We start from the raw sequence: 46,138 nt of genomic DNA, 5'->3' as shown, positions 1-46,138 counted from the left end.
AGTTTTTTTATGGTTATGTTTATTATGTTGTTGTGTTGTTTTTGGGTGTGAGCGTGCGGCACGACTGGTCGCTCGCCGAGGTTCGCGCGCTCTATAAGCTGCCGCTGCTGGAGCTGGTGTACCGGGCGCAGACGGTGCACCGGGCCGTGTTCCAGGAGAACAAGGTCCAGCTCTGCTCGCTCCTGTCCATCAAGACGGGCGGGTGCCCGGAGGACTGCGCGTACTGCCCGCAGGCGGCGCGCTACAAGACGGGGGTCCAGGCGGAGAAGCTGATGTCGGTGCCGGAGGTGCTCAAGTCCGCGTCGCAGGCGCGCGCGGCCGGTGCCACCCGCTTCTGCATGGGCGCGGCCTGGCGCGAGGTGAAGGACGGCCCGCAGTTCGACAGCGTGCTGGAGATGGTGCGCGGCGTGCGCGCCATGGGCATGGAGGCCTGCGCCACGCTGGGCATGGTCTCCGACGCGCAGGCGCGGCGGCTGAAGGACGCGGGGCTCACCGCGTACAACCACAACCTGGACACGTCCTCCGAGCACTACGAGGACATCATCTCCACGCGCACGTACCAGGACCGGTTGAACACGCTGGCGCGCGTGCGGGACGCGGGCATCTCCGTGTGCTGCGGCGGCATCATCGGCATGGGCGAGTCCGTGGACGACCGCTGCAACCTGCTGCGCACGCTGGCCAACCAGGAGATGCACCCGGAGTCGGTGCCCATCAACGCGCTGGTGCCCGTGGCGGGCACGCCGCTGGCCGAGCAGAAGCGCGTGGAGTCCGTGGAGATGGTCCGCACCATCGCCACCGCGCGCATCCTCATGCCGCAGTCCATGGTGCGGCTGTCCGCCGGCCGCATGCAGATGAACGAGGAGGCGCAGCTGTTGTGCATGATGGCGGGCGCCAACTCGCTCTTCTTCGGTGAGAAGCTGCTCACCACCGGCAACCCCGAGTACACGCAGGACATGGCGCTCCTGGAGAAGGCCGGCATCCGGCCGCTGGAGCCCCGTCAGGAGCCGTGATGAGTGGTGGCGTGACGGCGGCGTGGGCCCGCGCGGACCTGGAGGCTCTCTCCGCCCGCGGGCTGCGCCGCTATGTGGAGCCGCTCGATTCGCCGCAGGGCCCGGTGGTCCGGCTGGGCGGCGAGACGCTGGTCAACTTCTCCTCGAATGACTACCTGGGGCTGGCCTCGTCGGCCCCGGTGCGCGAGGCGGCGCGGCTCGCGGTGGAGCACCTGGGCCTGGGCACGGGCGCCAGTCGGTTGGTGGTGGGGGACACGCCCGCGCACCACCGGCTGGAGGCGCGGCTGGCTGCTTTCGAGCGCGCCGAGGCGGTGCTCCTCTTCAACTCCGGCTACGCGGCCAACACGGGCATCCTCCCCGCGCTGGTGGGCCCCGAGGACGCGGTGTTCTCGGACGCGCTCAACCACGCGTCGCTGGTGGATGGCTGCCGGCTGTCCCGCGCGCGCGTGGTCGTCTATCCGCACGCGGACGTGGCCGCGCTCCGCGACGCCCTGGCGCGCACGGAGGCGCGGCGCAAGCTGGTCGTCACCGACACGGTGTTCTCCATGGACGGAGACGTGGCGCCGCTCGCCGAGTTGGTGGAGGCGTGCGAGGCCCATGGCGCCGCGCTGATGGTGGACGAGGCCCACGCCACCGGCGTGCTGGGCGCTCGGGGCGCGGGGCTCTGCGAGGAGTTGGGCCTGGAGGACCGGGTGGACCTGCGGATGGGCACGCTGAGCAAGTCGCTGGGCGGCATGGGGGCTTACGTGGCCACGTCGCGCGCGGTGGTGGACCTGCTCATCAGCCGTGCCCGGCCGTTCATCTTCTCCACCGCGCTACCCGCCGCGCTGTGCGCCGCCGCCGAGGCCGCGGTGGACATGGTGGAGGGCGTGCCCGAGTTGCGCGCGCAGCTCTGGCGCAACATCCGCCGCTTCGCCGAGGGGCTGCGCGCGCTGGGGCTCCCCGCGGAGTCTCGCAGCGCCATCTTCCCGGTCGTCCTGGGCGAGCCCGAGCGCGCGCTCGACGCCGCCCGTCGCCTGCGCGAGCGCGGCATCCTGGTGAAGGCCATCCGCCCGCCCACCGTCCCCGAGGGGACGAGCCGCCTGCGCTTCTGCCTGTCCGCGGGCCACACGCTGGGGCACCTGGACCTGGCGCTGGACGCGCTGCGCGCGGTGGGGGTGTTCCATGGCTAAAGCTCCGTTCCAGGTCTTCGTCACCGGCACCGACACCGGCGTGGGCAAGACGCAGGTGTCGCGCGCGCTCCTGTCCTTGCTGGCGGACGCGGGCGTGCGGCCCCAGGGCTTCAAGCCCTACGAGAGCGGCTGCGAGTCGCTGAAGCACCCCGCGGACGCGCTGGCGCTGCGCGAGGCGGCAGGCAGCACGCTGCCCATGGAGGCCGTGTGTCCGCACCGCTTCCGCGCGCCGCTGGCCCCGGGCATCGCGGCGCATCGCCTGGGGCGGGAGCCGGACTTCCGCGTCACGCTCGCCGCGTGGGAGCGGCTGCGCATGGGGCCCGTGGTGGTGGAGGGCGCGGGCGGGCTGTTCGTGCCGCTGGACTCCAAGCACGACGTCATCGACCTCATCCAGGTGCTGCGCCTGCCCGTGGTGCTGGTGGCGCGCGCGGGCCTGGGCACGCTCAACCACGTGGCGCTGTCGCTGGAGGCGCTGGCCGCGCGCGAGGTGCCGGTGCGCGCGGTGGTGCTGTCTCGCTCCACGGCCGCGCGTGATCCCTCCGAACGCGACAACCGCCAGTTTTTGGAAGCGCGCCACGGCGTTCCGGTCCTGGGGCCGGTGCCTTATCTGGAGGATGCGCGCGCACGCCACGCCGCGTTCCGTCGCGCGCTGCGCCCGCTGGTGAGCGAACGCGCGCGAGGCCGATAAATCGGCCTCCGGCGCTTCGCGGTCCGGACGAGTGCTACAGGTCGCGCAAGTTTTCGCGTGTGCACGTCCGTGAAATGGACGTGTCGTTTTTTCCGCGCGAGAAAGCCGTCACGAATGGCGGACATCATCGACCTCACGCTCCTCGCGGACGTCCGGCGCTTCTTCCTCAAGCTCATTGATCAGCGCGGGCTCTCGTACTTTCTCCAGAAGGACGGCCCCCGGCTGTTCCACCTCGAGCCCTCGAAGGTGGAGCTTGTGCTGCGGACGGCGCTGCGCACCCGCGATCCGGAACTCCCCAAGCCCCATGACAAGGCCATCGAATACTGCCGGCAGGAGCTGCGCCGCGACCTGATCCGCCGCGTCGCGAACGCGATGCTCCAAACGGGGCTGTGAGCCGGTTCTCCACCCGCACGGACTTCCCCCGAGCGCCCAACGCGCTCACCGAGGCCCACGCGGCGCGACAGGCGCGCGGGCTTCCGCTCCTGGACCTCACCGAGTCCAACCCCACGCGCGTGGGCCTGCCCGCGCCAGACGTGGACCTCCTGTCGCTCCCCGGGGGCCTGGGCTACGCCCCGGAGCCCCTGGGCCTAGCCTCCGCCCGTCACGCCGTGGCGGAGTCCTGGCTCGCGCGCGGCGCGCGCGTGTCCGCCGAGCACATCCTCCTCTCCGCGAGCACCAGCGAGGCCTACGGCTGGCTCCTCAAGCTCCTGTGCGAGCCCGAGGACACCGTGCTCGTGCCCGCGCCGTGCTACCCCCTGGTGGACGTCCTCGCGCGGCTGGAGGGCGTCCAGACGCGCGCCTACCGCCTCCCGCTAGCGCACGGCTTCGGCCTGGACGCGGGCGCGGTGGAGTCCGCGTGCGACGCGCGCACCCGCGCCGTGGTGGTGGTGAACCCCGGCAACCCCACGGGCCACTTCCTGCACGAGGGGGAGCTCGCCGCGCTCGCGGAGGTCTGCGCGCGACGAGGGCTGGCGCTCATCTGCGACGAGGTCTTCTCCGAGTTCCCCTGGGATGACGAGCCGGACCGAGTGCCCACCGTGGCCGGCCGCGCGCTGCCCTGCCTCACCTTCGCGCTCGGCGGGTTGTCCAAGTCCGTGGGCCTGCCCGGCCTCAAGGTGGGCTGGACGCACGTGGGCGGTCCCGAGTCACTGCGCGACGAAGCCCTGGCCCGGCTGGAGTGGGTGTCGGACGCGTACCTCTCCGTGAACACGCCCGCGCAACACGCCGTGCCCGCGCTGCTGGCCCGTGCGCCGCGCTTCCAACAGGCGCTGCGGGAGCGCGTGCTCGCGAACCGCGCGCGGCTGCTCGCGGCCCGGCCACGCGGGGCGGCATGGGACGTGGTGCGAGCCCACGGCGGCTGGAGCGCGGTGCTGCGCGTGCCCACCGAGCCCGGGGAAGAGGCCACGTGCCTCGCGTTGCTCGCCGCGGGCGTGCGGGTCCAACCGGGGTACTTCTACGACTTCGAGGGCGGCGCCTACCTGGTGCTCTCGCTCCTGGCGCCGCCCGAGCGCTTCAGCGCCGCGCTCCAGGTGCTCGTGGATGGACTGGGGCGGATGTTCCCGGCGGGGTAGCCGCCGCGCCGGGAACGCCGCGCCCGCGCCGTCAGTCCGCCTGCGGGGTGATGAGCTGGAGGGTCGTGAACTTGCTGTTCTCGATCTTCCACAGCTCGTACTGCGACGGGGCCTCGCCCTTGGCGTTGTCGAAGTCCAGCTCGCCGCTGGCGCCGCGCACGTTGATGACGTGGCCCGCGCGCAGTTCGTCGCGCGCGGAGGTGAACTGGATGGGCCCGATGGCGTAGTTGGGCGGGGCAGGGTTGGCACCCGGCGGGGGCGTGACGAAGGTGAGGCCCTCCGCCACGCGGTTGCCGGTGATGGGCTGCGGCGAGTTGATGTCCGGCCCCACCGCGTACGCATGGCCCAGCGCGACCAGGTACATGGCGTCATACGCGTGCGCCGTATACGAGTACTGGCCGGCGTCCTTGTTGGTGGCTGTCTTGAAGCGCGCGGCGAACAGCGAGTAGACGGAGTCGTTGGGGCGCTCCGTCGCGGGCGTGGTGCCGTAGGCGCCCGCCACCTCGGCCTTGTTGTTGCCCAGCGCGGTGAACAGATCGGACGTCTTGTTTGCGTCGGTGAAGAACCACCGGTAGCCCGCCGCCTGCGTCAGCCCCGCGCTCACCGCCTGGTTGATGATGCGCGTGTTGTCCTCGGGGAAGCCCGCGAGCACCGTCAGGTTGGCCTTCTCGAGGACCAGCTGGGTCACCGCTGTGCCCACGTCGCCGTTGCGCGGATACTGCACGCCCGGCACCTGCTTGGGCTGGAAGCGGTCCAGGAGGGCCGAGTAGAGGCCCTGGCCGTAGGCGTCGTTGACGTAGGCCACGCCCACCTTGGCGGGCGCCGTGAAGGTCCCCGCCGGGTCGTTGATGGCGATGCGGCCCTGAAGGATGTCCGCGATGACGCGGCCCTGGAGCACGTCCGAGGGCGTCGTGCGCCACACGAGGCCCGTGGAGCCGCCGTTCTTGTCGCTCAGGTTGCTGATGGCCGCGCTGGTGGCGGTGTAGCTCATCAGCAGCACGCCCTTGGGGATGGTGATGGTGCTGATGGAGATGGTCTGCGCGCTGCCCGAGGTGAAGATGGCGGACACGCCCTTGTCGCCCACCATCCACTCGGCCTGCGTCTTGGCCCGGTCCGTGTCCGCGTGGGAGTCACAGACGTAGAGCACGAAGCGGCGGCCGCCCACGCCCTCCAACTGGTTCACCTCATCCAGCGCGAGCTTGAGCGCGTTGAGGTCCTGCTCCTCGGACTCGTCCGTGCCCTCGCTGGTGGTGATGGGCAGCACGGCGCCCAGCGGGATGGCGTTGGCCACCGTGGTGGCGCCGAGCGCGCGGTCGCACCCGTCCGGCTGCGGCAGGCAGTAACCCTGCGTGCACACGCGGTTGGCGCCGCAGTCCGCGCTCGTCTCGCACTCGTTGAGGCCGCTGGCCGTCGTGAAGCTGCACCCGGCGAACAGCACCGCTCCCACTGCCATGAATCCCAGCGCGCGCATCAGAAGCTCACCTCCATACCGGCACCGGCGCCCCGAGGCGCCATCGTGACCCGCACCTCGCCCTCGGCCGGGGGACCTTCCTTGGGATACAGCACGATGGCGGTGATGGCGCTCACCAGGCCCACGCCAAAGCCGATGTCCGCCAGGAGCGCCTTGCTGCGCGTGTCGCTCTTGAAGCTCTCCTTGTCCGCCAGCTTCGTCGCCGAGTCGAACTGCTTGCGCGCATCCCGCGCCTGCATGCCGAAGAGCACGCCCGCGCCCACGCCCACCACCGCCACGCCTCCCGCGGCGAAGGCGCCCAGGCGCTGGCGCTTGTAGGACTTCATCTCGCGCTCCTGCTCGGCCTGCTGGCGCACCCGGTTCTCTTCCTCGGCGCGGCGCGCGGCCAGCTGCTCCTGCTCCGCCCGCTGGCGCGCGGACTCGGCCTCCGCCTCCAGGCGCTTGCGGTCCGCGTCGGCGGTGGACTGGGCGTGCTCCTCGCGCTCCAGCTGCGCGCGCACGCGCTCCATGTAGCGGGTGCTCTTCTTGAGCAGCTCGGGGTCCGTGCCCTCGGAGCTGCCCACATATTGCTGGTACCAGGTGAGCGACTCGCGCAGCTCGCCCGCGTACTCCAGCGCCACGGCGATGTTGAAGAGGAGCTTGGGGTGCGGCTGCGCCTCGTTCGCCTTCTTCAACACGTCGGCGGCCTCGCGGTACTTGCCCGCCTTGTAGAGGCGCTCGCCCTCCTTGATGAGCGCGGGTGCGTTCGCGCTCTTCGCCGCGCCGCCACGCTGGGCCAGCGCGGCCGCCGGCGCGAGGGCCAGGGCCACCGTCAACACGAAGACCAGTCTCATGGGGCCGGCAGCCTAGCGCTGAATTGTTCCGCCAGCGAACACCCGCCCGTGTGTCCCCGCAAATGCACCGGGGCCGCGCACACCCCGTGGAAGGGTGGGGGCGGCCCCGGCGGGCACTCACTCGAACGTCAGGCGTGCCCGACTACCCGCCCAGGCGGGACATCAGCAGCTTGCGCTGGAGCATCAGCGCCTCGGGCGCCTTGGTGCCGAGCTGCTCGAAGAAGACCTCCTGGCTCTTCAGCTCGGTCTTCCACTCGTCCTCCTTGATGGAGGTGGCCTCGGAGATGGACTCGGGGGCCACGTCCAGGCCCTGGAGGTTGAGGCCCTGGTCCTGGCGCGGCACCCAGCCCAGCAGCGTCTCCTGCGTGGGCACGCGGCCGTGGACGCGGTTCACGATCCACTCGAGCACGCGCATGTTGTCGCCGTAGCCCGGCCACAGGAACTTGCCGTTCTTGTCCTGCCGGAACCAGTTGACCTGGAAGATCTTCGGCAGCTGCGGGATGGACTTCTGCATGTCCAGCCAGTGCTGGAGGTAGTCGCCCATGTGGTAGCCGCAGAAGGGCAGCATGGCCATGGGGTCGCGGCGCACCACGCCCACCTTGCCGGTGGCGGCGGCGGTCGTCTCGCTGCCCATGGTGGCGCCCAGGAACACGCCGTGGGTCCAGTTGAAGGCCTGGAGCACGAGCGGGACCGTGTTGGAGCGACGGCCGCCGAAGATGATGGCGCTGATGGGGACGCCCATCGGGTCATTGGACTTGCCGCTGAGCACGGGGTTGTTCGTCATGGGCGCGGTGAAGCGGCTGTTCGGGTGCGCCGCCTTCTCCGCGCTGCCCTTCTTCCAGGGCCGGCCCTGCCAGTCGGTGAGCTCCTCGGGGACCTCGCCGTCCTTGCCCTCCCACCACACGTCGCCGTCGGGCGTCAGCGCCACGTTGGTGAAGAGGGTGTCCTTGGCGATGGTCTCCATCGCGTTGGGGTTCGTCTTGTAGTTGGTGCCGGGGACCACGCCGAAATAGCCGGCCTCCGGGTTGATGGCGTACAGGCGGCCATCCGGACCCGGGCGCATCCACGCGATGTCGTCGCCCACGGTCTCGATCTTCCAGCCCTTGTACTCCTTGGGCGGGATGAGCATGGCGAAGTTGGTCTTGCCGCACGCGGACGGGAAGGCCGCGGCAACGTACGTCGTCTCGCCCTGGGGGCTGGTGACGCCGAGGATGAGCATGTGCTCGGCGAGCCAGCCCTCCTCGCGGCCCAGGTAGCTGCCGATGCGCAGCGCCAGGCACTTCTTGCCCAGCAGCACGTTGCCGCCGTAGCCGGAGCCGAAGCTCCAGATGGTGTTGTCCTGGGGGAAGTGGCAGATGTAGCGGCGGTCCGGGTTCACGTCGCCGGTGCTGTGCAGGCCGCGGTTGAAGTCATCGCTGTCGCCCAGCAGGTCCAGCACGGCCTTGCCCATGCGGGTCATGATCCGCATGTTGAGGACCACGTAGTTGCTGTCCGTCAGCTCCACGCCAATCTTCGTGAACGGGCTGCCCAGCGGCCCCATGGCGTAGGGCACCACGTACATGGTGCGGCCCTTCATGCAGCCTTCGAAGAGCTGGCCCAGCTTCGTGTACGCCTCGTCCGGCTCCATCCAGTTGTTGGTGGGGCCCGCGTCCGTCTTGTTCGGCGTACAGATGAACGTGAGGTGCTCGACGCGCGCCACGTCGTTGGGGTTGGAGCGGTGCAGATAGCAGCCCGGGCGCTTCTCCTGGTTCAGCGGGATGAGGGTGCCGTCCTTCACGGCCTCCTCCGTCATCCGCTTCTTCTCTGCCTCAGAGCCGTCGCACCAGACGATGCGATCGGGCTGGGTCATCGCCGCCATCTTGGCCACCCAGGCCAGCAGCGTGGGGTTCTTCGTGGGCGCGTTTTGCGCCACGGCGGCCGCTTGCGTCGTAGCCATCGGAGTCTCCTCGTGTTGTCTCAAGTTAGGGTCTCCCGCGTCCGGTCCAAGGGGGGATCACCCTACTTGCGGAAGAGCGCCAAACCTTCTGGAGCGGCGCTCCAAAAGCAACTGGCGTCCGGCAGTCAACCGGCGCCGGCCCTGGTCCGCACTAATTCCACTTATGAGAAGGCGGTCATCCAGTAGCTGACGGCGCAGTGCGCCAGGGGACTGTCTTCACGCGGAGCGCGACTCCAGGGTGGGGCGTGGACCCCGTGAACATCGCCATCGTCCTGGGCCTGGTGCTGGTCGCGCTGGTGCTCTTCTCGTTCGACGCCGTCCCCATCGAGTTCAGCGCGCTGTGCGTGGTGTGCCTGTTGGCGCTGACGGGCGTGCTGACGCCAGCGCAGGCCTTCGAGGGCTTCAGCAACGACACGGTCATCTTCATCTTCACGCTGCTGGCGATGACCCAAGGGCTCGCCTCCACGGGCGTGGTGCAGCTCATCGGGCAGCGGCTGGCCTTCTTCGCGCGCTTCGGCCAGCGGGGCTTCGTGCTGGCGATGATGGTGACGGTGGCGGCCTTCTCCTCGGTCATCTCCAACACGGTGACGACCGCGGCCTTCCTGCCCGTGGCCATTGGCGCGGCGAACCGGGCCAGGGTGCCCACGAGCAAGGTGCTGCTGCCGCTGGCCTACGCGTCCATGCTGGGCGGCACCCTGCTCTTGTACGGGACGTCCACCAACCTGGTGGTGTCCGCCGCGCTCAAGCGCCTGGGGATGCGGCCCATGGGCGTCACCGAGCTGACGCCGGTGGGGCTCCCCGTGGTGCTGGTGGGGCTGGCCGTGGTGGTGCTGCTGGGGCCGCGGCTGTTGCCCTCTCGTGAGGGCAAGGGCACCGAGGGCGCGTGGACGCTGCGCGACTACCTGACCGAGGCCATCCTGCCGCCCGGCTCGCGCTACCTGGGGCGCGAGCTGGCGGAGCTCACCGAGGGGCTCGGGCTGCGCGTGGTGGGCGTGCTGCGCGAGGGCCGGACGCTGGCCGCCGCTCCCTCGCTGCGCCTGCGAGGGGACGAGCGGCTGCTCATCGAAGGGCAGCGCGAGGACATCCTGCGGGTGAAGGACCTGCGGGGCATCGAGCTGCGGCCGGACGTGCGCCTGGCCGAAGGCGAGCTGGGCGCCCCCGACGCACTGCTCGTGGAGGCGAGCGTGCCGGTGGGCAGTCCCCTCGTGGGGCGCGGCTTGAAGGAAGTCGCGTTCGTGGAGCGCTACGGGCTGGTGGCGTTGGCACTGCACCGGCGGCCCGCCATCCAGCGCGCGACGAAGCTCCAGCTCCTGGGCCGCGTCTTCGGTGAGCGCTCCATGTCCATGCTGCCCCTGTCCGTGGGGGACGTGCTGCTCTTGCGCGGGCCTCGGGAGAGGGTGGAGGCGCTGGCCAGCGGGACGCAGCTGGTGGTGCTCGGCGGCCACGAGTACCAGCCGCCGCGCTATGGCAAGGCGGCGCTCGCGGTGGCCCTGTTCCTGGGGGCGCTGGCGGCGGGCTCGTCGGGCGTGTTGCCGCTGTCCGTGGCGGGGCTGACCGGCATGCTCGCGATGATCGCCACGCGCTGCGTGGATGCGCGTCAGGCCTTCCGGGTGGACTGGCGCGTGGTGCTGCTCATCGGCTGCATGATGGCGCTGGGCGTGGCCATGGAGGTGAGCGGCGCGGGGCACTTCCTCGGTGGCCTGGTGGCCCGGTTTGGCGCGTCGGGGGGGCCGCGCGGCGTGCTCGTGTTGCTGATGGTGCTGACCCTCGGGCTGTCCGCGCCCATGAGCAATCAGGCCGCCGCGTTGGTGGTGCTGCCGGTGGCGGTGGACGTGGCGCGGCGGCTGGGCGTGGATGCGCGGCCCTTCGCCATGGGCGTGGCGCTGGCCGCCAGCTGCTCGTTCATCACCCCGCTGGAGCCCAGCTGCGTGCTCGTCTACGGGCCGGGGCACTACCGCTTCAGCGACTTCTTTCGCCTGGGCACGCCCCTCACGCTGGTGCTGCTCGTGCTGCTCGCGGTGGCCGTGCCCTGGATGTGGCCCTTCAACCCCTGAGCGGGAGGCTCACGGGCGCAAGGGGCGAGCGCCTCAGTGAATGGCGGCGCGCAGTCCCACTTCGGTGACGACCTCCGCCTCGCGGGCGAGCAGCGTCTCCATGCGGGCGCGCACGGCGGCTTCGTCTCCCGCGGACGCGGTGACGGCGAGGCGGAAGAAGAGGGACTGGTGCCCGTCCTCGGACTGCGCCAGCTCTCCGTAGAAGCGCGCGAGGGCGGGGTCCGTCAGCCCTTCGGCCAAAAGCGACAGCCGCTCGCAGGAGCGGGCCTCGATGATGGCGGCCACGAGCAGTCGGTCCACGCGGCGCTCGGGGCCGGGCGTGCGCACCTGCTTCTGCAGGGCCTGGGCGTAGGGGTCGCCAGCGTCCTTGGTGAGCGTCAAGCCGCGCTCGGCCATCAAGTCCAACACGCGCGCCAGGTGGGCGCTCTCCTCGCGCGCCAGCCGCGCCATCTGCGCCGGCAGCCCCGGCAGGTCCGGGTACGCCTGGAGCATGGACAGCGCGTTGGCCGCGGCCTTCTTCTCGCAGTGGGCGTGGTCCACGAGGACTTCGTCGAAGCGCTCGAGGGCCAGGGGGAGCCACCGCGGGTCGGTGGCGGCGTGGAGGATGACGGGGCCCTCTCCAGAGAGGGGACGGCGGGTCGGCGTGGGACGGCTCATGGGGCGCGCGGACTGTAGCTCACTCCACCCGAACTCACTCCACGAGCACCAGGCGCTGCGTGCGGCCCGCCAGGTAGCCCACCTTGCGCGCGATGCGCGCGGCGCGCTCGTCACGCTCGTCCACGCGCAGGGTCAGCCGGGGCAGCGAGGACAAGAGGTGCCGGGAAATCTGGCCGAGGCACAGCGTGGCGTGGCCCTGGTGGCGCTCGGAGGGCAGGGTGTAGAGGCCCTCCAGCTCAGCGCCGTATTGCGAGCGGCTGCCGATGTCGACCTTGAAGACGAACTCGCCCTTCTCCTCCAGCACGTAGGTGCGGCGCTGGCGCACGCGCTGGCGCACGCGGGACTCGAAGTGCTCGGGGTCCTCCTGGAGCGGGTCGCGCTCCATCGCCTCGCGCACGTAGCCCTGGGCCAGCGGCAGCAGCCGCGGCACGTCTTCCTCGCGCGCCAGGCGCAGCGTGGGGTTGGTGAAGGGGCCCAGGTCGTCGGCGGACACGCTGAACAGCCGCTGCGTGCGCGACAGCCGGGGCTTGCCCGCGCACAGGCTGCGCACCAGCGCGTCCACGGCGGCCTTGTCGCCCACGGTGGCGCGCATGCGCAGCGAGGCGGCGAGCGCGTCCGCGATGATGCTGGTGGCGGTGGCGTCACTCGCGCTGGGCACCACGAGCCCGCCGTCTCCTCCCACGAAGACGGCCGCCGTCAGCACGCCCTTGTCGAAGCGGCCGTGGTAGGCGAACTGGACGCGGCCTCCGCGTGGCGAGACGCCAAACTCCTCCAGCAACCCCAGGAGGTAGAGGTTGTGCACCGGGTCCTTGGCCAGCAGGGTCCGCAGGGCGGACATGTCCTGAGGGCCGAGCTGTTCGACAGTGACTGGCATTCGCTGGCGAGGGGCCTCGGGGGCGCGAAAGGAGCGGTCCAGCCACCTTACGCAAAACCCGACCTTACGGGCCAGCCTCCCCGGGTGTTCGAAAGCGGAACGGGTAGACGACCGTCGCCTTCCCACCGCCGGAGGGGGCGGAAAATTGCGCGTCCAGCAGCGAGTCCAGCACGCACGCCTGGACCATGGGGTCGGCGATGGTGCTCGACAGCAGCTCTCCGTGGGTGAGCTGGCCCGCCTCGCCGCTGCCCTGCACGGTGAAGCGCAGCTTCACTTCCTGGGGGCCGGGGTTGCGCTGGGCCACGTCCTCGAAGCACTGCTGCACGAGGGGGGAGACCGCCCGGACGGCCACGCGGAGGTCCGCTCGGTCGATGCGCCCGGAGGACTCCTCGATGACGAGGTCGGCGTCCTCCACGCGGCGGGTGTCCCGGTTCGCGGCGCCCGCGAGGCCCGGTACGGCGCTCGGCGGCGAAGGGAAGGCGGGCGGCGCCGCCACGGGGGGCGGGTTCACGTGGGGCGGCGGCGTGAGGGGCTCGCCCAGGGGCGATGGCGCCTCTTGCGGGGGCGGGGCGGGCGGGGGCGCGGGGGTGGGGCGCGTGAGCCAGGCGGCGAGCGCCGCGCTGAGCACCAGCGCGCCCAGGCTCAGGCCGGGAATGAGGACCCAGCGGATGAAGTGGCGTTTCGGCATGGCGCGTCGCGGGAGGTCAGCCGCTCCCTTACCAGAAACCGCCGGGGCCTCGGGCCCAGTCCCCGCGCCCGGGGAGCGGGGTCAGTCGCAGGTGCGCCGCTCGGGCTTGCCTTGCTTGCACTGCGCGGCCGAGGGCAGCGCCGCGCGAGCCTCCGCGGCGACCTCCTGCGGGCCTCGCTCGCACTCCTGAGTAGCCCGGGTGCCCTGGATGTTGAAGAGGGTCAGCACCTCCAGGCAGCGCTTCTGGAAGGTCTCCACGCCCTGCACGAACAGGGGCTGCATGACGTCCGGTGAGAACGCGTAGCCGCTCGCCGAGGCGAGGTCATTCTCCGGGCGGAACATCCAGGACGTGCGCCAACTCGTGGCCACCTGCTCGAAGCGGGCCGGGCCCATCCACAGCGGGATGCCGGCCTCCGGGGCGCGCAGCGCGTGGGGCTGGAAGGCGGTGCCCGTGCGCCGGCAGAAGGCCTCGATGTTGCCCGTGTCGTCGCGTCCCAGGCGCAGCGCGCACACGTTGTACTCCGCCAGCCGCCGCGTCACCGCGGCCAGCTCCGCCTGCTGCACCTCACCCATGCGCGGCTGCGCCACGAACAGGTCGAGCGTGCGCATCAGGACGTCCATCGCGTGCGCGGGCTTCGCGGCCATGGGAGGCGTCAGGCCGCCCGTGGAGATGACCAGCACGCGCTCGGCGCCGCGCTGCACGGCCTGGAGCAACGGCAGTCCGGAGCGCACGCCGCCGTCGAAGTACGCGCTCCACCGCTTGCCCGAGCGGGAGGGCAGCGCCTCGACGGGGTCCGACAACACGGGCTCGACGATGGAGGCGACAATCGCCTGGGTGAGGCCGTGCTTGCGCTCCAGATCGGACGCCTCGGGCTCGAAGTCCGCGGGGTCCTGGTCGCTGATGCCGAACACGTCCCCCGTGGGGAAGTCCACCGAGACGGCCACCAGCTCCGTGTCGTTGTGCAGCATCCCCGGCTGGATGGCCGCGTCGAGCTTGGAGACCACGCCGTCGAAGCGCACGAGCCCCCGCGTGTTCTTGGCCAGGTTCCACAGCCACGTCGAGTTCACGCAGTACAGGTCCGACTCCACCGTGCACGTGTAGTTGCTCACCAGCAGGTCGCGCGCGGCCTGCTCCTGGCCCGGCGTGTGGAACAGGTCCACCATGGTGCTGATGAGCGCGCCCGTGCTGGTGCCCGCCGCCAGGTCGATGCGCGCGTCCCCGCACCCTTCCGGCGCGGGCTTCCCACGACACTGCTGGAGGATGCCCAAGAGCCGCCACACCGCTCCGGCCGAGAACGCGCCATTGGCGCCGCCGCCGCTCAGCACGAGGGCGTTGGAGGGGCGCTGGAGCATCCGGTGCCAGGTTCGGGCCTGCATGTAGCGGGCGGCGGACGCGGCGCCCAGCTTGATGCCCGTGGCCAGCTCCTCGCGGGTGAGCGACTGGGCCAGGGACTGCTGGAGCACCATGAGCGAGGGCGCCAGGGTCATCGCGTTGGCGAGGAAGCGCTGGGCGTCCACCTCCACGGGGTCTGGTGAGTTGGCGTTCACCGACGTGGGCGCTCGCGGCATGCCCCACGCGGGGGCCTTCACCGCGCGGTCGATGAAGCCCGGATGCGCCGCGTCTTCGTAGCAGCCGCCGCTGTTGCCGCCGGCTCGGTCGAGCAGGCACTGCGTCATGTCCAGCACGAGGGCGGGGGCGTTGCCCAGCCCCGTCATCCAGCCCGCCACGGCGCGCGGATCCACGTACGCGTCCACGAGCTGCGCGCGGGTGAGGGAGGCCACGCGCTCGACGGGCGTCACGCGCGCGGGCGGCGAGGAGGGGTCGGGCGGAGTGGGTTTGTTGAGGGTGTCGAGAAGGACGTCCGTCTTCATGAAGCTGCACCCGCCCAGGGCCAGCGCGGCGAGGACGAGCGACGACAGCACGGCGTTTCGGCTCACGAGAATCCACCCCTGCGAGACGGAGGGGACGTGTCCTCGCGGCGCCTCATGGCCCCGGTGTCCCTCCGTGACGACCTCGCGAGGATATCCCAGCGCTCCGTCTCGGAGGGCTCAACGTGGTGGGTGGAGCCCCGGTGTCGGGCCGGCGCCGTCGCCCTCAGGGGTAGACTTCGCGGCGCGAGGTCGAGGTCAGGACGCCCTCGGCGCGGATCCGCTGCCGCTTGCTGACGCCCAGGGTGGCGCCCAGCACCGCCGACGCGAGCCCCAGCAGCAGCGCGAAGAACACGCCCCAGAAGACGCGCCCCGTCTGGTCCGCCGCCTTCAGCGCGCCGTGTTGCACCTGCTGGCCCACTTGCTGCGCCTTGCCCTGGGCCACGGTGAACTGGTCCTCCACGCGGTTGGCGACGTCCTCCGCGTCCGCGCGCGAGAGGTTCGTCTTCTGCGAGATGGACGTGACGAGCATCTCCCGGTCCAGATGGCCCGCGCGCACCGCATCGCTCACCACGTCGCGCGTGGCCGACTGGAGCTGCTCGGGGGTGACGGCGGGCTTGCCCGCTTCGCGCAGCCGCTCGTTCAGCGGAGCGATGGCGTCATGGGCGTTCAGCCCGAACGCCTGCGCGGCCTGACCGCCCTGGCTCGCGACGCCGACCACGGCCGCGCCCGTGGCGCCCACCGCGGTCTTACCCACGCTGAACACGGCGCCCAGCAGCGATGAGAGCACCGCCCCCATGAGCACCGCGCCCGCAAGCGTCGTCAGCCCCCACAGCACCGCGCCGTGGAGCGCGCCGCCCGCCTTGTCCACCACGCCCGCGGTGCGCGAGGCCACCATGCCGCCGATGAACAGCGCGATGAGCGGCGCGAGCAGGCTCCAGATGCCCGTGCCGATGCCCGCGGCGCGCGCGCTGCCCGGATTGTTGGGGTCCACCGACGAGAGCCCCAGCGCGAGCCCCAGCGAGTAGAGGAGGATCCACATCCCGAGCGCGACGAAGGCCCCGCCCAGGATGGCCCCCCAGCTCAGCTTGTACGCCGCGCCCGGTGTGGCGGGGATGATGCCGGTCTTCTCGGTCTCCACGATGGCTGCCATGGCTGCTTGCTCCCACTGTCGAGGGAGCGCGCTCGCCTGCCGACGGCGCGCCCGCATCCGCGGCAAAACATGGGGCGCGCGTCCGCCAAGGCACGGCAGCTCGAGCCCGGATGCCTCCTTGGATCGCGGGGCGTGGGGTTCAGCCCAGGCCCAGCACCTCGCGCAGCGTCGCCTCGCGCGCCACCACGGGCTCGCGAGGCAGCGACTCGACGCGGAAGCGGCGCACCAGTTCGTCGAGGCGCACGGGAGCGCCGTCTCCCAGGCCACTCCAGGAGGCGAGCAGCCCGAGCACCTGTTCGGGCGCGACCCCTCGCTCCCGCAGCTCCGCGAGCGCGAACGCACCCTCTCGCTTGGCGAGCCGCTTGCCGTCCTCGCCCATCACCAGGGGCACGTGGAGGAAGTCGGGAGCGTTCAGCTCCAGCGCCGCGTAGAGCTGGAGCTGCCGGGGCGTGGACGTCAGCAGGTCGTCGCCGCGCAGCACGTGCGTGATGTGGCTGGCCGCGTCGTCCACCACCACCGCGAGCTGGTAGCTGGCCACGCCATCGTTGCGCCGGATGACGAAGTCCCCCACCACGGCATCCACGTCCTGCGACGCGGGGCCGAGGAGCCCGTCCACGAAGCGCACCTCGCCGGGCTGGGCGCGGAAGCGATACGCGGGCGCTCGCGTGCGGGAGCGTTCGGACACCTGCGCGGCGGTGAGGTGCGCGCAGGTGCCGGGGTAGCGCGGGCCCTCGTCCGACAAGCCATGGGGCGCGCTGGCGGCCCGGGCGATCTCCGCGCGCGTGCAGAAGCACGGATACACGAGCCCCGCGCGTTCCAGTCGCGCCTGGGCCTCGCGGTACTCCGAGTCGCGCTCACTCTGGACGAGCGGTGTCTCATCCCAGTCCAGGCCCAGCCAGCCCAGGTCTTCCTTCAGGGCGTCCCCATGCGCGGGCTTGCAGCGCGCGCGGTCCAGGTCCTCGATGCGCAGGAGGAACGCTCCGCCCGCCGCACGGGCCTGGAGCCAGCCGAGCAGCGCGCTGCGGATGTTGCCCAGGTGCATGCGCCCGGTGGGGCTGGGCGCGAAGCGTCCTCGCGCGGCGCTCATGGCTTGACCAACGGGCGTCGAATCGGCGCGCTCTGCGCGCGGTCCACCGGACGGGCCGCGGCCTCGCCCGTGGGGTATCGCGACTGCGTGGCGCGTGGCGTGGGCAACGGCTCACGGGAGGCGAGCGCGGGCAGCGTCACGGGTGCGGCGTCCGCCAGCTCTTGCGACACGAGCGTGGCGACGAGCCGGCGCAGGGGCTCGCCCGAGTCGAGCAGCTCCGTGTCCAGCGCCAGTCGCGGCAGCCGGCGCGGCGCCATGTCACCCGGCGCGAACACGAAGGCATCCAAGGCGAGCCCGCCGCCCGCGCGCGACACCGCGCCCAGCACGATGAGGTCCGCGCCCGCCGCGCGCCCCAGCGTGGTCGCCGCTTCGAGCGAGGCCGCGTCCAACGTGTTGCCCGCGAGGGCGTTGGCGAGCACCGCGTCGGGGCCCGCGCTCGCGGCCGGCGCGATGTCCACCCGGGCCTCGCTCCCTGGCGCGACCACCACCACGCCGCCCGCGACGTCGCCCGAGGGCAGCCTGGCCTGCCACAGGTGCGCGCCGGGCGGCACCTCGGTGATGCGCACGGGCGTGACGCCCACGGGCCGTCCGTCGAGTGAGAGCGGCACCCCGGGCGGGATGGACAGGGCGCTCACGGCGCCTCGGGGGCGAGCCTGGAGGGCCGCGCGCGTGCGCTCGACGGTCCTCGCGAACAAGGGCGAGGTCGCGGCCAGCGGCGGCGTTCGTCCCGGGGCCAGGGTGAGGGCGTGGGTGAGCATGCGCTCGGCCTCGTCGTCCTGACCGGTGGCGTAGCGGACGGCGGCGCTCAGCGCGTAGGCATCCGCCACCTCGCTTGGATCCGTGAGGCCCGAGGCCCCAGCGGCGTAGGCGTCCCGGGCCTCGGTGAGCGCGGCCTCCGCGCGGGCGAAGTCATGGGCCTCGCGTGCCTCGGCGGCCTGTCGCAGGGCGGCGCGGGCGCGGGCGAGCGGGTCGGAAGCCGCCGGTGTCGTGGGGGGCTCGGAGAGGGTGAGTCCCTCCACGGCGCGCACCTCCGAGGCGAGCCGCGCCGTCACGCGCGGGCCCGCGCGCGGGGGGACATCGCCGGAGAGGGCCTGGATGGGCAGCACGGCCACCTTCCGGGGCGTGGCGAAGGACGCGGGGGCCAGGAGCAGGCTGAGGAGGAGCGCGGTGCGCATCGGCGGGGACCATAACCCTGGCGAGGGCGCCATTCAGCCTCGGTCTCGTGGCAGTCGCAGCGTGAAGGTGGTGCCCGTCTCGCGGGCGGAGTGCACCTCGACGGCGCCGCCATGGGCCCGGACGATTTGATCCACGATGTAGAGCCCCAGCCCCACGCTGCGCCCCGCCGCGTCCGCATCCGGCGCGCCGCGTTGGAAGGGCTGGAAGAGGCGGCTCACGTGCTCCGCTGGGATGGGGGGGCCCTGGTTGTGGATGCCCACGCTCACGGCCCGCGCGTCCCCTCGCACGGTGACCGTCACGGGCGCGGTCGAGGACCCGTGGCGGAGCGCGTTGGTGATGAGGTTGATGAGCGCCTGCGCGAGCCGGTCCGCGTCCCAGGCGCCGCGCGTCTCGCCCCGGATGTCCAGGTGGACGTCCCGGTCCACGTGGGTGGCCTTGACCTCGTCCACCACCTGTCGCGCGAGGACCGCCAGGTCGAGCTCCGCCTTGCGCATGCCGAGTCCGCCCCCGAGCCGCGCCTGGGTGAAGTCCAGCAGGTCGCGCACCATGCGCGTGGCGCGCTCGGCGATGGCCTGGATGCGCAAGAGCCCCTTGAGCGTCCGCTCATCCAAGGCCTCCGTGTGGCGAGTCAACGCCGTGGCCGCCAGCAGGATGGCGCTGATGGGGTTGCGCAGGTCGTGGCTCACGATGCCGATGAGCTGCTGCTCGAAGCCGGCGCGCCGCCGCGCCTCCTCTTGCGCCAGCTTCATATCGTGGATGTCCGTGCTGGTGCCGAGCCACTTGAGGACGCGCCCCCGCTCGTCCTTGAGGGGCCTGCCCCGCGCGAGGAACCAGCGATAGGTGCCGTCGTGCCGTCGCGAGCGATGCTCCACCTCGTAGAACGAGCCCGTGTCGAGCGCGCGCTTCCAGTGCTCCCAGGACCGCACCTGGTCATCCGGGTGGATGAGGTCTTCCCAGTGCCGGCCCAGCAGCAGCTCCCGTGGGCGGCCCGTGAAGAGCTCCATCACCTGGTTGACGTAGGTGATGTCTCCATCCGGCGTGGCAATCCACACCGACTGGGGCATGGACTCGGCCAGCTCGCGGAGCTCTCGCTCGGTGCGTGACAGGGCGTCTTTCGCGCGCTGCGCCTGGGTGATGTCCGTGTTGATGGCCACCGCGCCCACCACGTGCCCGTCCATCACGATGGGGCCGCAGGCGGCGCGCACCACGCGGTCTTCCCCTGTCTTGCGGTGGCGGATGAGCACCTCCTGCACGTCTCGCTCGCCGCTCAGCGCGTGGCTGAAGGCCTGCTCCGCCATCGAGATGGGCTCGCCCGTGTCCGCCCGGCGCGTCTGGATCTCCCGCGCGAGCGTCCCGATGTTGCGATTGAGCGCCTCGATGCTGTCGTAACCCAGTTGCTCCAGCGCGGGCCCGTTGGCGCGGGTGATTCCGTCGCGGGTCCCGACATAGACGGCGTCCACCATGCTGGCGAAGATGGCCTCTAGCTCCGCGGACGCCTTGCTCGCCCGCATGGGCGGGCCGTGCTCCGACAGCTCCCGCTCCAGCGCGGCATCGAGCGAGGCGGTGAGCGCGCTCACTTGCGAGAGGCGCACGGGGATGCGCTGTGCCTCCAACCACTCGAGGAGCAGGCTCCGCAGCCGTGCGTACGCGCGCACGCGTGATGCTGGATCCCCCGTGGACAGGGCTGCGGAGGCCGGCTCGGCGCTGGACGGAGGGGCAGCGTCGGCGGCCCGCAGGGCCCCGGCGAGCACTCGCAGGAGGCCGGGCAGGTCTCGCGGCAGGGGGAGGGGCCGCGCGCTCCAGCGCTGCGCCAGCTCCCCGGCCTGGGATTCCAGCAGGTCCGCCAGCGCATCCATGGGCATCCACCTCCTTGGCGTCCGGCACCCGCGAGGATGGCGCGCCGGTCCGTGAGAGGGAACAGTTCATCGTCGGAACGACATCCACCGTCACTGCGTGCACAGGTGGGCCTTTCTTGCTCGCCGCTTCCCGCCAGAATGCGCATCCAGGGGCCCGTCGTTCGACCCGGGGAGTTGGTTCCATGCGCTTCCTCCACTGCTCCGATGTCCACATCACCGAGGACTACCTCGCCTTGCCCTGGCGCAAGCTGGGGTGGCGGCGGTGGCTCGCGCTCGCGGAGCTGTCGGTGGGAGGCCGCGCGAGGGCGTATCGGCAGGCACGGCGCACGCTCGCCACGCTGGCCGCGGACACGCGCGCGCTGGGCGCCGACCACTTCATCCTCTCAGGGGACCTCACCGCCTATGCCCTGGAGGCCGAGTTCCAGGGCGCGCGCTCCGCGCTGGGCTCGCTCGCCGCGGACCCTCGGCGCTGCACGGTCATCCCTGGCAACCATGATGTCTACACGCCGGGAAGCCAACGCACGGGCCGCTTCGCGCGCCACTTCGGACACTTGATGGAGAGCGACCTGCCCGAGCATCGCCGCGAGGGGCCGTACCCGTTCGTGCGGCTGGTGGGGGAGGGCGCCGCCGTCGTGGGGCTGTGCTCGGCGCGCGTGCCGCCCGCGCCCGGGATTGCCGCGGGGTACGTCGGCAAGGCGCAACTCGAGGGGCTGGCGGCCGTGGTGGCGGATCCCCGGCTGGCCCGTCGCGCATTGCTCGTGGCGGTGCACCACGCGCCTCGGACGGCGCAGGGCGCGCCGGACCACCGGCTCCACGGGCTGCGTGACGCGGACGCGCTGCTGGGCCTGTTGCGCGGGCCGCGCTTCGCCGTGCTGCACGGCCACATCCACCAGCGCTATCACCTGCCCGCCACGGCTGACCGCCCCCACTTGTTCGGCGCGGGCTCGTCGACGGAGGCAGGGCACGAGGGCGGCTGGCTCATCGAGGTGTCGGGTGGCGCCGTGGTGGGTGGGCAGCGGCACGCCCCCCGCTTGTGACACCGGGGGGCCTCGGCGGTAGAAGGGCCCCCATGCACCAGGCCCCACTGCTCCCGCCCCTGACCGCCGACCTGTCCGTGGAGGAGTACAAGGCCTTGCGCGAGCTGAGCCGCGCCGTGGACGCGCTGCTGGAGGAGAGCCTGCGCGAGCGTGAGAACCTGACGCGCACCTTCCGCCGCTGCTTTCCGTCCATCCTCGCGCTCACCGGTGCGAAGGCCATCGCGGTCACCACGCGCGACGAGGAACTCCAAGAGCAGACGTGGAGCGAGGGCGACTGGGGTGACCACCTCCCCGGCACCTTGCTGCAAGGGCCCGAGGGCGCGCGGCGGTTGGACGCGGACACGCTCGTCACCCAGCCGCTGGACGTGGCCGGAGCGCAGGTGGGCACGCTGGGCCTGCGCTTCGCGGCGGACGTGGGGGACGGCGAGCGCGTCGGGCGGATGCTGCGCATGCTGGACGCCATCGCGGAGGAACTCGACACGGTGCTGGTGCTCGTGCACACCGCGTCGGAGAAGCACCAGCTCATCCTCCACTGCAATCAGCACCTGGCCAACCCCGTGTTCGAGGCGGGCATGGATCAGGCGGTGCTGACGCTGTCCCAGCGCGTGCGGTTGCCGGGCTTCCTCTTGCTGTACCGCGACGCCGTGCGCCCGCAGGAGCTGCACTACCGCACGTACCGCCACGGTCATCTGGAGTACGAGACCGGAGCGCAGCCCAGCGCCCCGTTGGAGCAGGTGCTGCGCGAGCACGGCACGCGGTTGTTGGCTGGAGCGCCGGGCGTGCTGCGGACGCTGTTCCCCGGGCGCACCACCGAGGCGGTGCTCATCGCCGCCGCCGCGGGCAGTGAGCCGCTGGGGAAGATTGTCGTCTGGAGCGACGACGGCTTCTCGGCCTACACCATGGACCTCATCCGGGTGCTGGCCTCCACCCTCAGCCAGCGCTTGCTGGACTACCACCGCGAGCGCATCCACCTGTCCCAGTTCTTCCCCACGGCCGTCATCAACGCGCTCCTCCAGGACCCCGACTACGCGCAACACCTGCGCGCGCAGGACCAGGAGGTCGGCATCCTGTTCGCGGACATCAACGGCTTCACGCGCATCTGCGAGCAAGGCTTCGACAGCCCGCGCAGCATCGGCCGCTTCGTGGACGAGTGGAGCGAGCGCGCCGTGGGCTGCATCTGGGAGCACGGCGGTGTCTTCGACAAGATGGTGGGCGACTGCGTCATCGGCCTGTTCGGCCCGCCCTTCTTCCAGGGCGACCGCGTGCGCCGCGCCGAGGCCGCGGTCCGCGCCGCATGTGACATCCAGGACCTCACCACCGCCATGGGCGCGCGTGAGGAAGTGGCCGCGCTGTGCCATCGCGTGAAGCTGCCCGGGCTGGGCGTGGCAGTGGGCGTGAACCTGGCGAACGCCAACTGCGGCCTGTTCGGTCCCAACCGCAACTACACGGCGTTCTCCAGCGGGATGAACCAGACCGCGCGCCTCCAGTCGCTCGCGGGCTTTCGCGAGACGCTGGTGATGGAGAGCGCGCGCGAGGTACTCCAGACCTCGCGCGAGCCCTTCATTCAGAAGCTTCAGTTCGGTCCGCTCACGGAGACGCCCGTGAAGAACGTGGCGCACCCGCTGCGGCACTTCCGGCTGCAGCGGTAGCGCGCCGGCTCAGGCCTTCAGGTGCGCGCTGACGTAGCGCCGCGTGAAGTGGATCCACCGGCGCTCATCCACCTCCACCTGCCACTCGGTGTTGGGGGTGAGCGGCAGGCGTTGCTTGAGGAAATCCTCGAGGTGGTCCGCGGCCTTCACGGGCGTGAGCCCGGGTGCCCGGAAGGCGATGTGCAACACGACGTCCAGCGAGGGCGCCACGTCGACCGAGGCGCAGATGCGCAGCGGACCGACGCGACGTTGGTATTGGATGTCTGGTGCAGGCCAGGCCTGCGGGCGGGGGCTCGCCACGGATGCCGCGAGCCAGTTGTCCGGCACGAGGATGAAGTCGAGCAGGTTGTTGCTCGCCTCTTCCACCGATCCATGCTCCTGGATGGAAAGCATCGCTCACCTCCGACGGTGAAGCCGCTGGGAAGAATGTGCCCACGTCCATGTGCGGTGCAAGGGCCCCGCCTCAGGTTTCCCGTCAGGTATCCGCCAGTGACGATGCGCGGCGAACGTCCGGGGTGTTGGCGTGGACCCGCGCCACGGCCGCCTGGACAGGCAAGCGACGCGAAGCACCTGCGAGTGCGCGCTGACCCGGCGCGATGGATGCGCGAGGGAACGACGAAGGAACTGAGAGCATGAGGTCCTCCGGAGAGAAGGCGGAGGCACCTTAGCGAAGCTGGGTGACGCGCTCGTGTGGGGGCGCTTACGGTGCGATCGGAAGTGAACGCCGCGTTCTGCGCTCCACCTCGGCCTTGAGCTGACCGCAGCCCGCGTCAATGTCGATTCCGCGCCGCTGACGCACCGTGCTGGGCACGCCGTAGGTGGTGAGCACGTCCTGGAACGCGCGCACGGCGGGCGCGGTGCTGGGGCCGCCGTCGTAGCCCACGGTGGGATTCAAGGGGATGACGTTGACGTGCGCGTCCATTCCCCCGAGCAACCGCCCCAGGGTGTGCGCGTGCTCCGCGGTGTCGTTGCGCCCCTCGATGAGCGTCCACTCGAAGAAGATGCGACGGCCGCGCCTGGCGATGTAGTAGCGGCACGCGTCCATCAACTCGTCGAGCGGCCAGCGGCGTCCCGCGGGCACCAGCGCGGCGCGCTCCGCGTCCGTGGCGCCGTGCAAGCTGACCGCGAGCTGCACCGGGCGCTCCTCGTCCGCGAGCCGGCGGATGCCCGGCACCACGCCCACGGTGCTCAGCGTGATGAAGCGCGGCCCGATGGCCAGCCCCAGCGCGTCCACCAGGATGTCCACCGCCGCGAGCGTGTGCTCGTAGTTGTGCAGCGGCTCGCCCATGCCCATGAGGACGATGTTGCGCAGCGACTCGCCCGAGGCATCCAGGATGCGCGTGACGTGGAGCACCTGTCCCACGATTTCTCCCGGCGTCAGGTGGCGCGCCAGTCCCATCTGGCCCGTGGCGCAGAACACGCAGCCCATGGCGCAGCCCGCCTGCGTGCTGATGCACACGGTGGCGCGGCCCTTGAAACGCATCAGCACCGTCTCGATGGTCTGCCCATCGCGCAGGCGCAGCAGGAGCTTGTGGGTGAGGCCGTCGCTGCTGAAGCTCTCGTGGTGGGGCGCGACCAGCGGCTCCAGGCGCGTGCGCTCGGTGAGGGCGGTGCGCAGGTCCGGGCGCAGGCCCTCCACCGTGTCGAGCGACTCCGCTCGCTGCCGGTACAGCCCCGTCCACAGCAGGTCGCGGTGGTAGGCGCCAAAGCCCCAGTCCGCGAGCAGCGCGCCCAGGGCGGGGCGGGTGAGGTCGTGCAGGTGGGGGGCGGGCGTGGCGGTCTCGGACGGCATGGCCAATCGCCAGATAACACAGCCGGCGCGGACGGGCCCGGGCCCGTTCGCCGGGCGCCCGGACAGCCGAGCCCGGAGTGTCCACCGTCCGGGGGGCCGGGCCATGGGCATGGTTGTGGGGCCATGGGGCTGCTCATCCATCAGGAGGCGTTCGGTCCCGGGGACGCGGAGGCGTTCTCGGTGCGGCTCTCCGAGTGTCTGGAGGCGCTGCGCCTGCTCCTGGGACGACCGGGCTTCGGTGAGGGGCCCGCCACCGTGGGCGCCGAGCTGGAGCTGTTCCTGGTGGATGCGCGGGGGCAGCCGCTGCCGCTGAACCGCGAGGTGCTCGCTCGGACCGTGGACCCTCGGGTGACGCTGGAGATGGACCGCTTCAACCTGGAGACGAACCTGCGCCCGTGCGCGTTGGCGGGGCGGCCGTTCGCGGCGCTGCGCTCGGAGTTCGAGGACACGCTCGCGGAGGTGCGACGGGCGGCGGCCACGCAAGGCGCGCGCGTGGCCGTCATCGGCATCTTGCCCACGCTGCGCGAGGAGGACCTGGGCCGGACCGCGCTCACCGCGCAGCCGCGTTACCGCGCGCTGTCCGCGGCCATCCGCCAGCGCCGCGCGGACGTGCCCTTCCACGTGGCCATCCATGGAGCTGATTCGCTCGCGCTCACCTGGGATGACGTGACGCTGGAGGGCGCGAACACGTCGCTCCAGTACCACCTGCGCGTGCGCCCGGCGGACTTCGCGCGCGCGTACAACGCCGCGCAGTTGGCCACCGCGCCCGTGCTGGCGGTGGCGGGCAACTCACCGCTGTTCCTCGGGCGGCGACTCTGGGATGAGACCCGCGTGGCCCTCTTCCGTCAGGCCACGGACGACCGAGGCGCGCGCGAGTCCGGTGACATCCCTCCGCACGCGCGGGTGTCCTTCGGCCACGGGTGGGCGCGAGAAGGGGCCTACGAGTTGTTCTGCGAGGCGGTGGCGCTCTACCCGCCGCTGTTGCCCGTGCTGGCGGAGGAGTCCCCGCTCGAGTGCGTGGCGACGGAGTGTCTGCCTCGGCTCGCGGAGTTGCGGCTTCATCAAGGGACGGTGTGGAGCTGGAACCGCGCCATCTATGACCCGCTCTGCGGCGGACACCTGCGCATCGAGATGCGCGCGCTGCCCGCGGGGCCGTCCGTGGCGGACATGGTGGCCAACGGCGCGTTCCTGCTGGGGCTGACGTTGGGGCTGATGGAGCGCATGGAGGCGCTGCTGCCGGCGCTGCCCTTCTCGCAGGCGCGGAGCAACTTCTTCCGCGCCGCGCGCTCGGGACTGGACGCGGTCTTGATGTGGCCCTCGGAGGTGGCGCCCAGTCCGCGGCCGGAGTCGGTGGCGGCGCTGGTGCCTCGGCTGTTGCCGGTGGCGCGGCGCGGTCTCCTGCTGGCGGGCGTGGACGCGGAGGAGGCCGATGCGCAGCTCGACCTCGTGGCGGAGCGGCTGGCGCGGGGGATGACGGGCGCGCGGTGGCAGCGGCGCGTGCTCGCGGAGCTGGAGGCGCGCCTGCCTCGTGACGAGGCCCTGGCCGCGATGTTGGAGCGCTACCTGGAGCAGGCGAACTCCGGCGCGCCCGTGCACACCTGGCCGTTGGAGTAGTAGAAGGCGCACTGAATATCCGCACTCAGCGCCCGTCCGACGCGCGCCGTGCCGTGCGTGCCGTCAGGGTGTCGAGCGTGAACGCCTTCAGCCAGTTCCTCCTCTCTCGTCGCTTCGTCGTGCTCCTCCCGCTGCTGTTGTTGGCGGCGTGCTCGTCCTTGCGCGGTCAGGCCAATGACCTGGCGAAGAAGGGTCGCTTCGTGGAGGCCGCGGACCTGTACGAGCAGCTCCTGCGCGAGGCGCCCAATGACGCGGGGCTGCTCGCGGCGCGGGACGACCTGCGGTGGCGGGGCCTCTCGCAGCTCTTGGGGCAGGCGCGCCAGTCCCGCTTCGAGGAGCGCGACGAAGACGCGGAGATGAGCCTGGAGCAGTTCCTCACCCGGCGCGCGCGGTGGGGCAGCAAGCTGGACGGCGCGCTGGAGAGTTCGCTGCTCGATGAGATGGAAGGCACGCATCGGCACCTGCGATTGCTCATCACCGCGCCCGCGAAGCGAGGGGACGCGCTCACCGCCGAGGCGCAGCTCGGGCGCAAGCGCGCGCTGCTCGCCTTCGCGGAGATGGCGCCCATCCGGCGCGACCTGGAGGAGGCCGTGCAGCAGGGTGGCCGCGCCACCTGTGAGCGCTTGAAGGCCCTGCCGGGTGACGCGGGGCCGCACTGGGTGGGGCTCGTCGCACGGTACTGCCGGCACTATGGGCAGGCGGCGCCCGAGGCTCCCGTGTTCCCCGAGGCGCTCGGCGTGCCCAACTGGCACGTGTCGGTGGTGGGCATGGATGACCAGGTGGTGACGTTCCTCCAAGAGCGCCTCGCGCGGGCCTTCGAGTCTTCTCCGTGGTTCTCGGCGGAGGCGTCGCGTCAGGCGCCGCTGTCGCTGGATGGCGCGTTCTCCGAGCACGCGTGGAGCCAGCCCGTGGAGTTGACCGCCGTTTGGACGGACAGCGTCCCGTACACCGACCATGAGGATCGCAAGGCCTCGGTGGAGGTGCCCTATACGGTCGAGGAAACGTACGTCGAGAAGAACGAGACGAAGACGCGCAAGGTGACGAAGTACCAGACGGTGGAATACCGCACGACGGTGGAGGTCACGCGCTACCGTGATGAGCAGCGGTCCTTCGATTACAAGGCGCTCCAGCGCGGCGTGGATCTGCGCTTCGTGTTGGTGACGGAGGCGCTGCTGCGAGGGGCCCACTCGCCGCTGGCGGTGAAGGGCGAGAACGCGCTGTCCGCCTCGGGCTACGAGCACGATGTCACCTTCGCGCCGGGCGGAGTGTCGCCGCGCAGGGCGCACCTGCCCGTCGGAGGCGCGTGGCTGGAGTCTGAGCTGCTGGGTTACGAGCACATCTTCGCGCGCAAGTTGGTGGAGGGCTGGCGAGATGCGTGGTGCACGGCGCCCGCCGTGACGCGAGACGAAGCCGCACGGTGCGCCCGGGCTGGCGTGGCCCTGCCCGACCCTGACCGCGCGGTGCTCGCGGACGTCCTGGGCGAGGACGCTGGCCAGGTTCATCGCTTGTATGGAACGCCGTAGCGACTCGGCCCAGGTCCGCTGCGCTCATGCCTCGTGGCACGCCGTGGCCTCAGGCTTCGTCCTCGGTGCCCTTGCGCAGGCCGAGCATGCGCCGCAGCTCCCGCGCGGACTGGCGGCTCACTTCCACGGAGTGGCCTCGCGCGGTCTTCGCCAGGTAGCCGCCCGTCTCGAGCGGCTCCAGCCGTGCGACGTGCGTGAGGTTGAGCAGCGCGCGCCGGTGCACGCGATGGAAGCGCTCCGCGGGCAGCTTCTCCGCCAGTTCGTTGAGTGAGAAGTCGGTGAGGAAGTCGCCCTGCGCGGTGAACACTGTCACCAACTCGTCTTCCAGCGTGGCGTGAGAGATGGTGTCGGGGTCCACGAGCACGATGCCCTGTCGCGTAGGGATGGGCAGCCGAGACAGCCCGAGCCCCCCCGAGGACTTTTCCCGAGGCGGAGTCGGCTCGCTGCGTTGCGCTGGGACGCGCCGCTCCCTCGCGCGCTCCAGCGCCTTCTGGAGCCGCGCGGGCTCCACGGGCTTGAGGACATAGTCCACCGCGCCGTGCTCGAACGCTTCCACCGCGTGCTCGGCGTGCGCGGTGCAGAAGATGACGTGAGGCCGGCGCTCGGGCATCAGCGCCAGCGCGTCCAGGCCGCTCAGCCCTGGCATGTGGATGTCCAACAGCACCACGTCCACGGTGCCCGCGCGCATGGCCGCGAGCGCCGCTTCTCCGTCCGCGGCCTCGCCACACACCTCCACGTCCGGGAGCGCGGCGAGCAGCCGGGTCAGGCGCTTGCGCGCGAGCAGTTCGTCATCGGCGATGAGGACTCTCAGGGCGGAGCTCATGTGAGGACTCCCGGGACAGGGCCCGAGGTGGGCAAGAGGACCGTGACGCGGGTGCGGCCCGCATCGCTCGTCAGCGACAGGTGCGCACGGCCGCCATAGGCGAGCGCGAGCCGGCGCTCCACGGTGGGTAGCCCCGCGCTGCCCTCCCGCGGGCCGCGCGACGCGCCGGGGTTCTCGAGGATGATCTCCACGCCGCCCTCGCCTCGGGACACCGCCACGGTGAGGTGTCCGCGGTGGCCCGCGCCCGGCCCGTGCTTCACGGCGTTCTCCGCGAGCGGTAGGAGCACGAGCGGCGGCACGGGCACCTCCTCCACGCCCGGCGTCACCTCCATCCCGAGCTGGAAGAGGGCAGGGTCGCGCAGCAGATGCAGGTCGAACAGCGTGCGCATCAGCTCCAGCTCCTTCGCCAGCGGCCATGTGGCGCTGCGCACCCCCGCGAGCACCGAGCGAAGCATGGTGGACAGCCGCAGCACGGCGGACTCGGCCACCACGCCGTCCTCGCGGCACCACTCCGCGATGGCGTTGAGCGTGTTGAAGAGGAAGTGCGGATCCAGATGACTGCGCAGCGCGAGCAACTGCGCCTGCTCCGCTTCCAGCGCCAGCCGGGCCCCGCGCGCCCGTTCCCGAGCGAGCGTCTCCTCGAAGCCGATGTCGCGCCCCAACCCCCAGCCCCCCACGAGGAAGAGGGCGCCGCAGACGAGCAGGCTCGCGGGCTCGGTGAGGAAGCTGGGGCCCATGCGCAGCCACTGCGGCAGCACGAAGCCCGCGACCAGCACCACGCCCGCGCCCACCGTGGCGTAGAGCGCCAGCCGGATGCCGCCGTGGCTCAGGTCCAGCCCCTCGGGGAACAGGACGCGGTACGACACGGGCGCCACCGCGACGAAGAGCAGGCACAAGAGCAGGGCGAGCCAGACCGCGTGCGGCTCGGCGCTGTAGTGCTCCTGCGCGAACAGCAGCGGCAGGGACACCAACAGGATGGGCAACAGCCGCCGCGGCGTGATGAGGGCGCGCCACGTGGCTCGGACAATGGATGCTTCCGCCGGCTCCAGCATGCTCCGGCGGGAGCCTACACCGCGCCCACCGCTACGGCTGCCCCTCCCACTCCGGCTCCAGGGCGTCGAGCGCGATGCTGCCCGCCAGCACGACGGGGAAGAGCAGGATGGCCGCGAGAACGAAAAGAGGCGAAGGAAGTGTAAACATGGAGGCCCCCGGAATTCTCGAAGCATGCCAGGACAGTCTGACGTGCTCCCAGGGGCCCCCGAGCCGGGGCGCGCCGAACGGTCGGTAGCGGACAGCCGGTGGTCGCGCGGCGGCGGTGCCTAGTGGGTGGCGAGCTGTTCGGCCAGCTCGCAGCCGTGGACGATGCAGTCGTTGAGGCCCACGCCCCGGTAGGCGTTGCCGGTGAGGTGGAGGCCGGGCCAGCGCGCCACGAGGGCGTCCACGGCGGCCATGCGCGCCAGATGCCCCACGTTGTATTGCGGAATCCCGCGCGGCCAGCGGACCACGTCGGTGAGCACGGGCGTCGCCGTCACGCCCGCCAGCGCACGGAGTTCCTCGCGCGCGAGGGCCGCCAGCGAGTCCACGTCCTGGCTCGCCCGCTCGGGTTGGCGCGCGCCGCCCATCATGCAGGTGTAGAGCACGTGTCCCGGGGGCGCGCGGAAGGGGAACGTGGTGGACGTGTGGATGGCGCCCAGGAGCGCCCGCTTCTCCTCGGACGGGACGAGGAAGCCGAAGCCATCCGGCACGGGCGTCGTGCCCGGCGCGAAGCCCAGGTTCACCACCACCATGGGCGCATAGGGGATGCTGCCCACCGCGTCCGCGAGCGTGTCATCGATTGGGTCCAACAGCTCCGCGGCGACGTGCGCGGGCACCGCCAGCACCACCTGCGAGGCGAGCAGCTCTGATGTCTCGCCCTTCTCTCGCACGATGAGCTTCCAGCCGTTGGGCATGGGCACCAGCGCGAGCACCTGGGCGTTCGTGCGCGCCACGTCGCCCAGCGCGGTGGACAGCGCGTCGATGAGCACCTGGAGGCCTCCATCGAAGGTGCTGAGCGCGCCGCTCAGCAGGGGCTCGGATGCGCCGGAGGGCAGGGCTTTTTGTTTCGCGCCGCGCGAGCGGATGGCGCCGAGGATGAGGCTGCGGTGCGCACGCTCCAGCTTCACGAGCGCGGGGAACGCGGCCTCCACGCTCAGCGTCTCCACGTCGCCCGCGAAGATGCCGGTCTGCACCGCATCCAAGAGCACTCGCGTCGCGGTACGTCCCAGATGTCTGCGGCCGAACTGCGCGAGTGATTCATCTTCAGCGTTGGGGCGGCTCGGCGTGAACAGCTCCGCCATCACACGAAGCTTCGCACTCCAGGGCAAGACATCAGACTTCAGGAACGCTGGCGGCGAGCCCGGCACCGCGCGCAGCTGCCCGCGTGTGTACACATAGCGGTTCTTCGCGCCCACGTCCGCGGCGCGGATGCGACCCGTGATACCCAGCGCTGTCGTCAACCTGCGGGTCACCACTTCGCGGTCGAGGAAGCTGTTCGGTCCCGCCTCGAGCAAGAAACCGTCACGCGCGCGGGTGTGCACGTTTCCACCGAGACGAGAGTCCGCCTCCAGCAACACCACAGCCTTGCCGTCCGTGCGCAATTGCTGCGCCACGACGAGCCCGGAAATACCTCCGCCGACGACGGCGACTGTCATCTGTCTCTCCTCCGAGCGCTTCTCGACCGCCGTCAGCGTGCACTCCCCCTGGGTCAATGGGGAGTGTTTTGCCAAGGACTGTCATTCGGCGCGTTAATGCAGAGCATGCGCTACGTCATCACAGGGGCAAGTCGCGGCATCGGCCTCGAGTTCGTCCAGCAGTTGCTGCGGCGAGGGGACACCGTGGATGCGGGCGTCCGCGCGCCGGAGCAGGCGCTGAGGCTGGAGCCGTTTCACCAGGTCGCGGGAAACCGCTTGCGCATCCATGCGCTCGATGTTTCGGACCCCGTCAGCGTCCGTAACTTCGCGGCGGATGTCTGCTTCGAACCGGTGGACGTGCTCATCAACAACGCCGGCGTGCCGGGGCAATGGGTGGGCCTGCACGAGTTGGATTATGACGACATGGCTCGCACGCTCGCGGTCAACGCGCTCGGTCCTTTGCGCATCACCGCCGCGCTGCTGCCCGCGCTGAGACAAGGCACGGTACGCAAAGTCGCGTACGTGAGTTCCCGCATGGGCGCGGTGTCGTCCAACACCGAGGGGGGGGCGTATGCCTACCGGATGTCCAAGGCCGCGCTGAACATGGGCGTGCGCTCGGTGGCGCTGGACCTGCGCGCGGAGGGCTTCTCCTGCGTGCTGCTGCACCCGGGCTGGGTGCAGACGGACATGGGCGGTCCGGACGCGCCGGTGGTCCCCGAGGTCTCCGTGCGCGGCATGCTGCGCATCATCGACGGGCTCACGCCGGAGCAGAGCGGACGCTTCTTTGACTTCGAGGGCGAGGAGGTCGTCTGGTAGCGGCCCCCCACCTTGCTCACGGATACAACATCTCCGTGCGCCAGCCGTTGGCCTCGCGCAGATAGACGTGGCGCTCGTGCAGGCGGCTGGGGCGGGCGTGCCAGAACTCGATGCGGTCCGGCACCACGCGAAAGCCGCTCCAGTGCGGAGGCCGCTCCACCGGGCGCCCCTCGAATCGCGCCTCCACGTCCGCCACGCGCCGCTCCAGCACCGCGCGCTCCGGGAGCGGCTGGCTCTGGAGGCTGGCCCAGGCGCCCACCTGGCTGCCTCGGGCCCGGCTCTGGAAGTAGGCGTCCGCTTCCGCGTCCGATACGCGCTCCACGCGGCCTTCCACCCGAACCTGTTGATCGAGCGGCTGCCAGTAGATGCAGAGCGCGGCGAACGGGTGCGCGAGCAGCTGCTCGCCCTTGCGGCTCTCGTAGTTGGTGAAGAAGACGAAGCCGCGCGAATCGAAGTCCTTCAGCAGCACCACGCGCGCGCTCGGACGGCCGGCGGCGTCCACGGTGGCCACCACCATGGCGTTCGGATCCACGGGGATGGCTTGCTTCGCCCGCTCGAAGAGGGTCGCGAAGCGCTGGATGGGGTCAGGGGGGATGGACACGGGAGGAACATAGGCAACGGTCGCCGGCCGCGCACGTTCACGGTTGACTCGCGGGTGGGACACGCGATGGTGGGAGCATGAAGATTCTCTTCATCGCCTCCGAGGTCTCCCCCTTCTCCAAGACAGGAGGGCTGGGGGATGTGGCGGGAGCCCTGCCCGCGGCGCTGGCCGCGCTGGGCCATGACGTGAAGGTCGTCACGCCGCGCTACCGCGACGTGCGGGAGGGCGGGCGGCTCGTGCCCACCGGCGCGTCCCTGGAGGTGCGCTTCCCCTCCGGTGAGTTGCGCGGCCCCATCCTGTCCGCTCGCCTCTCCGAGCGATTGGAGGTGCTCTTCCTGGAGAACGAAGCCCTCTACGGGGGGCGTGACGGGCTCTATGGCGACATGCACGGCGAGTTCGGAGACAACGCCCGGCGCTTCGCCTACCTGTCCGTGGGGGCGCTCCAGGCCGCGCAGCGGTTGGACTTCGCGCCAGACATCGTCAGCCTCCATGACTGGCAGGCGGGACTGGCGGCCCTGGCGCTGCGCCGAGGCTATGCGGGCACGGCGCTGGCCCGGGCCAGGAGCGTCTTCACCGTCCACAACCTGGCGTACCAGGGCCAGTTCCCCAAGAGCGTGATGGGCGAGCTGGGGCTGCCGTGGGACGTGTTCACCGCCGAGAACGGGCTGGAGTTCCACGACACGGTCAATTTCCTCAAGGCGGGGCTCGTCTACTCCGACGCGCTGACCACGGTGTCGCCCACCTACGCGCGGGAGATCCAGACGCCCGAGCAGGGCTACGGACTGGACGGCCTGCTGCGCCGCCGCGCGCACGCGCTCACCGGCATCATCAACGGCATCGACACGCAAGCGTGGGACCCGGGCGCGGATCCATTCCTGCCCGCGCGCTTCGAGACGGGAGACCTGACCGGGAAGGCCGTGTGCAAGCGCGAGCTGCTCGCGCGCTTCGGCCTGCCGCCAGCAGACGCGCCCGTGTTCGGCATCGTCACGCGGCTGGCCTGGCAGAAGGGCGTGGACCTGCTGCTGGACGTGCTGCCCACGGCGTTGCAGGCGGACCTGCGCTTCGTGGCGGTGGGCAATGGAGAGGGCCCGCTGGAGGACGGCCTGCGCGCGCTCCAGGCCCGCTTCCCTCGGCAGGTGGGCGTGCACCTCGGCTTCGACCTGGGCCTGTCCCACCTGTTGGAGGCGGGGGCGGACTTCTTCCTCATGCCCAGCCGCTATGAGCCGTGCGGGCTCAACCAGATGTATTCGCTGCGTTACGGGACGGTGCCAATCGTGCGCGCCACCGGCGGGCTCATGGACACGGTGGAGGGCGGGCTGGAGGGCAACGGCCTGCTCTTCGAGGCCTTCCACCCCGCAGCGCTCCTGGCCGCCATCCGGCGCGCCCTCTCCCTCTACGCGGACCCTCCTCGGATGGCCGCGTTCCGGCGCCGGGGGATGGAGAAGGACTTCTCCTGGGCGGCGTCGGCCCGGCGGTACGAAGCCCTCTTTGCATCCTTGCGAACGGAATAGTGGGGCTCGTGCGAATTTGGCTGTAGGCTTGCAGCCGTGGCGGAAGCTCCGGACCTGGGTGGCTACGAGGTGGTTGGCAGGTTGGCCGTGGGTGGCATGGCCGAGGTGTACCAGGTGCGCGCGCGCATGGGCACGCAGCGCTCCCCCGGCGAACCGGATGACGTCGTCATCAAGCGGCTCCACCCGTCCTTCCGCGGCGACCCCGGCTATGTGAAGGCCTTCGTCGACGAGGCGAAGCTCACGGTCCGCCTGCGCAATCCGCACATCGTCCGCACCTTCCGCCTGTTCCGCGCGGGGCCGGACTACTTGATGGTGCAGGAACTCGTGAGTGGCCGGACGCTCGGCTACATGCAGGAGCTGCTCATCAAGGCCGGCACGGCGATGCCGCCCGAGTCCGCCTGCTACATCGCGTGGTGCCTGCTCAAGGCCATGGACTACATCCACCGGGCGAAGGTGGCGGAGAACGGCGCCACCATCATCCACCGCGACATCAACCCCGCCAACGTTCTCCTCGGCATCAACGGAGACGTGAAGCTCACCGACTTCGGCGTGGCCGAGGTGGAGGGCATGATGCGAGGCGATTCCGGCGCGCTGCGCGGCACGCTGCCATACATGAGCCCGGAGCAGGTGCTGGGGCAGCCGGTGGACGCGCGCACGGACCTGTATGCGGTGGGCGTCGTGCTCTGGGAGCTCTGGGCCAACCGCCGCCTCTTCCACAGCGAGAGCGAGGCGGACCTCATGCACAAGGTGCGCGACGCGCGCGTGCCGCTGCTCTCGTCGGTGACGTCCGAGCTGCCGCACTACGCGGTGCAGGTGGCGCGCAAGGCGCTGTTCGCGGACCGCGCGCGGCGCTTCCAGACGGCGGGCGAATTCCTCAAGGCGCTGGAAGTGCTGGCGCGCCGCGCGGGCTGGCCGCTGACGGTGGAGGCGTTGCAGCCTCTCTTGGGGGGCTGATGCGCTCGCGCCGGGCGCTGCTGGCGCTCGCGGTGGCGGTGCCCCTGGGCGGGTGTCTGGGCGTGGTGCCATTCCAGCCGCGCGCCTACGACGACGCGGCCCGCGTGCGCAGACTGGGCGTTGAGTCGCTCCCGGACGGCTCGGCGCGGCTGCGCTTGGACCTGGGCGTGCGCAACCCTTCCTCGGACGCGGCCACGCTGACCCGGGTGGACTTCGCCGTGCGCCTCGTGGGCCGGGGCGTCGCCGTCACCGAGCAGACCCTCGATGTGCCGGTGGATTCCGAGCGCGAGGTGGAGGTGAAGGTGGCGCTGGTGCTCCCCAACCCGCGCCCTCAAGCCTCCGTGCGCGGCGACGCGCCTCCGGACACGGAGGACGTGATGGTGGACGTCGAGGGCGGCGTGGTGCTGCGCTTCGGGGGCGTGGAGCGCCGCGCGCCGTTCAAGCTGGCGGCGGCGCTGCGGGTGCCTCGGGCGGTGCTGCCCGAGGCTGGGACGGAGCGCTGAGCGTCAGCCCTTGAGCTGGACCGCGGGCGGCTCGGGAGGACGGGGCGTGCTGTCCTTCGTGGGCGGAGCCTCCTTGGCGGGAGGCTGGGCCTTGAGGCGGCTCAGGCGGACGCGGTCGATGCGCGCGCCCTCCTTGGCGGACACCACGAACTGCCAGCCGTTGTACGTGAAGCGCTCGCCCACGTCCGGCAGGTGCCCGGCCAGCGAGGACAGGTAGCCGCCCAGCGTGTCGAAGTCGCCCTCGGGCAGCGGAAAGCCGAAGGCCTGGGTGAAGCGGTCCGTCTCCATGCCGGCGTCCACCAGGAAGCTGCCGTCGGCCAGCTTCTCCACCTGCTTCTCCTCGACCTCGAACTCGTCGCCGATGTCGCCGACGATTTCGCGCAGGATGTCCTCCAGCGTCACCACGCCCATGAAGCCGCCGTACTCGTCCACCACGACGGCCATGTGAATCTTGCGCTTCTGCATGTCGCGCAGCAGGTCGCCAATGGGCTTCATCCACGGCACGAAGTGCGCGGGCCGGATGATGTCCTGTAGGACGATGAGCTCGGGGTGCAGCAGCAGGGGAATCAGGTCGCGCGCGTGCAGCACGCCGACGATGTGGTCCACGTCGTCGCGGAACACGGGGATGCGCGAGTGGTTCTCCTCGGCCAACAGGCGCAGCACCTCGTCCGGAGTGGTGGTGATGTCCACCGTCACGACTTCCGTGCGGGACACCATCACGTCGCGGCAGCGCTTGTCGGACAGCTCGAAGATGGAGCGGATGAGCTGCGGGGCGCTCTTGTCCACCTCGTTCTTGGCGGCCTGCGCGGCCAGGAGCTTCTCCAGCTCCTCCAGCGGCGGAGGCGGGGCCTCGAAGCGCAACGTGCGGCCGAAGGTGCGCGCGCCCAGGTTGAGCAGCCGCAGCGTCAGGCGCATGGGCGGGTACAGCACCGTCACCAGCCCCGACACGAGCCACGACAGCCGCAGCGCCCAGCGCTCGGGGTTGCCGTTGGCGAGGCCCCGCATGGTGACTTCCATGAGGCTGGCGAGCACGCCCACGAAAAGCGCGCCCGCGCACACCGTGGCCAGCGGCACCCAGGCCGCCTCACCGAAGCGGCTGAAGTCGAGCATGCGCGGCGGCACGAACGCGCCGATGGCGGCGGCCAGGAAGCCGCTGAGCAGGGTGCCCAGGCGCAGCGCGGTGGCGGTGGCCTCTCGCTCCGTCTTGTGGCGCAGCACGCGGAGGCCCGCGCGGCCGTTCGTCTTGGCGAGTTCCTGGGCGCGCAGGTCCGAGGTGCCGTACAGCGCGGACTCCGCGGCGGCGACCAGGGCCCGCAGGTAGCTGAGGGCCAGGCAGGCGACCCAGAGGGTCCAGGTTGGCATAGAGCGATGTTCTTAACCCGTGCTAGAGGGTCGCACCACCACCCAGGCGGGAGGCGCGATGCTTGCACGTGGGATGTCCATCGTTGGAGGGCTGCTGTCGCTGCTGCTGCCCGCCCTGGCCCTGGGCTGGCCGGTGGACCAGCGCGTCTCGGTGGAGCCGGGCCAGGAGCGCTTCCAGAAGCTGACCGCGGTGGACTGGGTGGAGGTCGAGGACCCGTCCGTGGTGAGCGTGGAGGCCTTCGCGGGCAGCGGCGAGCTGCTGCTCACCGGGAAGAAGCCGGGGCGCACGCTCGCCCTCCTGTACGCCGAGGGGCGCTTCGCGGTGTGGCGCATCACCGTGGGACCCGAGGCTCCCGAGGACGTGGCGTCCCGGCGCGCCGCCGCGGCGAAGGCGTGTCCGGACCTGAAGGACGTGGCGACGCCGGAGCGCTCGCTCTCCGCGACGGTGAAGGATGCCGCGTGTCGCGGGGCGCTCTCGGAGTTGTTCCGGACGGACGCGTATGTGGCGCGCGAGCTGGAGCTGACGTTCGAGGTGGCCGCGCTCCAGGAGCAGCTCGCCGCGTTCAGCGAGGCCCTGCCGCCCGGCGTGACGGTGCGCTACAGCGGCGCGGGGTTGGTGATGTCGGGCAAGGCCAGCGCCGAGGCCCACCACAAGGCCCTCTGGGGGCTGTTCCGCCGCGCCGTGGGCCGCGTTCCGCTGGAGGACCGCGTGGAGGTGGAGGCGCCTGCTCCGGCCCCCGCCGCCACCGTTCCGGACGCGGGGACCGTCACGCCGCCCACCTCCATGCCGCCCGTGGCCCCGGCGCCCAAGCGCAAGCCGGCGCGCTGAGGCTCACTGCTCGCTCAGCACGAGCAGGCCACGCGACGTGTCCACCGCGTAGATGTAGCCATCGCCCGGTACGCGAATACCGATGGTGCCCTCGTAGAAGCTGAGGCCTCGCCGCGGATCCGTGGAGCGGAACGTGTTGAACCACGCCACCTCACGCGGGTGCTCGGGCGTGGAGACGTCCAGCACGCGCACGCCCTCGTGGTACCACGCGACGTAGAGCCGCGTGCCCACCAGCACCATGTTGTGGATGGAGACATGCCCCGTGCGCTGGTGCTCGCCGATGAGGCGAGGGGCGGACGGGTCCGAGAGGTCCATCACGCGCAGGTGCGCGTTCCAGTCCTCGCCGCCCTCGAAGCCGATGAGCCGTCCCTGGATGCGGCCCACCGCGTTGGCGTGGCTGGTGGAGTGCGCGTAGCGGTAGCGGCCCAGCTCCACGGGCGCGGTGGGGTCTTCCAGCGAGGCCACCACGTAGCCCGCGCCCCAGTAGTTCACGTACAGGCGCCGCTCGAAGGCGAACATGTCGTGCGGACCGTAGGAGCGCGACGGATTGAAGCCGTTCGCCTGGAACTGGGACAGCAGCACGGGGCGCAGCGGCTGGGAGATGTCGAACACGAGCACCACGCCGTCCGGGTCCGATGACGAGGCCAACAGCAGGTTGTCCGTGACGAACAGCGTGTGCACGTTGATGGACTGGACCGGGGCCGCGCCCGTGAGCACCGGATGCGCGGGGTCCTCGAGGTCGAAGACGAGCACGCCGCGCGCGGCGCTCGCGACGTACAGCGCGTTGTCCTTGGCCCAGACGCCGTTCCAGTAGTTGTCCGCCTCGCGGAACACGTGCTCGGTGAGCACCGGGTGGGAGGGCTCGCGCACGTCGTAGACGTAAAGGCCGCCGCGCAGCGACACCACGTAGGCATGGCCGTGCGTGACGTAGACATCCGCGGGCGTGCCCAGGTCCACGCGCGTCTCGGAGAGCTGCGCCAGTGCCGAGTCGATGGGCTCGTTCTCGACCGGGGTGACCTTCCAGGCGTCGAAGGTGCCTTGCGCGGCCACGGCGTCGTTGGTGCATTCGACGTAGCAGCCTTGCAGGTGCCCCGGCTCGGGCTGACGGCAGCCCAGGTACGCGCGGCGGGTGACGCGGCCCTGGAGGTCTTCGTGCTGGGACGTGAGGAAGAAGCTCCTCGGGGTGATTTCCCGCTCCGTCAGCGGGTAGCCCCCCGCGGTGCCGGCGTCCGAGGCCGAGGGCAGCATCGCCTGGTTCATGAAGCCGAGCGCATTCTCATAGGCCGGGCGCGTGACGCGCAGGTGCATCGTGTACGCGGCCTCGGTGTCGAACTCGGCGAGGCTCGCGGGGTCGCATGCGCCGGACTCGAAGTTGTTGCGCGCGCCGCACGGCGCCCGCGTCACCACGAGGCACGGCGCGAAGGCGCCCGTGTCGATCCAGTCCCCCAAGTCAAAGGAGCCCTGGGGGGGGACTGGCGGCACCGGCTCGTCCTTGCATGCAGGGAGCGACAGGAACAGCGCGAGCAGCAGCGGTGACGCATGGCGCATGACAGTGATTCCCCCCCCGAAGGTGCAGGGCCGTGGACGCGCCATGCTACCGGACGCCGCGCGGTGGGGTCTCGACCTTGTCGCGGGAGGTGGGGTGAGGTTGGGCGCTGCGCCCTCGCGGGGCGGTGCGCTATGACGGGGTGGGGAGGTCGCACGACGATGAAGGCTGCGATGAAGTGCGCCGGGCTGGCCGTGTGGGTGCTGTGGCTCGTGGGAGGCGCGACGGCGTTCGCCCAGGATGATGGCGAGGCGGTGGTGATTCCTCCGCCTGAGATGGACCGAGGCTGCCCCGCGAAGCCCGACGTGGTTCCCTTCACCGCGATGTCCGTCGCGGGCCTGCCGCGCTCGGGCTGGTTGGCGCATCAGGCCGTCATCCCCGAAGCCAAGGACCGCTGGTTCCAGCGCGCCGAGCGCTCACGCTCTGGTGTGAAGCCCGTCCCCGAGGACCAGGCACGCCGGCTGGGCGCGGCGGACCCGAAGGTGCCGCTCTGGGTGTTCGGCAAGTCGGACGCGGCCCCGTGCCGCGCGGTGCCCACCACGTGGTGGGCCGTGCGCATGGGCACCGACGAAGACCGGCAGACGTACCTCATGGCGGAGGTGCAGGTGGACTGCGACCTGTTGCCTCCGGGCCGCTTGTCCGGCACGCCCGTGGCCCTGCGCCAGAAGGACGCGCCCACCGGCTGCAAGCTCCGCCGCCCGAACCGGACGGAGACGGGCAAGGACGGAGACCCGCTGCCTGGAGACATGGCGGACCGCGTGCCCGACCACGAGTGCGCGCCCCCGGGCTGCGCGCGGCTGTGGGAGCACTTCGGCGCCAGCTTCGAGGAGGGAACCGGGGCCTATGACCTCACGGTGTCCTGGATGGAGCGCAACGGGAGGGACCCGTGCGGCTGGCAGGTGGAGGACACGTCGCTCTTGCTTTTGCGGCGTCCGGACCTCACCAGCATGGAGGAGCTGCGCCCCGGAGGCGTCCTCTACGGCGGTTTCCACGACGCGGCCGGCCTGCGTTACCTGCTGAGCCGCAAGGAGGGCACCCTGTACGTGTATGACCCGGCGCGCCTCAAGTCGCCGCCCAAGGCCGTGCGCTACGGCAGCCTCACCGAGGACGAGCGCCTGCACAGCCGCCGCACGCTGTCTCCGTGCAAGCAGCCGTAGCGCGCGTGCTTCAGCTCCAGGAGCCGCGGCGGGTGGGCTCCTTCAGCGCACGGCCCAGCGCGGCGAGGAAGCGCGGGCGGGGCCAGTGCTCCGCTCCGAATCGCGCGGTGTGCTCGGTCTCCACCTGGCAGTCCACGAAGTGGAAGCCCCACTCGCGGTAGCGCTCCACCGCGGTGGCGAAGGCAATCTTCGAGGCGTCCGGCGCCAGCGCGAACATGCTCTCGCCAAAGAACGCCGCGCCCAGGGACACGCCGTAGAAGCCCCCCACGAGTGTGTCGCCCGCCCACGCCTCCACCGAGTGCGCGAAGCCCAGCGTGTGCAGCGTGACGTACGCGCGCTGCATGTCGTCGGTGATCCACGTGCCGTCCTGGCCGGGCCGAGGCACTTGGGCGCACGCGGCGATGACGCGCTCGAAGGCCGTGTCGTAGCGCACGTCATAGGGGCGCTTGTTCATCGCCTTGCGCAGCGAGCGGCCCACGTGCAGGTTCGCCGGCTCCAGCACGAAGCGCGGGTTGGGCGAGTGCCACAAGATGGGGTCGCCCTCGCTGTACCAGGGGAAGATGCCCTGCGAGTACGCGGCGAGGAGCCGCTCAGGTCGCAGGTCACCGCCTACCGCCAGCAGGCCTGACTTGTCCGCGCGCGCGGGGGGAGGGAAGAGTTCCGGATGGTCGTCGCTCAGCAGGTAGAGAGGCACCGTGCGCCGCATCCTACCGGGACACGTTGAGCTTCACGTCCCCGCCGAGCGTGTAGGGCACCTTGAGCGTGGGACCCGTCAGCTCGCCCTTCACCGTCCACGGCAGCGCGCCCTTGGAGATGAGCGCCCGGACCTCGGGGCCCCAGGTGGCGCGCGTCACGGAGATCTCCACCGGGTAGACGCCCGTGGACGCCGCCGCCACGGTGTCCGCCTGCGTGGCGGTGCCCTCCTCCAGCAGCTTCCCCGCGATGCCCACCTGGTACGTCAGGCGCTCCAGGCGCAGGGGAAACGGGTTGGGGTTGCGCACGCCCAGCCGGAGGTTGAGCTGCACCTCCTCGGCTGAGTAGCGCGCGCCCTCCAGTCCCTCCAACACCACGACGGGCGGGCGGGGCACGCGCACCGTGCGGCTGGCCGCGAAGGGGAGGCGCTCCTCGGTGGCGCCGGCGCGCACCACCAAGGTGCCCCGCAGGGCGACGAGCACCGTGCCATCCGCGTCCCCCAGTCGCGCCAGGTCCTCGGCGGAGCGGGCATAGGGGGCGACCTCCTGGAACTCGACATCCAATGGGGCCCCTGGCGTCAGCGCGAGGCCCAGGGGACGGGTGCCCGACTTGACCACCCTCCCATCCGAGACGAGCTCGTACTCGGCGCGCTCCAGGACGGCGGCGCCAGGGCTCGTGAGGTGCCCGCTGAAGCGCAGGGTGGTCTCCGTGAGGCCCTGCGCCACCACGGAGGTGCTCGGGTCGGTCAGGACGGGGGGGCCGGTGGGCCGCACGGGCGCCGAGGCGCATCCGGCCACCACCGTGAGCAGCACCGCCACGCGGGCCATCTGGCAGGTCGAGCGCATCACGGTGGACATTGTGGGGATCGCCAAGGCTGGCCCCAAGGGTTTTTCCGCTAGACTGTCCACCACTCGTGGCCCCCCGCCGCCCCAACTTCAACAAGACGCTCCGCGCCCTCATCCGCGACATCGCGGCGCGCATGCCGGAGTTCAGCCACGTGAAGGCCAGCCGCATTCTCGTGGTGGCCGGCGAGGCGAGGCGCGCGTCGCGTGGCACCGTGAAGCCCCTGTGCTTCCGAGGCGGCCGGGCCGCGGACCGTGCCGGACGCCGCAAGCCGGTGGTGCGCATCCGGGGCCGGCGGATGCTGTACTGCATCACGCTTCGGCCCCTCTTCTTCCGAGGCTCGACGGCGCAGGCGCGCGTGGAGACGGTCATCCACGAGCTGTTCCACATGTCCCGCCGCTTCGATGGCACCCTGCACGCAGGCCGCCGTCACGCGGTGCTGGGCGCCGAGTTCTCGCGCAAGCTGCGCCCGTTGGTCCGCCGCTACCTGAAGGTGTGCCCCGTGGAGTTGCTGTCCGAGCTGGCCCACACCGGCGAGGTGCGCATCTTCCAGTGGCTGGAGCGCCCCGGTCCCGCCTATCACCCCGGAGCGCGAAGCCGCCGGGTGCGCAAGGTGTACACCGAGGAACAGCTCTACTTCGGCATCGCCCGGATGGTCACCCGCAAGCCCCGCGCGTCCCGCGAGGCCGGTGCCCGTCCCAAGCTCCACTGACCCTTGACGTGAGGCCGGTGACACTCGAGCCGTGACGCCCCGTGCGCCCGCGCTCCGTGTGGCTTGGTCGGTCGATGCGTCATTTGACATTGATAATGAGTATCAATATCGTGTTAGCCGTTTCGAGCCGGGAGCGGTGGATGAAGGATGGGTGCGCGGAAGGGGAGCTGCGGTGCCTGTGCGGCAGCCTGCTGGCGCGGCTGGTCCCCGGTGGCGTGGAGCTGAAGTGCCGTCGCTGCCATCGGACCCAGGTGGTTCCGCTGGAGTCGTCGCCGTCCCCGGTGCCTCCGGCGCGGGGGCATCGCACGGCGTGAGTGGGAATGATTGACTGAGGCCCGAGGCCAAGAGCCCAGCGCCCAATGGGTCCTCCCGGTGAGGAGGGCCAGCCGGCCGTGAGCCGGAGGACGCGGCATGTCCTGGCGTGGGTTCGTGTTGGTCATGGCCTGGGCGCTGCCCGGCCGGGTGCTGGGCGAGGCGCTGCCTTCGGGCCCCGACGCGGGCGTGGAGGACGTGCCCATGGCGCGCACCATCGTCACGGCGTCGCGCAGCCCGGAGCGGCTGGTCGATGCGCCGGTGGCGACGGAGGTCATCACCCGGAGCGACATCGAGGCGAGCGGGAAGCACGATGTCGCGGCGCTGCTCGCCGCGCATCCGGGGCTGGAGGTGGACAACACCTTCTCGGGCGCATCGCTGCGCATCCAGGGCCTGGGCCCCGAGTACGCGCTCGTGTTGGTGGACGGCGAGCGCGTCACGGGCCGTGTCGCGGGCAGCGTGGACCTGTCACGACTGTCCCTCGAAGACATCGAGCAGGTGGAGATCGTCAAGGGGCCGTCATCCGCGCTCTACGGGAGTGATGCCGTCGCGGGCGTGGTGAACCTCATCACCCGTCGCGCGCAGCGCCCGCTCGGCGGGGACCTGCGGCTGTCATACGGCAGCCTTCAGCGCTTGGAGTTGGACGGCACGGGCGAGGCGCGCGGAGAGACGTGGGGCCTGCGCTTGAGCGGCGGCGTGCAGCGCCGGAATGGGTATGACCTGGACCCCAGCGACGTGGGCACCACGGGCAGCAGCCTGGAGGGCTTTCAGCTCTCGGCGCGCGGCGACCTGCGCGGCCAGGGCGCCATGGACCTGGCGGGCACGGTGTCCGTGTCGCGGCGCATCCAGCGCGGGGTGGACCTGGGCACGGCGGGCGCGGTGTTCGACCGGGCGAGCCGCGACGAGGAGCTCAATGCGCGCGTGGCGCCTTCCTGGAGACTGGGCGAGTCCACCACGCTGCGCACCGAGGGCCACGTGGCGTGGTTCGCGCGGCGTGCGCTGAGAGATCAACGACAGGCCTCCGCGCTGGACAGCGTGGAGGACACGCGCGAGCAGCAGGGGCGCTTGGGCACGCAGCTCGATGCGCGCCTCGGGGGTGACCACGCGCTGGTGGCGGGCCTGGAGTTGCTCGGCGAGCGGCTCGCGTCGGACCGTCTGGAGGGGGGACGGGGCGAGCGGGGACGGGGCGCGCTGTACGTGCAGGACAGTTGGTCCGTGGCGTCTCAGCCGCGCCTGGTGCTGGTGCCGGGCGCGCGACTGGATGCGGACACGCAGTTCGGCGCCGCCGTCACGCCTCGGCTCGCGGCGCGAGTGGATCCGCTGGAGTGGCTCACGGTTCGCGCCAGCTACGGCTGGGGGCTGCGCGCGCCCAGCTTCCAGGAGCTGCTGCTCGACTTCGAGAACCCCACGGTCGGGTACACGGTGAATGGCAACCCGGACCTGCGGCCCGAGCGCTCCCGCAGCGCGAGCCTGGGCGTGGAGGTGCGGCCGACTCCCGCCTCGCTCGTGTGGGTCAGCGTCTATCAGCACGCGCTGCGCGACCGCATCGGCGTGTCGCTCCAGCAGGACGCGGAGGGGCAGCATTTCGTCTACGTCAACGTGGCGCGCTCCAAGGTGCGCGGCGGTGAGTTGGGGGCCCGGCAGCGCTTGCCCGGTGGGCTCATGTTGGAAGCCACCTACTCGCTCACCGATGGGCATGATCAGGATTCGGGCCTGCCGCTGGAGGGACAGGCGCGCCATCGCGTCACCGCGCAGGCCACGTGGCGCTTCCGCCCTTGGGGCTTGGAGACGTGGGTGCGCGGCGCGTGGGTGGGCGCGAGGCCGTTCGCTCCGGACTCGGATGGCGACGGCGTCGCGGAGCCATACGAGGCCTCTCCCTACGTGACGCTGGATGCCCGCGTGGCGCGCCAGCTCCCCGCGGGGCTCCAGCTCTTTGTCGAAGGCACCAACCTCACGGGCGCGGGCAACCCCAATGACCTGCCGCTCGCGCCGCGCTCGTTCCGCGCCGGACTCGTCATCCGTCGCTGACTGTCTGTCTTTCCTTCCTCAGGAGAACCGCATGTATCGACCGTCCTCCGGCCTCGCCTTGCTGCGCCGACTGGCCCTCCCGCTGTGCCTGCTCGTCGGCTGCAACGACGACCTCCAACCCAAGCCGGGAGATCCTCCCGAGACGCCCGCCGAAGAGGGCGGCGACGCGAACATGCGCCACGCCAACAACGGCGACGGCACCTTCACGACCACGGTCGATGCGACGAGCAAGGACGTCTGGGTGGCGTTGGACTTGGACTCGGGCCGTCAGGTGGACGCGACGCAGGACGCGAAGTGGGACCTGGCCTTCCAGCGCTTCCATATCCGCACTCGCGGCGGCGTGAACGGGCAGGGCGGGGTGGAGGTGGCCACGCTCCCGGGCGCGGACTTCGCGCAGCTGTCTCAGGCGCCCACGGCCGGTTACGCCACGGACGCGGCGGATGGCGATGACGTGGGGACCGACCCGGACACGGCCTTCGAGGCGGGCGAAGGCTGGTACAGCTACGACGCGGTGACGCACAAGCTGTCCCCGCGCGACCGCGTGTACGTCGTGCGCTCGGATGAGGGCACCTGGTTCAAGGTGCGGATGCTCACGTACTACGACGCCGCGGGCACGCCGGCCATGCTCCAACTGCGCTGGGGAAAGGTGCAGGCCCCGGGCACCGGCGAGCTTCAGGTGGATGCCTCCGCGTCCGATGCGTGGGTCTATCTCCAGGTGGGCCGCGGGGTGGTGCAGGTGGCGGACCCTGCCACGTCGCGCGACTGGGACCTCGCGGTGCGGCGCACGCAGTGGCGCACCAATGGCGGCGCCAGCGGCCCGGGGTTCGGGGGCGCGCGGGTGGCGGACGCGGCGGAGGTCTCGGCGGTGCAGCGTGCGCCCACCGTGGGCTACGTGCAGGACGTGGTGGTGACGTCGCCGGGGCCCACGGGGGACACGTCTCCGGGCAACGCGGTGTTGGGGGACTGGTACGACTACGACGTGAATACGCATGCGGTGTCGCCCAAGGCGCGCGTGTTCCTGGTGCGCACGGCTTCGGGCGGCTACACACAACTACTCATCACCACATAT

At 71.4% G+C, this 46,138-nt stretch carries 41 protein-coding genes; 20 read left to right on the top strand and 21 right to left on the bottom strand.

What is annotated here, in order from left to right:
* The first annotated feature begins 32 nt into the window (after positions 1 to 32).
* From bioB to KRR26_RS33440, 5 genes are all read left to right on the top strand, one after another.
* Complete coding sequence (bioB, locus tag KRR26_RS33460; protein ID WP_217081812.1) at positions 33 to 1,010, top strand: biotin synthase BioB; 978 nt, start codon at positions 33 to 35, stop codon at positions 1,008 to 1,010.
* Positions 1,010 to 2,182 carry an 8-amino-7-oxononanoate synthase gene (bioF, locus tag KRR26_RS33455; RefSeq protein WP_217081808.1) on the top strand — a complete coding sequence of 391 codons (1,173 nt, stop codon included), beginning with the start codon at positions 1,010 to 1,012 and terminating at the stop codon, positions 2,180 to 2,182. Before bioB ends, bioF begins: the two co-directional genes overlap by 1 nt.
* Complete coding sequence (bioD, locus tag KRR26_RS33450; RefSeq protein WP_120210087.1) at positions 2,175 to 2,870, top strand: dethiobiotin synthase; 696 nt, start codon at positions 2,175 to 2,177, stop codon at positions 2,868 to 2,870. Before bioF ends, bioD begins: the two co-directional genes overlap by 8 nt.
* Positions 2,871 to 2,984: 114 nt before the next feature.
* Positions 2,985 to 3,263: a hypothetical protein gene (locus KRR26_RS33445; RefSeq protein WP_120210088.1), complete on the top strand. Its 279-nt coding sequence runs from the start codon at positions 2,985 to 2,987 to the stop codon at positions 3,261 to 3,263.
* Positions 3,260 to 4,441 (top strand): pyridoxal phosphate-dependent aminotransferase, encoded by a 1,182-nt coding sequence (locus KRR26_RS33440; RefSeq protein ID WP_217081807.1) that lies wholly within the window; start codon positions 3,260 to 3,262, stop codon positions 4,439 to 4,441. The genes KRR26_RS33445 and KRR26_RS33440 overlap by 4 nt, the downstream gene beginning before the upstream one ends.
* 31 nt (positions 4,442 to 4,472) lie before the next feature.
* On the opposite strand, the gene KRR26_RS33435 is transcribed toward KRR26_RS33440, so the two are convergent.
* The 3 genes from KRR26_RS33435 to KRR26_RS33425 all read right to left on the bottom strand — a co-directional run bounded on the left by KRR26_RS33435 (position 4,473) and on the right by KRR26_RS33425 (position 8,681).
* Complete coding sequence (locus KRR26_RS33435; protein ID WP_120210090.1) at positions 4,473 to 5,912, bottom strand: ABC transporter substrate-binding protein; 1,440 nt, start codon at positions 5,910 to 5,912, stop codon at positions 4,473 to 4,475.
* A complete protein-coding gene (locus tag KRR26_RS33430) occupies positions 5,912 to 6,745 on the bottom strand; it encodes a hypothetical protein (RefSeq protein ID WP_120210091.1) in 834 nt (277 codons plus the stop codon). Before KRR26_RS33430 ends, KRR26_RS33435 begins: the two co-directional genes overlap by 1 nt.
* Before the next feature lie 142 nt (positions 6,746 to 6,887).
* Complete coding sequence (locus tag KRR26_RS33425; protein WP_120210092.1) at positions 6,888 to 8,681, bottom strand: phosphoenolpyruvate carboxykinase (GTP); 1,794 nt, start codon at positions 8,679 to 8,681, stop codon at positions 6,888 to 6,890.
* Positions 8,682 to 8,935: 254 nt separating this feature from the next.
* Here KRR26_RS33425 and KRR26_RS33420 point away from each other — a divergent pair, with 254 nt between their 5' ends.
* Positions 8,936 to 10,735: an SLC13 family permease gene (locus KRR26_RS33420; protein ID WP_217081811.1), complete on the top strand. Its 1,800-nt coding sequence runs from the start codon at positions 8,936 to 8,938 to the stop codon at positions 10,733 to 10,735.
* A 33-nt stretch (positions 10,736 to 10,768) separates the two neighbouring features.
* On the opposite strand, the gene miaE is transcribed toward KRR26_RS33420, so the two are convergent.
* The 8 genes from miaE to KRR26_RS33380 all read right to left on the bottom strand — a co-directional run bounded on the left by miaE (position 10,769) and on the right by KRR26_RS33380 (position 20,095).
* Positions 10,769 to 11,392, bottom strand: coding sequence for a tRNA-(ms[2]io[6]A)-hydroxylase (gene miaE / locus KRR26_RS33415; protein ID WP_120210093.1), 624 nt, complete (start codon positions 11,390 to 11,392; stop codon positions 10,769 to 10,771).
* 34 nt (positions 11,393 to 11,426) lie between these two features.
* The gene (locus tag KRR26_RS33410) at positions 11,427 to 12,266 is read right to left on the bottom strand and encodes a GNAT family N-acetyltransferase (protein ID WP_120210094.1); all 840 of its coding nucleotides are present in this window, start codon (positions 12,264 to 12,266) and stop codon (positions 11,427 to 11,429) included.
* 64 nt (positions 12,267 to 12,330) lie between these two features.
* On the bottom strand, positions 12,331 to 12,954 hold the full coding sequence (locus tag KRR26_RS33405) for an AgmX/PglI C-terminal domain-containing protein (protein ID WP_217081806.1): 624 nt from the start codon (positions 12,952 to 12,954) through the stop codon (positions 12,331 to 12,333).
* An 81-nt stretch (positions 12,955 to 13,035) separates the two neighbouring features.
* A complete protein-coding gene (locus tag KRR26_RS33400) occupies positions 13,036 to 14,892 on the bottom strand; it encodes a patatin-like phospholipase family protein (protein WP_328707254.1) in 1,857 nt (618 codons plus the stop codon).
* Positions 14,893 to 15,049: 157 nt separating this feature from the next.
* A complete protein-coding gene (locus KRR26_RS33395; protein ID WP_120210096.1) occupies positions 15,050 to 15,976 on the bottom strand; it encodes a hypothetical protein in 927 nt (308 codons plus the stop codon).
* 139 nt (positions 15,977 to 16,115) lie between these two features.
* Positions 16,116 to 17,063, bottom strand: coding sequence for a tRNA glutamyl-Q(34) synthetase GluQRS (gene gluQRS / locus KRR26_RS33390; protein ID WP_217081805.1), 948 nt, complete (start codon positions 17,061 to 17,063; stop codon positions 16,116 to 16,118).
* Positions 17,060 to 18,238: a hypothetical protein gene (locus tag KRR26_RS33385; protein WP_217081804.1), complete on the bottom strand. Its 1,179-nt coding sequence runs from the start codon at positions 18,236 to 18,238 to the stop codon at positions 17,060 to 17,062. Before KRR26_RS33385 ends, gluQRS begins: the two co-directional genes overlap by 4 nt.
* 33 nt (positions 18,239 to 18,271) lie before the next feature.
* Positions 18,272 to 20,095, bottom strand: a complete 1,824-nt coding sequence (locus tag KRR26_RS33380; protein ID WP_217081803.1) for a sensor histidine kinase — start codon at positions 20,093 to 20,095, stop codon at positions 18,272 to 18,274.
* A 182-nt stretch (positions 20,096 to 20,277) separates the two neighbouring features.
* Between KRR26_RS33380 and KRR26_RS33375 the strand changes: the two genes are divergently transcribed.
* Entirely contained in the window at positions 20,278 to 21,132 is an 855-nt protein-coding gene (locus tag KRR26_RS33375; RefSeq protein ID WP_120210100.1) for a metallophosphoesterase family protein, read from the top strand.
* A 32-nt stretch (positions 21,133 to 21,164) separates the two neighbouring features.
* Positions 21,165 to 22,781: an adenylate/guanylate cyclase domain-containing protein gene (locus KRR26_RS33370; RefSeq protein ID WP_120210101.1), complete on the top strand. Its 1,617-nt coding sequence runs from the start codon at positions 21,165 to 21,167 to the stop codon at positions 22,779 to 22,781.
* Positions 22,782 to 22,790: 9 nt separating this feature from the next.
* On the opposite strand, the gene KRR26_RS33365 is transcribed toward KRR26_RS33370, so the two are convergent.
* Both KRR26_RS33365 and rlmN read right to left on the bottom strand, forming a co-directional pair.
* A complete protein-coding gene (locus KRR26_RS33365) occupies positions 22,791 to 23,174 on the bottom strand; it encodes a hypothetical protein (RefSeq protein WP_120210102.1) in 384 nt (127 codons plus the stop codon).
* Between the two features lie 307 nt (positions 23,175 to 23,481).
* Entirely contained in the window at positions 23,482 to 24,573 is a 1,092-nt protein-coding gene (gene rlmN, locus KRR26_RS33360; protein ID WP_217081802.1) for a 23S rRNA (adenine(2503)-C(2))-methyltransferase RlmN, read from the bottom strand.
* Between the two features lie 123 nt (positions 24,574 to 24,696).
* On the opposite strand from rlmN, the gene KRR26_RS33355 reads away from it, so the two are divergent.
* Positions 24,697 to 26,187, top strand: a complete 1,491-nt coding sequence (locus KRR26_RS33355) for a glutamate-cysteine ligase family protein (RefSeq protein ID WP_217081801.1) — start codon at positions 24,697 to 24,699, stop codon at positions 26,185 to 26,187.
* Positions 26,188 to 26,264: 77 nt separating this feature from the next.
* Positions 26,265 to 27,710 carry a hypothetical protein gene (locus KRR26_RS33350; RefSeq protein ID WP_328707253.1) on the top strand — a complete coding sequence of 482 codons (1,446 nt, stop codon included), beginning with the start codon at positions 26,265 to 26,267 and terminating at the stop codon, positions 27,708 to 27,710.
* 49 nt (positions 27,711 to 27,759) lie between these two features.
* Here KRR26_RS33350 and KRR26_RS33345 read toward each other — a convergent pair whose 3' ends face one another.
* From KRR26_RS33345 to hemG, 3 genes are all read right to left on the bottom strand, one after another.
* Positions 27,760 to 28,533 carry a LytR/AlgR family response regulator transcription factor gene (locus KRR26_RS33345; RefSeq protein ID WP_217081800.1) on the bottom strand — a complete coding sequence of 258 codons (774 nt, stop codon included), beginning with the start codon at positions 28,531 to 28,533 and terminating at the stop codon, positions 27,760 to 27,762.
* Positions 28,530 to 29,585 carry a sensor histidine kinase gene (locus KRR26_RS33340; RefSeq protein ID WP_120210106.1) on the bottom strand — a complete coding sequence of 352 codons (1,056 nt, stop codon included), beginning with the start codon at positions 29,583 to 29,585 and terminating at the stop codon, positions 28,530 to 28,532. The genes KRR26_RS33345 and KRR26_RS33340 overlap by 4 nt, the downstream gene beginning before the upstream one ends.
* Before the next feature lie 267 nt (positions 29,586 to 29,852).
* Positions 29,853 to 31,223 (bottom strand): protoporphyrinogen oxidase, encoded by a 1,371-nt coding sequence (gene hemG / locus KRR26_RS33335; RefSeq protein WP_217081799.1) that lies wholly within the window; start codon positions 31,221 to 31,223, stop codon positions 29,853 to 29,855.
* Between the two features lie 105 nt (positions 31,224 to 31,328).
* On the opposite strand from hemG, the gene KRR26_RS33330 reads away from it, so the two are divergent.
* The gene (locus KRR26_RS33330; protein WP_120210156.1) at positions 31,329 to 32,018 is read left to right on the top strand and encodes an SDR family oxidoreductase; all 690 of its coding nucleotides are present in this window, start codon (positions 31,329 to 31,331) and stop codon (positions 32,016 to 32,018) included.
* A 16-nt stretch (positions 32,019 to 32,034) separates the two neighbouring features.
* Here the strand turns inward: KRR26_RS33330 and pdxH are convergent, their stop codons facing one another.
* Positions 32,035 to 32,619, bottom strand: a complete 585-nt coding sequence (gene pdxH, locus KRR26_RS33325) for a pyridoxamine 5'-phosphate oxidase (protein ID WP_217081798.1) — start codon at positions 32,617 to 32,619, stop codon at positions 32,035 to 32,037.
* Between the two features lie 77 nt (positions 32,620 to 32,696).
* Between pdxH and glgA the strand changes: the two genes are divergently transcribed.
* The 3 genes from glgA to KRR26_RS33310 are packed head-to-tail and all read left to right on the top strand — an operon-like array spanning position 32,697 to position 35,587.
* Entirely contained in the window at positions 32,697 to 34,130 is a 1,434-nt protein-coding gene (gene glgA, locus KRR26_RS33320; protein ID WP_217081797.1) for a glycogen synthase GlgA, read from the top strand.
* 36 nt (positions 34,131 to 34,166) lie between these two features.
* Positions 34,167 to 35,084 carry a serine/threonine protein kinase gene (locus KRR26_RS33315; protein WP_120210109.1) on the top strand — a complete coding sequence of 306 codons (918 nt, stop codon included), beginning with the start codon at positions 34,167 to 34,169 and terminating at the stop codon, positions 35,082 to 35,084.
* The gene (locus KRR26_RS33310; protein ID WP_217081796.1) at positions 35,084 to 35,587 is read left to right on the top strand and encodes a hypothetical protein; all 504 of its coding nucleotides are present in this window, start codon (positions 35,084 to 35,086) and stop codon (positions 35,585 to 35,587) included. The genes KRR26_RS33315 and KRR26_RS33310 overlap by 1 nt, the downstream gene beginning before the upstream one ends.
* A 3-nt stretch (positions 35,588 to 35,590) precedes the next feature.
* On the opposite strand, the gene KRR26_RS33305 is transcribed toward KRR26_RS33310, so the two are convergent.
* Positions 35,591 to 36,949 carry a hemolysin family protein gene (locus tag KRR26_RS33305; protein WP_120210111.1) on the bottom strand — a complete coding sequence of 453 codons (1,359 nt, stop codon included), beginning with the start codon at positions 36,947 to 36,949 and terminating at the stop codon, positions 35,591 to 35,593.
* A 58-nt stretch (positions 36,950 to 37,007) separates the two neighbouring features.
* Here KRR26_RS33305 and KRR26_RS33300 point away from each other — a divergent pair, with 58 nt between their 5' ends.
* Positions 37,008 to 37,778, top strand: coding sequence for a pilus assembly protein N-terminal domain-containing protein (locus tag KRR26_RS33300; protein WP_217081795.1), 771 nt, complete (start codon positions 37,008 to 37,010; stop codon positions 37,776 to 37,778).
* Positions 37,779 to 37,781: 3 nt separating this feature from the next.
* On the opposite strand, the gene KRR26_RS33295 is transcribed toward KRR26_RS33300, so the two are convergent.
* Positions 37,782 to 39,326 carry an LVIVD repeat-containing protein gene (locus tag KRR26_RS33295; protein WP_217081794.1) on the bottom strand — a complete coding sequence of 515 codons (1,545 nt, stop codon included), beginning with the start codon at positions 39,324 to 39,326 and terminating at the stop codon, positions 37,782 to 37,784.
* Between the two features lie 159 nt (positions 39,327 to 39,485).
* On the opposite strand from KRR26_RS33295, the gene KRR26_RS33290 reads away from it, so the two are divergent.
* Positions 39,486 to 40,481, top strand: coding sequence for a hypothetical protein (locus KRR26_RS33290; RefSeq protein ID WP_120210114.1), 996 nt, complete (start codon positions 39,486 to 39,488; stop codon positions 40,479 to 40,481).
* 10 nt (positions 40,482 to 40,491) lie between these two features.
* On the opposite strand, the gene aat is transcribed toward KRR26_RS33290, so the two are convergent.
* Together aat and KRR26_RS33280 are read right to left on the bottom strand one after the other, a co-directional pair.
* On the bottom strand, positions 40,492 to 41,175 hold the full coding sequence (aat, locus tag KRR26_RS33285; protein ID WP_217081793.1) for a leucyl/phenylalanyl-tRNA--protein transferase: 684 nt from the start codon (positions 41,173 to 41,175) through the stop codon (positions 40,492 to 40,494).
* A 13-nt stretch (positions 41,176 to 41,188) separates the two neighbouring features.
* Complete coding sequence (locus KRR26_RS33280) at positions 41,189 to 42,031, bottom strand: LEA type 2 family protein (RefSeq protein WP_199723941.1); 843 nt, start codon at positions 42,029 to 42,031, stop codon at positions 41,189 to 41,191.
* 56 nt (positions 42,032 to 42,087) lie between these two features.
* Here KRR26_RS33280 and KRR26_RS33275 point away from each other — a divergent pair, with 56 nt between their 5' ends.
* From KRR26_RS33275 to KRR26_RS33260, 4 genes are all read left to right on the top strand, one after another.
* Positions 42,088 to 42,729 carry a hypothetical protein gene (locus tag KRR26_RS33275; protein ID WP_120210116.1) on the top strand — a complete coding sequence of 214 codons (642 nt, stop codon included), beginning with the start codon at positions 42,088 to 42,090 and terminating at the stop codon, positions 42,727 to 42,729.
* A 140-nt stretch (positions 42,730 to 42,869) separates the two neighbouring features.
* On the top strand, positions 42,870 to 43,043 hold the full coding sequence (locus KRR26_RS33270) for a hypothetical protein (RefSeq protein ID WP_199723939.1): 174 nt from the start codon (positions 42,870 to 42,872) through the stop codon (positions 43,041 to 43,043).
* 97 nt (positions 43,044 to 43,140) lie between these two features.
* Positions 43,141 to 45,069: a TonB-dependent receptor plug domain-containing protein gene (locus KRR26_RS33265; protein WP_217081792.1), complete on the top strand. Its 1,929-nt coding sequence runs from the start codon at positions 43,141 to 43,143 to the stop codon at positions 45,067 to 45,069.
* Between the two features lie 31 nt (positions 45,070 to 45,100).
* A partial coding sequence (locus KRR26_RS33260) for an HmuY family protein (RefSeq protein ID WP_217081791.1) occupies positions 45,101 to 46,138 on the top strand: 1,038 nt, incomplete at its 3' end.

Source organism: Citreicoccus inhibens (assembly GCF_019039035.1).
In the GTDB taxonomy this organism is placed as follows: Bacteria; Myxococcota; Myxococcia; order Myxococcales; family Myxococcaceae; genus Citreicoccus; species Citreicoccus inhibens.
This window is presented reverse-complemented; position numbering and strand designations above follow the sequence as displayed.

Bases quoted from the DNA above. Each gene is read 5' to 3' on its own strand.
- bioF (WP_217081808.1), top strand. From the start codon at position 1,010: ATGAGTGGTGGCGTGACGGCGGCGTGGGCCCGCGCGGACCTGGAGGCT.
- bioD (WP_120210087.1), top strand. From the start codon at position 2,175: ATGGCTAAAGCTCCGTTCCAGGTCTTCGTCACCGGCACCGACACCGGC.
- KRR26_RS33445 (WP_120210088.1), top strand. From the start codon at position 2,985: ATGGCGGACATCATCGACCTCACGCTCCTCGCGGACGTCCGGCGCTTC.
- KRR26_RS33435 (WP_120210090.1), bottom strand. From the start codon at position 5,912: ATGCGCGCGCTGGGATTCATGGCAGTGGGAGCGGTGCTGTTCGCCGGG.
- KRR26_RS33430 (WP_120210091.1), bottom strand. From the start codon at position 6,745: ATGAGACTGGTCTTCGTGTTGACGGTGGCCCTGGCCCTCGCGCCGGCG.
- KRR26_RS33425 (WP_120210092.1), bottom strand. From the start codon at position 8,681: ATGGCTACGACGCAAGCGGCCGCCGTGGCGCAAAACGCGCCCACGAAG.
- miaE (WP_120210093.1), bottom strand. From the start codon at position 11,392: ATGAGCCGTCCCACGCCGACCCGCCGTCCCCTCTCTGGAGAGGGCCCC.
- KRR26_RS33410 (WP_120210094.1), bottom strand. From the start codon at position 12,266: ATGCCAGTCACTGTCGAACAGCTCGGCCCTCAGGACATGTCCGCCCTG.
- KRR26_RS33405 (WP_217081806.1), bottom strand. From the start codon at position 12,954: ATGCCGAAACGCCACTTCATCCGCTGGGTCCTCATTCCCGGCCTGAGC.
- KRR26_RS33395 (WP_120210096.1), bottom strand. From the start codon at position 15,976: ATGGCAGCCATCGTGGAGACCGAGAAGACCGGCATCATCCCCGCCACA.
- gluQRS (WP_217081805.1), bottom strand. From the start codon at position 17,063: ATGAGCGCCGCGCGAGGACGCTTCGCGCCCAGCCCCACCGGGCGCATG.
- KRR26_RS33385 (WP_217081804.1), bottom strand. From the start codon at position 18,238: ATGCGCACCGCGCTCCTCCTCAGCCTGCTCCTGGCCCCCGCGTCCTTC.
- KRR26_RS33380 (WP_217081803.1), bottom strand. From the start codon at position 20,095: ATGGATGCGCTGGCGGACCTGCTGGAATCCCAGGCCGGGGAGCTGGCG.
- KRR26_RS33375 (WP_120210100.1), top strand. From the start codon at position 20,278: ATGCGCTTCCTCCACTGCTCCGATGTCCACATCACCGAGGACTACCTC.
- KRR26_RS33370 (WP_120210101.1), top strand. From the start codon at position 21,165: ATGCACCAGGCCCCACTGCTCCCGCCCCTGACCGCCGACCTGTCCGTG.
- KRR26_RS33365 (WP_120210102.1), bottom strand. From the start codon at position 23,174: ATGCTTTCCATCCAGGAGCATGGATCGGTGGAAGAGGCGAGCAACAAC.
- rlmN (WP_217081802.1), bottom strand. From the start codon at position 24,573: ATGCCGTCCGAGACCGCCACGCCCGCCCCCCACCTGCACGACCTCACC.
- KRR26_RS33355 (WP_217081801.1), top strand. From the start codon at position 24,697: ATGGGGCTGCTCATCCATCAGGAGGCGTTCGGTCCCGGGGACGCGGAG.
- KRR26_RS33345 (WP_217081800.1), bottom strand. From the start codon at position 28,533: ATGAGCTCCGCCCTGAGAGTCCTCATCGCCGATGACGAACTGCTCGCG.
- KRR26_RS33340 (WP_120210106.1), bottom strand. From the start codon at position 29,585: ATGCTGGAGCCGGCGGAAGCATCCATTGTCCGAGCCACGTGGCGCGCC.
- hemG (WP_217081799.1), bottom strand. From the start codon at position 31,223: ATGACAGTCGCCGTCGTCGGCGGAGGTATTTCCGGGCTCGTCGTGGCG.
- KRR26_RS33330 (WP_120210156.1), top strand. From the start codon at position 31,329: ATGCGCTACGTCATCACAGGGGCAAGTCGCGGCATCGGCCTCGAGTTC.
- glgA (WP_217081797.1), top strand. From the start codon at position 32,697: ATGAAGATTCTCTTCATCGCCTCCGAGGTCTCCCCCTTCTCCAAGACA.
- KRR26_RS33310 (WP_217081796.1), top strand. From the start codon at position 35,084: ATGCGCTCGCGCCGGGCGCTGCTGGCGCTCGCGGTGGCGGTGCCCCTG.
- KRR26_RS33305 (WP_120210111.1), bottom strand. From the start codon at position 36,949: ATGCCAACCTGGACCCTCTGGGTCGCCTGCCTGGCCCTCAGCTACCTG.
- KRR26_RS33300 (WP_217081795.1), top strand. From the start codon at position 37,008: ATGCTTGCACGTGGGATGTCCATCGTTGGAGGGCTGCTGTCGCTGCTG.
- KRR26_RS33295 (WP_217081794.1), bottom strand. From the start codon at position 39,326: ATGCGCCATGCGTCACCGCTGCTGCTCGCGCTGTTCCTGTCGCTCCCT.
- KRR26_RS33290 (WP_120210114.1), top strand. From the start codon at position 39,486: ATGAAGGCTGCGATGAAGTGCGCCGGGCTGGCCGTGTGGGTGCTGTGG.
- KRR26_RS33280 (WP_199723941.1), bottom strand. From the start codon at position 42,031: ATGTCCACCGTGATGCGCTCGACCTGCCAGATGGCCCGCGTGGCGGTG.
- KRR26_RS33270 (WP_199723939.1), top strand. From the start codon at position 42,870: ATGAAGGATGGGTGCGCGGAAGGGGAGCTGCGGTGCCTGTGCGGCAGC.
- KRR26_RS33265 (WP_217081792.1), top strand. From the start codon at position 43,141: ATGTCCTGGCGTGGGTTCGTGTTGGTCATGGCCTGGGCGCTGCCCGGC.